This is a genomic window from Streptomyces sp. NPDC058864 (genome assembly GCF_042742985.1).
Lineage (GTDB): Bacteria > Actinomycetota > Actinomycetes > Streptomycetales > Streptomycetaceae > Actinacidiphila.
Map to the genome: position 1 here is coordinate 46,135 of NZ_JBHYMQ010000021.1, position 55,493 is coordinate 101,627.

Annotated in this window: 51 protein-coding genes and 2 tRNA genes; 23 read left to right on the forward strand and 30 right to left on the reverse strand. The window is 73.3% G+C overall.

Going from position 1 to position 55,493, the window contains the following annotated elements:
• Positions 1 to 148: 148 nt before the first annotated feature.
• From rsrA to ACFW3D_RS18450, 4 genes are all read right to left on the reverse strand, one after another.
• Complete coding sequence (gene rsrA / locus ACFW3D_RS18435) at positions 149 to 469, reverse strand: mycothiol system anti-sigma-R factor (protein WP_018561558.1); 321 nt, start codon at positions 467 to 469, stop codon at positions 149 to 151.
• Positions 466 to 1,125 (reverse strand): sigma-70 family RNA polymerase sigma factor, encoded by a 660-nt coding sequence (locus ACFW3D_RS18440; RefSeq protein WP_026251453.1) that lies wholly within the window; start codon positions 1,123 to 1,125, stop codon positions 466 to 468. Before ACFW3D_RS18440 ends, rsrA begins: the two co-directional genes overlap by 4 nt.
• Before the next feature lie 232 nt (positions 1,126 to 1,357).
• A complete protein-coding gene (locus ACFW3D_RS18445) occupies positions 1,358 to 1,999 on the reverse strand; it encodes an alpha/beta hydrolase family protein (protein ID WP_500505272.1) in 642 nt (213 codons plus the stop codon).
• Between the two features lie 37 nt (positions 2,000 to 2,036).
• The gene (locus ACFW3D_RS18450; RefSeq protein ID WP_500505207.1) at positions 2,037 to 2,852 is read right to left on the reverse strand and encodes an SOS response-associated peptidase; all 816 of its coding nucleotides are present in this window, start codon (positions 2,850 to 2,852) and stop codon (positions 2,037 to 2,039) included.
• Positions 2,853 to 2,906: 54 nt separating this feature from the next.
• Between ACFW3D_RS18450 and ACFW3D_RS18455 the strand changes: the two genes are divergently transcribed.
• The 4 genes from ACFW3D_RS18455 to ACFW3D_RS18470 all read left to right on the forward strand — a co-directional run bounded on the left by ACFW3D_RS18455 (position 2,907) and on the right by ACFW3D_RS18470 (position 6,429).
• Positions 2,907 to 3,602: a M50 family metallopeptidase gene (locus ACFW3D_RS18455; protein WP_500505208.1), complete on the forward strand. Its 696-nt coding sequence runs from the start codon at positions 2,907 to 2,909 to the stop codon at positions 3,600 to 3,602.
• A gap of 86 nt (positions 3,603 to 3,688) precedes the next feature.
• Positions 3,689 to 5,035, forward strand: a complete 1,347-nt coding sequence (aroA, locus tag ACFW3D_RS18460) for a 3-phosphoshikimate 1-carboxyvinyltransferase (protein WP_500505209.1) — start codon at positions 3,689 to 3,691, stop codon at positions 5,033 to 5,035.
• Positions 5,036 to 5,038: 3 nt separating this feature from the next.
• Positions 5,039 to 6,040: a ribosome small subunit-dependent GTPase A gene (gene rsgA, locus ACFW3D_RS18465; protein WP_500505210.1), complete on the forward strand. Its 1,002-nt coding sequence runs from the start codon at positions 5,039 to 5,041 to the stop codon at positions 6,038 to 6,040.
• Positions 6,041 to 6,105: 65 nt separating this feature from the next.
• On the forward strand, positions 6,106 to 6,429 hold the full coding sequence (locus tag ACFW3D_RS18470) for a DMT family transporter (RefSeq protein WP_361798116.1): 324 nt from the start codon (positions 6,106 to 6,108) through the stop codon (positions 6,427 to 6,429).
• 47 nt (positions 6,430 to 6,476) lie between these two features.
• Here the strand turns inward: ACFW3D_RS18470 and ACFW3D_RS18475 are convergent, their stop codons facing one another.
• The gene (locus tag ACFW3D_RS18475; protein WP_500505211.1) at positions 6,477 to 7,103 is read right to left on the reverse strand and encodes a TetR/AcrR family transcriptional regulator; all 627 of its coding nucleotides are present in this window, start codon (positions 7,101 to 7,103) and stop codon (positions 6,477 to 6,479) included.
• Between the two features lie 171 nt (positions 7,104 to 7,274).
• Between ACFW3D_RS18475 and hisN the strand changes: the two genes are divergently transcribed.
• Both hisN and ACFW3D_RS18485 read left to right on the forward strand, forming a co-directional pair.
• The gene (gene hisN / locus ACFW3D_RS18480; RefSeq protein ID WP_500505212.1) at positions 7,275 to 8,072 is read left to right on the forward strand and encodes a histidinol-phosphatase; all 798 of its coding nucleotides are present in this window, start codon (positions 7,275 to 7,277) and stop codon (positions 8,070 to 8,072) included.
• A gap of 142 nt (positions 8,073 to 8,214) precedes the next feature.
• A complete protein-coding gene (locus tag ACFW3D_RS18485; RefSeq protein WP_089224055.1) occupies positions 8,215 to 8,607 on the forward strand; it encodes a CBS domain-containing protein in 393 nt (130 codons plus the stop codon).
• Between the two features lie 83 nt (positions 8,608 to 8,690).
• On the opposite strand, the gene ACFW3D_RS18490 is transcribed toward ACFW3D_RS18485, so the two are convergent.
• Entirely contained in the window at positions 8,691 to 10,151 is a 1,461-nt protein-coding gene (locus ACFW3D_RS18490) for a catalase (protein WP_500505213.1), read from the reverse strand.
• A 156-nt stretch (positions 10,152 to 10,307) separates the two neighbouring features.
• On the opposite strand from ACFW3D_RS18490, the gene ACFW3D_RS18495 reads away from it, so the two are divergent.
• Complete coding sequence (locus tag ACFW3D_RS18495) at positions 10,308 to 10,718, forward strand: Fur family transcriptional regulator (RefSeq protein ID WP_500505214.1); 411 nt, start codon at positions 10,308 to 10,310, stop codon at positions 10,716 to 10,718.
• Here the strand turns inward: ACFW3D_RS18495 and ACFW3D_RS18500 are convergent.
• The 5 genes from ACFW3D_RS18500 to ACFW3D_RS18520 all read right to left on the reverse strand — a co-directional run bounded on the left by ACFW3D_RS18500 (position 10,688) and on the right by ACFW3D_RS18520 (position 17,311).
• On the reverse strand, positions 10,688 to 11,947 hold the full coding sequence (locus tag ACFW3D_RS18500; RefSeq protein ID WP_500505215.1) for a HEAT repeat domain-containing protein: 1,260 nt from the start codon (positions 11,945 to 11,947) through the stop codon (positions 10,688 to 10,690). The genes ACFW3D_RS18495 and ACFW3D_RS18500 overlap by 31 nt on opposite strands.
• 206 nt (positions 11,948 to 12,153) lie before the next feature.
• Positions 12,154 to 12,227, reverse strand: a tRNA-Met gene (locus ACFW3D_RS18505).
• A 51-nt stretch (positions 12,228 to 12,278) separates the two neighbouring features.
• On the reverse strand, positions 12,279 to 14,141 hold the full coding sequence (locus ACFW3D_RS18510; RefSeq protein ID WP_500505216.1) for a tetratricopeptide repeat protein: 1,863 nt from the start codon (positions 14,139 to 14,141) through the stop codon (positions 12,279 to 12,281).
• A gap of 200 nt (positions 14,142 to 14,341) precedes the next feature.
• Positions 14,342 to 14,415 (reverse strand) — tRNA-Met (locus ACFW3D_RS18515).
• Between the two features lie 40 nt (positions 14,416 to 14,455).
• Positions 14,456 to 17,311, reverse strand: a complete 2,856-nt coding sequence (locus ACFW3D_RS18520) for a UPF0182 family membrane protein (RefSeq protein WP_500505273.1) — start codon at positions 17,309 to 17,311, stop codon at positions 14,456 to 14,458.
• A gap of 146 nt (positions 17,312 to 17,457) precedes the next feature.
• Here ACFW3D_RS18520 and ACFW3D_RS18525 point away from each other — a divergent pair, with 146 nt between their 5' ends.
• Positions 17,458 to 18,012 (forward strand): PPA1309 family protein, encoded by a 555-nt coding sequence (locus ACFW3D_RS18525; protein WP_500505217.1) that lies wholly within the window; start codon positions 17,458 to 17,460, stop codon positions 18,010 to 18,012.
• Positions 18,013 to 18,071: 59 nt separating this feature from the next.
• Here the strand turns inward: ACFW3D_RS18525 and ACFW3D_RS18530 are convergent, their stop codons facing one another.
• The 4 genes from ACFW3D_RS18530 to ACFW3D_RS18545 form a co-directional block, all read right to left on the reverse strand.
• Positions 18,072 to 19,139 carry a YlbL family protein gene (locus ACFW3D_RS18530; RefSeq protein ID WP_500505219.1) on the reverse strand — a complete coding sequence of 356 codons (1,068 nt, stop codon included), beginning with the start codon at positions 19,137 to 19,139 and terminating at the stop codon, positions 18,072 to 18,074.
• Between the two features lie 44 nt (positions 19,140 to 19,183).
• Complete coding sequence (locus ACFW3D_RS18535; RefSeq protein WP_179279782.1) at positions 19,184 to 19,351, reverse strand: hypothetical protein; 168 nt, start codon at positions 19,349 to 19,351, stop codon at positions 19,184 to 19,186.
• Positions 19,352 to 19,519: 168 nt separating this feature from the next.
• On the reverse strand, positions 19,520 to 19,978 hold the full coding sequence (locus tag ACFW3D_RS18540) for a molybdenum cofactor biosynthesis protein MoaE (protein WP_500505221.1): 459 nt from the start codon (positions 19,976 to 19,978) through the stop codon (positions 19,520 to 19,522).
• Positions 19,979 to 20,037: 59 nt separating this feature from the next.
• Positions 20,038 to 21,141 (reverse strand): SDR family oxidoreductase, encoded by a 1,104-nt coding sequence (locus ACFW3D_RS18545; RefSeq protein WP_500505223.1) that lies wholly within the window; start codon positions 21,139 to 21,141, stop codon positions 20,038 to 20,040.
• Positions 21,142 to 21,269: 128 nt separating this feature from the next.
• On the opposite strand from ACFW3D_RS18545, the gene ACFW3D_RS18550 reads away from it, so the two are divergent.
• Together ACFW3D_RS18550 and ACFW3D_RS18555 are read left to right on the forward strand one after the other, a co-directional pair.
• Positions 21,270 to 22,718, forward strand: a complete 1,449-nt coding sequence (locus ACFW3D_RS18550; RefSeq protein WP_500505224.1) for a zinc-dependent metalloprotease — start codon at positions 21,270 to 21,272, stop codon at positions 22,716 to 22,718.
• Positions 22,715 to 23,242, forward strand: coding sequence for an NUDIX hydrolase (locus ACFW3D_RS18555; RefSeq protein ID WP_500505226.1), 528 nt, complete (start codon positions 22,715 to 22,717; stop codon positions 23,240 to 23,242). Before ACFW3D_RS18550 ends, ACFW3D_RS18555 begins: the two co-directional genes overlap by 4 nt.
• Positions 23,243 to 23,275: 33 nt before the next feature.
• On the opposite strand, the gene ACFW3D_RS18560 is transcribed toward ACFW3D_RS18555, so the two are convergent.
• From ACFW3D_RS18560 to ACFW3D_RS18575, 4 genes are all read right to left on the reverse strand, one after another.
• Complete coding sequence (locus ACFW3D_RS18560; protein WP_500505227.1) at positions 23,276 to 24,037, reverse strand: AIM24 family protein; 762 nt, start codon at positions 24,035 to 24,037, stop codon at positions 23,276 to 23,278.
• 16 nt (positions 24,038 to 24,053) lie between these two features.
• A complete protein-coding gene (locus ACFW3D_RS18565; RefSeq protein WP_499606907.1) occupies positions 24,054 to 24,737 on the reverse strand; it encodes an AIM24 family protein in 684 nt (227 codons plus the stop codon).
• A gap of 13 nt (positions 24,738 to 24,750) precedes the next feature.
• Complete coding sequence (locus ACFW3D_RS18570; protein WP_500505229.1) at positions 24,751 to 26,418, reverse strand: TerD family protein; 1,668 nt, start codon at positions 26,416 to 26,418, stop codon at positions 24,751 to 24,753.
• A gap of 87 nt (positions 26,419 to 26,505) precedes the next feature.
• Positions 26,506 to 27,081, reverse strand: a complete 576-nt coding sequence (locus tag ACFW3D_RS18575; protein WP_500505230.1) for a M48 metallopeptidase family protein — start codon at positions 27,079 to 27,081, stop codon at positions 26,506 to 26,508.
• Positions 27,082 to 27,297: 216 nt separating this feature from the next.
• Between ACFW3D_RS18575 and ACFW3D_RS18580 the strand changes: the two genes are divergently transcribed.
• A complete protein-coding gene (locus ACFW3D_RS18580; protein WP_500505231.1) occupies positions 27,298 to 28,419 on the forward strand; it encodes a TOMM precursor leader peptide-binding protein in 1,122 nt (373 codons plus the stop codon).
• Between the two features lie 70 nt (positions 28,420 to 28,489).
• On the forward strand, positions 28,490 to 29,860 hold the full coding sequence (locus ACFW3D_RS18585) for an ABC1 kinase family protein (protein ID WP_500505232.1): 1,371 nt from the start codon (positions 28,490 to 28,492) through the stop codon (positions 29,858 to 29,860).
• 16 nt (positions 29,861 to 29,876) lie between these two features.
• On the opposite strand, the gene ACFW3D_RS18590 is transcribed toward ACFW3D_RS18585, so the two are convergent.
• The 5 genes from ACFW3D_RS18590 to ACFW3D_RS18610 form a co-directional block, all read right to left on the reverse strand.
• Complete coding sequence (locus ACFW3D_RS18590) at positions 29,877 to 30,077, reverse strand: hypothetical protein (protein ID WP_326572546.1); 201 nt, start codon at positions 30,075 to 30,077, stop codon at positions 29,877 to 29,879.
• 73 nt (positions 30,078 to 30,150) lie between these two features.
• Complete coding sequence (locus tag ACFW3D_RS18595; protein ID WP_500505233.1) at positions 30,151 to 30,462, reverse strand: putative WhiB-interacting protein; 312 nt, start codon at positions 30,460 to 30,462, stop codon at positions 30,151 to 30,153.
• Positions 30,459 to 30,860 (reverse strand): WhiB family transcriptional regulator, encoded by a 402-nt coding sequence (locus ACFW3D_RS18600; RefSeq protein ID WP_500505234.1) that lies wholly within the window; start codon positions 30,858 to 30,860, stop codon positions 30,459 to 30,461. The genes ACFW3D_RS18595 and ACFW3D_RS18600 overlap by 4 nt, the downstream gene beginning before the upstream one ends.
• Before the next feature lie 105 nt (positions 30,861 to 30,965).
• Positions 30,966 to 31,244 (reverse strand): hypothetical protein, encoded by a 279-nt coding sequence (locus ACFW3D_RS18605; RefSeq protein ID WP_500505274.1) that lies wholly within the window; start codon positions 31,242 to 31,244, stop codon positions 30,966 to 30,968.
• A gap of 164 nt (positions 31,245 to 31,408) precedes the next feature.
• A complete protein-coding gene (locus ACFW3D_RS18610; protein ID WP_500505235.1) occupies positions 31,409 to 33,631 on the reverse strand; it encodes an ATP-dependent DNA helicase UvrD2 in 2,223 nt (740 codons plus the stop codon).
• A gap of 154 nt (positions 33,632 to 33,785) precedes the next feature.
• On the opposite strand from ACFW3D_RS18610, the gene ACFW3D_RS18615 reads away from it, so the two are divergent.
• Positions 33,786 to 34,043, forward strand: a complete 258-nt coding sequence (locus ACFW3D_RS18615; RefSeq protein ID WP_500505236.1) for a mycoredoxin — start codon at positions 33,786 to 33,788, stop codon at positions 34,041 to 34,043.
• 62 nt (positions 34,044 to 34,105) lie between these two features.
• Here the strand turns inward: ACFW3D_RS18615 and nudC are convergent, their stop codons facing one another.
• Genes nudC through ACFW3D_RS18630 form a run of 3 tightly spaced genes read right to left on the reverse strand, consistent with a single transcriptional unit; the run spans position 34,106 to position 39,963 of the window.
• Positions 34,106 to 35,059, reverse strand: a complete 954-nt coding sequence (gene nudC / locus ACFW3D_RS18620; protein WP_500505237.1) for an NAD(+) diphosphatase — start codon at positions 35,057 to 35,059, stop codon at positions 34,106 to 34,108.
• Positions 35,060 to 35,102: 43 nt separating this feature from the next.
• Positions 35,103 to 36,491, reverse strand: coding sequence for a dipeptidase (locus tag ACFW3D_RS18625; protein ID WP_500505238.1), 1,389 nt, complete (start codon positions 36,489 to 36,491; stop codon positions 35,103 to 35,105).
• A 10-nt stretch (positions 36,492 to 36,501) separates the two neighbouring features.
• Positions 36,502 to 39,963, reverse strand: coding sequence for an ATP-dependent helicase (locus ACFW3D_RS18630; RefSeq protein WP_500505239.1), 3,462 nt, complete (start codon positions 39,961 to 39,963; stop codon positions 36,502 to 36,504).
• Between the two features lie 118 nt (positions 39,964 to 40,081).
• Between ACFW3D_RS18630 and ACFW3D_RS18635 the strand changes: the two genes are divergently transcribed.
• Both ACFW3D_RS18635 and ACFW3D_RS18640 read left to right on the forward strand, forming a co-directional pair.
• Positions 40,082 to 40,360 (forward strand): type II toxin-antitoxin system Phd/YefM family antitoxin, encoded by a 279-nt coding sequence (locus ACFW3D_RS18635; protein ID WP_500505240.1) that lies wholly within the window; start codon positions 40,082 to 40,084, stop codon positions 40,358 to 40,360.
• On the forward strand, positions 40,357 to 40,764 hold the full coding sequence (locus tag ACFW3D_RS18640; protein WP_500505241.1) for a type II toxin-antitoxin system VapC family toxin: 408 nt from the start codon (positions 40,357 to 40,359) through the stop codon (positions 40,762 to 40,764). Before ACFW3D_RS18635 ends, ACFW3D_RS18640 begins: the two co-directional genes overlap by 4 nt.
• Positions 40,765 to 40,774: 10 nt before the next feature.
• Here ACFW3D_RS18640 and ACFW3D_RS18645 read toward each other — a convergent pair whose 3' ends face one another.
• Both ACFW3D_RS18645 and ACFW3D_RS18650 read right to left on the reverse strand, forming a co-directional pair.
• Entirely contained in the window at positions 40,775 to 44,062 is a 3,288-nt protein-coding gene (locus tag ACFW3D_RS18645) for an ATP-dependent helicase (RefSeq protein ID WP_500505242.1), read from the reverse strand.
• A 234-nt stretch (positions 44,063 to 44,296) separates the two neighbouring features.
• A complete protein-coding gene (locus tag ACFW3D_RS18650) occupies positions 44,297 to 44,695 on the reverse strand; it encodes an MGMT family protein (RefSeq protein WP_500505243.1) in 399 nt (132 codons plus the stop codon).
• A gap of 380 nt (positions 44,696 to 45,075) precedes the next feature.
• Here ACFW3D_RS18650 and ACFW3D_RS18655 point away from each other — a divergent pair, with 380 nt between their 5' ends.
• Together ACFW3D_RS18655 and ACFW3D_RS18660 are read left to right on the forward strand one after the other, a co-directional pair.
• The gene (locus ACFW3D_RS18655) at positions 45,076 to 47,937 is read left to right on the forward strand and encodes a lysylphosphatidylglycerol synthase transmembrane domain-containing protein (protein ID WP_500505275.1); all 2,862 of its coding nucleotides are present in this window, start codon (positions 45,076 to 45,078) and stop codon (positions 47,935 to 47,937) included.
• Between the two features lie 52 nt (positions 47,938 to 47,989).
• Positions 47,990 to 48,655, forward strand: coding sequence for an NIPSNAP family protein (locus tag ACFW3D_RS18660; protein WP_500505244.1), 666 nt, complete (start codon positions 47,990 to 47,992; stop codon positions 48,653 to 48,655).
• On the opposite strand, the gene ACFW3D_RS18665 is transcribed toward ACFW3D_RS18660, so the two are convergent.
• Positions 48,628 to 49,680, reverse strand: a complete 1,053-nt coding sequence (locus ACFW3D_RS18665) for an ATP-dependent DNA ligase (protein WP_500505245.1) — start codon at positions 49,678 to 49,680, stop codon at positions 48,628 to 48,630. The genes ACFW3D_RS18660 and ACFW3D_RS18665 overlap by 28 nt on opposite strands.
• Positions 49,681 to 49,757: 77 nt before the next feature.
• Here ACFW3D_RS18665 and ligD point away from each other — a divergent pair, with 77 nt between their 5' ends.
• The 6 genes from ligD (at position 49,758) to ACFW3D_RS18695 (ending at position 55,445) form a co-directional block, all read left to right on the forward strand.
• On the forward strand, positions 49,758 to 50,789 hold the full coding sequence (ligD, locus tag ACFW3D_RS18670) for a non-homologous end-joining DNA ligase (protein ID WP_500505246.1): 1,032 nt from the start codon (positions 49,758 to 49,760) through the stop codon (positions 50,787 to 50,789).
• 53 nt (positions 50,790 to 50,842) lie between these two features.
• Positions 50,843 to 51,934, forward strand: coding sequence for an Rv3169 family protein (locus ACFW3D_RS18675; protein WP_500505247.1), 1,092 nt, complete (start codon positions 50,843 to 50,845; stop codon positions 51,932 to 51,934).
• Entirely contained in the window at positions 51,931 to 52,998 is a 1,068-nt protein-coding gene (locus tag ACFW3D_RS18680) for a phosphotransferase family protein (protein ID WP_500505248.1), read from the forward strand. Before ACFW3D_RS18675 ends, ACFW3D_RS18680 begins: the two co-directional genes overlap by 4 nt.
• Before the next feature lie 279 nt (positions 52,999 to 53,277).
• On the forward strand, positions 53,278 to 54,147 hold the full coding sequence (locus ACFW3D_RS18685) for a glycerophosphodiester phosphodiesterase (protein WP_500505249.1): 870 nt from the start codon (positions 53,278 to 53,280) through the stop codon (positions 54,145 to 54,147).
• Positions 54,148 to 54,258: 111 nt separating this feature from the next.
• Complete coding sequence (locus ACFW3D_RS18690; RefSeq protein ID WP_500505250.1) at positions 54,259 to 54,591, forward strand: acyltransferase family protein; 333 nt, start codon at positions 54,259 to 54,261, stop codon at positions 54,589 to 54,591.
• Positions 54,588 to 55,445: an acyltransferase family protein gene (locus ACFW3D_RS18695; RefSeq protein ID WP_500505251.1), complete on the forward strand. Its 858-nt coding sequence runs from the start codon at positions 54,588 to 54,590 to the stop codon at positions 55,443 to 55,445. Before ACFW3D_RS18690 ends, ACFW3D_RS18695 begins: the two co-directional genes overlap by 4 nt.
• The last annotated feature ends 48 nt before the right edge of the window (positions 55,446 to 55,493 follow it).

Here is a 55,493-nt window from a genome sequence, read left to right on the forward strand (position 1 = left end):
TGTCCCCCCGACCCCCCCCGGGGTCCACCCGCCCCCCCCGCTCCCCCCCCCCCCCCCCGCGGCTCGGGGCGGGCCCGCCGCCCGGGGGGCGCGCGGCCGCGATTCCCGCCTTCGGGTGATCCCGGGTGACCTGGCGGTACGGTGCGCGTCAGACGGTCGGCGAACCGGTCGGCGCGCTGCCGCCGTCCGCCGGCTCCGGCACCGGCGCCACCTCGCCCGCACGGATCAGCTCGATCCGCGTGAGCACCTTGGAACGCAGGTCCGTCGGTACGTCGTCGTGCCCGCAGCAGCGCTTGACCAGCTTCTTGACGGCCTGCTCGAGACCGTACTTCTCCAAGCAGGGGTGGCACTCGTCGAAGTGCTGCTTGAACTTGGCGCAGGCGTCGTCGGACATCTCGTTGTCCAGGTACTCGTAAAGGTGTTCGAGTACCTCGGAACAATCCGTCTCATGCGGGTTGCCGCAGCTCATGTGCCCGAGCCCTTCTCGTCTCCCGCGCCCGCCGGGACGAGCCCGCGCTCCCGCGCGTAGTCCTCCAGCAGCGAGCGCAGCTGCCGCCGCCCCCGGTGCAGACGGGACATCACCGTACCGATGGGGGTTCCCATGATGTCGGCGATCTCCTTGTAGGCAAAGCCCTCGACGTCCGCAAGATAGACCGCGATCCGGAATTCCTCCGGGATCGCCTGCAGCGCCTGCTTCACGTCCGAGTCGGGAAGGTGGTCCAGGGCCTGGGACTCCGCGGAGCGCAGACCCGTGGACATGTGCGACTCGGCGCGGGCCAGCTGCCAGTCCTCGATCTCCTCCGTGCCGCTGCGCTGGGGCTCGCGCTGCTTCTTGCGGTAGGAGTTGATGAAGCTGTTGGTGAGGATGCGGTACAGCCACGCCTTCAGGTTGGTGCCCTCACGGAACTGGTGGAACGACGCGTACGCCTTCGCGTACGTCTCCTGCACCAGGTCCTCGGCATCGGCCGGGTTGCGGGTCATGCGCAGCGCCGCCGAGTACATCTGGTCCAGGTACTCCAGGGCGTCCCGCTCGAAGCGCGCGCTGCGCTCGACGTCGGACTCCGGAGTCACCTGCACCTCAGGCACCTCGGACGGGCTGTCGTCGTTGCCGCTGACCGGACCCACCTCCTCCACGACGGTCACGGGGCCGTAAGCGGACCCCACGCCATCGGAGGATATCCCGGGCGGGATCGGCGCGCTGTTCCTGTTCGCCCCGCCCGTCGACGGCCACTCCGGCCACGACAGGTACGGCGCCTCGGCACGCGCGCGGCACTCGGCTCTGACCATCCGGCTGCCTTCCTCACTGTGCGTACGTTCTTTCGTGCGGACGCTACGCACAACACGGGCCACGCACCCCTCATTCCCGAAGCGGGGGCAGTTCCTCCAGCCAGCTCAGCACCGCGTCGGTGATGACGCTCAGTGCTGCCTCCTGGGTGAGGTCCGCGGACTTCGGCACCGCGAACCCGTGGTCGCCGAACGGCACCCCGACCGGTTCGTACCCCTCGGGGAACTCCTCGGGCCGGCCGAAGGGGTCGCGCCCACCCTGCACGACCAGCAGGTGCACGCCCTTGAGCGCCGCCGCGAGGAGCTCGTCCTTGCGCGACTTCTCCGGCTTGCCCGGCGGGTGCAGCGGGAAGGAGAGCGCCAGCACCGCGACCGCGCCCAGTTCCGCCGCCGTACGGCAGGCCACCCGGGCCCCCGCGCTGCGGCCGCCGGCGACCACCGGCAGACCCGGCCGCGCCAGCGCCGGCCACAGCGCCGTCCACGCGGCGTCCAGGGTCTTCGGCGCGGGCGCCAGCTTCCTGCCGGCCACCCGCCAGGGCTGCTCCACCAGCGCGACCGTCCAGCCGCGCGCCGGCAGCGTCGCGGCCAGGGCCTGCAGGTCGCGTGCCTCGACACCGCCTCCCGCGCCGTGGCCCAGCGCCACGACGGCCCGGGGACGGCGGGCCCGGTGCCAGGTGACGCGGGCGTCGCCGACGGGCGTCGGCACGGTCTCCATGATCTCGCTCACAGCGCCAGTCTGGCACCGCGGGCGGTCAGAACAGCGTCGCCTCCTCGGGCGCCTCGATCGGCTCGACCAGCTCCGGCCCGTTGTTGCGGACGTTGCTCACCTCGGTGCGCACCGGGTGGGCGCGCAGCAGGCCCGGCCGCGGCGGCACGAGCAGGTGGCGCAGGTCCTCGACGTCGGTGCGCGCGGGGTCGAGCCAGTCGTCCCAGTGGTCGGGGGTGATCCACAGCGGCATGCGCGGGTGGATCCCGGCCAGGGAGCGCGGGCCGCCGGGGCGCTCGTCGGCGTCGGCGAAGGGCTCGGTCTCGGCCTCCGTCGTGATGACGGTGCAGGTGACCCACCAGGCGCGCGGGTGCTCGTCGGGCAGGGTGCGGTCGCGCCAGAACTCGTACAGCCCTGCCATCGCGAAGACCGAGCCGTCGACGGGGGTGACGAAGTACGGCTGCTTGCGGGGCCGCTTCTTCTTCCCCTGCTCCTCCAGCTGCCGCTCGTCCTTGCCGGTGACCCACTCGAAGTAGCCGTCGGCGGGCAGCAGGCAGCGGCGCGAGGCGAAGGGGCGGCGGTAGGACGCCTTCTCGTGGACGGTCTCGGCCCGCGCGGTGATCATCTTGACGCCGACGTCGGGGGTCTTGGCCCAGCTCGGCACCAGCCCCCAGCGCAGCGCGCGCAACTGGCGCACGACCTCGCCCGTCTCCTTGTCCGGCCGTTCCAGCACCGCGTAGGTGCCGTCGGTGGGCGCGACGTTCCAATTGGGGTCCAGCGCCTCGACGGGATCCCATTTCTGCACGTCGAACAGCCCGACCAGTTCCTCGGGCCGCCGGCTCGCTGCATATCGACCGCACATGAGTGTCAGATTGCCACGGCGCGGACACAGCCGGGCGTCGTATGGTGCGGAACCGTGCAGCTCATCGATTCCCTCCTCGGCACCCAGCCCGCACCGCCCTCCTGGCTGGTGGGCCTCACCGCGGCCGTCGCCCTGGCCGCGGTGCTGCCGCACGCCCTGTGGCGGGTGTCCCGCAACGCGATCACGATCGCCCACGAAGGCGGCCACGGCCTGGTCGCCCTGCTGTCGGGACGCCGGCTGCAGGGCATCCGGCTGCACTCGGACACCTCGGGGCTGACCGTCTCCCGCGGCAAGCCGTACGGACTCGGCATGATCCTCACCGCGGCGGCCGGTTACACCGCGCCGTCCCTGCTGGGCCTGGGCGGGTCCCTGCTGCTCGCGGCGGGGCACATCACGGCACTGCTGTGGGGGGCGACGGCCCTGCTGCTGGTGATGCTGGTGATGATCAGGAACGCGTACGGGGTACTGACGGTGTTCCTGACCGGCGGCCTCTTCCTGCTGGTGTCCTGGCTGACCGAGCCCGCCGTGCAGGCCGCGTTCGCCTACCTCGTGGTGTGGTTCCTGCTGTTCGGGGGCGTGCGTCCGGTGCTGGAACTCCAGCGCAAGCGGCGCGGCGGCGAGGCCCCGGGCTCGGACGCGGACCAGCTGGCCCGGCTGACGCACACCCCGGCGCCACTGTGGATGCTGTTGTTCTACGCGGTGGCCCTGCTGTCGCTGTTCGGTGGCGGCCGCTGGCTGGCGGGTCTGTAGCCCTTGCGAGCGGGTAACTGTTTCCTTCAGGTTTCGTCCGCTTTGTGAGCGATTCGCCTTCTGCTTGAGCCACTACGCTTGGGGCCATGACCGGTAACCCCGCGCACACCGCCCTGTGGCCAGCGCCGCTCGCGTCCGCCCCCGTCCACGCGACGGTCACCGTGCCCGGATCCAAGTCGGTCACCAACCGCGCCCTGGTGCTCGCGGCGCTCGCCTCCGAGCCGGGCTGGTTGCGCCGCCCGCTGCGCAGCCGCGACACCGTGCTGATGGCCGACGCGCTGCGCACCATGGGCGTCCAGATCGACGAGGTGGTCAACCCCTACGGCGGCGAGGCGTGGCGGGTCATCCCGGCCGGGCTGCACGGGCCGGCCTCGGTCGACGTCGGCAACGCCGGCACGGTGATGCGGTTCCTGCCGCCGGTCGCCGCGCTCGCCGACGGCCCGGTGCACTTCGACGGCGACCCGCGCAGCCACGAACGCCCGCTGAACGGCGTCATCGACGCGCTGCGCTCGCTGGGCGCCCGCATCGACGACGAGGGCCGCGGCGCGCTGCCGCTGACCGTGCACGGCGGCGGGGCGCTGGACGGCGGCCCGGTGTCGGTCGACGCGTCCTCGTCCTCGCAGTTCGTCAGCGCCCTGCTGCTGTCCGGCCCCCGCTTCAACCAGGGCGTCGAGGTACGGCACACCGGTCCGACGCTGCCGTCGCTGCCGCACATCAAGATGACGGTGGAGATGCTGCGGCGCGCCGGCGCCAAGGTGGACACCCCGGAGAACGGCGGCGAGCCGAACGTGTGGCGGGTCGACGCGGGCGCGCTGCTCGGCGTCGACCTCACCGTCGAGCCGGACCTCTCCAACGCCCAGCCCTTCCTCGCCGCCGCGCTGGTCACCGGCGGCCGTGTGGTCATCCCCGACTGGCCGCACCGCACCACCCAGCCCGGTGACGCACTGCGCGAGCTGTTCACCCGGATGGGCGGTTCGTGCGAGCTGACGGACGCGGGCCTGGTCCTCACCGGCTCCGGCCGGATCCACGGCATCGACGCCGACCTGTCGGAGGTCGGCGAGCTCACCCCCGGCATCGCGGCGGTCGCGGCGCTCGCCGACTCCGAGTCGGTGCTGCGCGGCGTGGGCCACCTGCGGCTGCACGAGACCGACCGGCTGGCCGCGCTGAGCAAGGAGATCAACGAACTCGGCGGCGACGTCACCGAGACCGCGGACGGACTGCGCATCCGGCCGCGGCCGCTGCGCGGCGGCGTCTTCCACACGTACGACGACCACCGGCTGGCCACCGCGGGCGCCGTCCTGGGCCTGGCCGTCGACGGCGTCCGGGTCGAGAACGTGGCGACCACCGGCAAGACCCTCCCCGACTTCCCCGAGATGTGGACGGCCATGCTGGGCACGGCACCGGCGGCCCCCGCGTCCCCGGTGCGGGCCTGAACCATGCGGCGCTACGGCAAGCACACCGACGAGGACGACGTCCGGGTCCGCCCGAACCGCAAGGGGAACCGTCCCCGCACCAGCATCCGGCCCAAGCACGAGGACGCGGAGGAGGGCTTCGTCCTCACCGTCGACCGGGGCCGCGTCACCTGCCTCGTCGAGGACCGCACGGTCACCGCGATGAAGGCCCGCGAGCTGGGCCGCAAGGGCATCGTGGTCGGCGACCGGGTGGGCATCGTCGGCGACCTGTCCGGGGAGAGGGACACCCTGGCGCGCATCGTCCGCGTCGAGGAGCGCAGCTCCGTGCTGCGCCGCACCGCGGACGACACCGACCCGTACGAGCGGGTGGTCGTCGCCAACGCGGACCGGCTCGCCATCGTGACCGCCCTCGCCGACCCCGAGCCGCGGCCCCGGCTCATCGACCGCTGCCTGGTGGCCGCCTACGACGCCGGGCTCGAACCGCTGCTGGTGCTCACCAAGTCCGACCTCGCGCCCGCCGGGCCGCTGCTGGAGACCTACGCGCCCCTGGGCGTCCCCTATGTGGTGACCAGCCACGAGAACTTCGACGCCGCGGCGACCGAGGCCGTGCGCGAGCACCTCAAGGGCCGCGTCACCGCCTTCGTCGGGCACAGCGGCGTCGGGAAGACCACCCTGGTCAACGCCCTGGTGGAGCGTCAGCGCGCGACCGGCCACGTCAACGCGGTCACCGGGCGCGGCCGGCACACCACGACCTCCGCTCTGGCGCTGCCGCTGCAGGCCGAGGAAGGGTGGGTCATCGACACCCCCGGCGTCCGTTCCTTCGGTCTGGCCCACATCGACCCCTCCCGGGTCATCCACGCCTTCCCCGACCTGGAGCCGGGCACCGCGGACTGCCCGCGCGCCTGCAGCCACGACGAACCCGACTGCGCGCTGGACGCCTGGGTCGCGGACGGGCACGCCGAACCCGCCCGGTTGTTCTCGCTGCGGCGGCTGCTCGCGACGCGTGAGCGCAAGGAAGGGGACTGAGGCGCCATTTCCGGGCATGCTGTGTGATGATCGCTCATCGACACACGGAAACGGGAGGGCGTTCGATGGCCTGGCTCCTCGTGGTGGTCGCTGGACTCCTCGAAACCGGCTTCGCGGTCTGCCTCAAGCTCTCCCACGGGTTCACCCGCCTGTGGCCGACCATCGCGTTCTGCGCCTTCGCGCTGGGCAGCTTCGGCCTGCTCACGCTCGCCCTGAAGAAACTGGACGTCGGGGCCGCCTACGCGGTGTGGACGGGCATCGGGGCGTCCGGGACGGCGATCTACGGCATGGCCTTCCTCGGTGACGTCGTCTCGACCCTGAAGCTGATCTCCATCAGCCTGGTCGTCCTGGGCGTCATCGGGCTCCAACTCTCCGGCTCCACCCACTGATCCGGCGCCCTCGCCGGTCCGCGCCGGACCGGACCGGTCCGCGCTCGTCACCAGCCGCGCTGGAGCAGTCCCCGGACCAGCCGGGCGACCCGCCGGCACGCCTCCTCGTCGGAAGCCGCGGGCGCGAGGACGTAGGAGACGGTGACCCGCACCGCGGTCCCGCAGGCCCAGTCGGCCTCGGCCTGGTCGAGCTTGGGGAACCGCCGCCCCAGTACGGTCACGGCGCGCATCCGGAAGGCGTCGAGGACCTCGGCCGGGGCGAGAGGGGTGTCGTCCTTGCGCAGCCGCCGGCCCGGGAGCCGCGGCAGCGGCACCGGCACGACGGCTGCCGCCGGGACCCGGTCCCCGCGGCAGCCGGTGAGCACCGCGCGCACCAGCGGGCTGCGACGGGCGCTGTGCAGGGTCCAGGCGGTCGCCGCGGCGAAGCAGTCGCCGGCGTCGGCGCCCTGCCGCCCGGCGGCCTCCAGGGCGCGCTCCGCGCCCGTCAGGAACGCCTCGGCCTCCCGCCGCGCCAGAGCGCGTGCGAGCCCCTCCTTGGTGCCGAACTCGTTGTAGAGGGTCTGCCGCGACACCCCGGCGGTGGCCGCGACGTCCACCATCCTGACCGTCGCCCACGACCGCTGCACAAGGGCGGACAGCGCCGCGTCCAGGAGTGATTCACGCGCTGTCGGCACGTTCGCCTCCAAGCGGTCTCAAGCGGTCTCAAGCGGTTTCGAGTGGTCTCGACCGGCACCGAGCGGCCTCAGGGAGCTGTGCGCCCAGAATTGACGCGGCGTCGGTCCGTGTCAACCCTCCCCGCGTACCCTGCGTGACCTCGACCTGTCACGATCGCTACTGTTCGCTCCATGCCGGACTTCAACGACGATCTGCGCCTCGCGCACATCCTTGCCGACGCCGCCGACGCCGCCACCATGGAGCGCTTCAAGTCCCTGGACCTCAAGGTCGAGACCAAGCCCGACATGACGCCGGTCAGCGAGGCGGACAAGCGCGCCGAGGAACTGATCCGCGGTCAGCTCGGCCGGGCCAGGCCGCGCGACGCGGTGCTCGGCGAGGAGTACGGCACGGAGGGCAGCGGACCGCGGCGCTGGATCGTCGACCCGATCGACGGCACCAAGAACTACGTCCGCGGGGTGCCCGTGTGGGCCACCCTGATCGCGCTCATGGTGCGCGGGGAACGGGGCGACGAGGGCGTGGTCGGCCTGGTGTCCGCGCCCGCCCTGGGCCGCCGCTGGTGGGCGGTGAAGGGCGGCGGGGCGTACACCGGGCGCAGCCTGGCCTCCGCCACGCGGCTGCGGGTGTCTCAGGTCGCCCGGTTGCAGGACGCCTCCTTCGCGTACTCCTCGCTGAGCGGCTGGGAGGAGCAGGGCCGCCTGGACGGCTTCCTCGACCTGAGCCGGTCCTGCTGGCGGACGCGTGCCTACGGTGACTTCTGGCCGTACATGATGGTCGCGGAGGGCGCGGTGGACATCTGCGCCGAGCCCGAGCTGAGCCTGTGGGACATGGCGGCGAACGAGGTGATCGTGCGCGAGGCCGGCGGTCGCTTCACGAGCCTGGACGGGACCCCGGGGCCGTACGGCGGGAACGCGGCGGCCTCCAACGGGCTGCTGCACGAGGAGATGCTCGCCTTCCTGAACCGCCCGTGATCCTCCGCCCCCTCGCACCACCGATCACCCTCCGCACGCCCCTTGCTGCGGACCGCGGCGCATGTGAACATGAGAATGCGTGAGCTTGTGCATTTGTGAAACTGTTCTCAAGACGGCCACGACGCAGCCCGAGGGGTATCCCATGCTCGTACGCGACGCCATGAGCACGGTCGTTCTCACGGTCGGTCCCGCCCACACCCTCCGCCAGGCCGCCCGGCTGATGTCCGCCCGACGGGTGGGTGCCGCGGTGGTACTCGATCCCGACACCTGCGGTCTCGGCATCCTGACCGAGCGCGACATCCTCAACGCCATCGGTGCGGGGCTCGACCCCGACCACGAACTCGCCGCCGCCCACACCACCACCGACGTGGTCTTCGCCGCGCCCCGGTGGACCCTCGAGGAGGCTGCCGCCGCGATGGTGCGCGGTGGCTTCCGGCACCTGGTGGTGCTGGACGACCGCAACCCGGTCGGCATGGTCTCCGTACGCGACATCGTGCGCTGCTGGCAGCCCGCGCACGCGGCCCTGACAGGCTGACGGCCGGGCCGGAACGTGGATCGGAGGGGGCCGGGTGCCTGGACGCACCCGGCCCCCTCCGGGCCTTTCGGGACGGACTCCGGTCAGCCGCGCAGGGCCTTGACGGCGGCCTCCAGCCGCTTGCCGAAGTCCTCGTCGGCGCGGCGGAAGTTGCCGATCGCGCGCTCGGCGATGTCCTCGCGCGACACCTTGGCGATGAAGCCGGAGAGGTTGGCGACCAGGCGCTCCTTCTCCTCCTCCGACATCAGCCGGTAGAGGTCGCCCGCCTGCACGAAGTCGTCGTCCTCGGCGTGCGAGGGCGCCTCGTGGTTGCCGGTGTACCCGGTGACCGCGGTGGCCGACCACAGCGGACGGCCGGTCTGCGCCGGGCCGCCGAAGCTGTTCGGCTCGTAGTTCCTTGCCCCGCCGTGGCGACCGTCGTAGAGCGCGCCGTCACGGCCGTGGGTGCGCGCCTCCGTCGCGTGCGGACGGTTCACCGGCAGGTGGTCGGCGTTGATGCCGACGCGGTAGCGGTGGGCGTCGCCGTAGGCGAAGAGCCGGCCCTGCAGCATCTTGTCCGGGGACGGGCCGATGCCGGGCACGAAGTGGGCCGGGGAGAAGATCGACTGCTCGACCTCCGCGAAGATGTTCTGCGGGTTGCGGTTGAGCTCCAGCCTGCCGATCTCGATCGGCGGGTAGTCCTCGTGCGGCCACACCTTGGTGAGGTCGAACGGGTTGAAGCGGTAGGCCGACGCCTCGGCGGCGGGCATGATCTGCACCTGCACGGTCCAGCTGGGGAACTCGCCGCGCTCGATGGCCTCGCGCAGGTCGCGCTGGTGCGAGTCGGGGTCCGTACCGGCGATCCGGCCGGCCTCGTCCGCGGTGAGGTTCCGGATGCCCTGGTCGGTCTTGAAGTGGTACTTGACCCAGAAGACCTCGCCCGCCCCGTTGTTCCACTGGTAGGTGTGCGAGCCGTAGCCGTTCATGTGGCGGTAGCTCGCGGGGATGCCGCGGTCGCCGAACAGCCAGGTCACCTGATGCGTCGACTCCGGGGACAGGCCCCAGAAGTCCCAGACGTTGTCCGCCTCCTGGGAGCCGGTGTACGGGTCGCGCTTCTGGGTGTGGATGAAGTCGGGGAACTTGATCGCGTCCTTGATGAAGAACACGGGGGTGTTGTTGCCGACGAGGTCGTAGTTGCCCTCCTCGGTGTAGAACTTCAGCGCGAAGCCCCGGGGGTCGCGCACCGCGTCGGGCGCGCCGAGGTTGCCTGCCACGGTGGAGAACCGCAGGAAGGTCTCCGTCTGCTTGCCCACCTCGGAGAGGAACGCCGCCCGCGTGTACTTCGTCACGTCCGCGGTCACGGTGAAGGTGCCGTACGCGCCGGCGCCGCGGGCGTGCACCACGCGCTCCGGGATGCGCTCGCGGTTGAAGTGCGCGAGCTTCTCCAGCAACTGCTGGTCCTGGACCAGGACCGGCCCCCCGAGGCCCGCGGTCTCGCTGTTCTGGTTGTCCGCGACCGGGGCGCCCGCCTCCGTGGTCAGCGGGCCGGTCTCCTGATCCGTCACGTGCCTCTCCCTGGGTTGGTGCTGTGCCGTGGCCTTCTCCGGATGCGATCCTACGATAGACAGAGTCCAAGTCAAGAAGAGGGCCAAACTCGTACTCGGTCGGAACACGGACTGTCACTGTTAAGCTGTTCGCATCCCACTGATAGGTGAAATGGAATGAGTGACCTGCTGGAACGACTGCGCGGCCGCGGATGGCGCATGACCGCGCAGCGGCGCGTCGTGGCCGAGGTCCTGGACGGCGACCACGTCCACCTGACCGCCGACGAGGTGCACGCCCGGGCGGCGGCCCGGCTGCCGGAGATCTCCCGCGCGACCGTCTACAACACCCTGGGCGAACTGGTGTCGCTCGGCGAGGTCATAGAGGTCGCCACCGACGGCCGTGCCAAGCGCTACGACCCCAACGCCCACCGTCCGCACCAGCACCTGGTCTGCTCCAGCTGCGGCACCATCCGGGACGTCCACCCGCACGGCAACCCGCTGGCGGACCTGCCGGACGCGGAACGCTTCGGCTTCAGGGTCTCGGAGGTGGAGGTCACCTACCGGGGCCTGTGCCCCGCCTGCTCCTGACGCTGCGCCGCCCGCCGCACGCGTTCCGCGGCCTTCCGCACCCCCGGCTCCGGCCGGGTGCGGCCCACCCACACCGTCTCCAGCGGCACCTGGTCGGCCACCTTGGAGAGCGCCTCGAAGGCCTCCCTGGCCACCCCGGGGTCCGGGTCCACGGCCAGCGGCGCCAACTGCCGCAGCAGCCCCTCCCGCGGGACGAGCCGCCCCGCCGCGCGCACCGCGGCCCGGCGCACCACCGGCGGCCACGGGGCACGCGCCTCACGCGCCAGCCGTAGCAGCAGCGGCGCGTCCGAGGCGTCGCCGCACTCCCCCAGCCCCGTCACCAGCCCGGCAACCAGCCGCGGCGGGCTCTGCGGGCCGCAGCGCAGCAACTGCCTGCGGTACGCCAGCGCCGGGGGCTCGCCCCTGCTGTAGAGCCGCCAGCGGGCCTGGGCGCGGACGATCCGCGCCGGATCTGCCAGCGGAGCGGTCAGCCGGGCCGCCGGCACGTCGTCCGGCAGCGCCGCGACCGCCAGCTCCCGCACCGCCGCGGAGCGGGCCCACAGCAGCCGCCCCGCCTGGTCCGGGTCCATCTGCAGCAGCCGCTCGGCGCACAGCCGACGGCACACCTGATCCGGGTCGCGCAGCGCCGTGCGCACCAGGTCCCCGCGTACGAACTCGCCGAGTTCCAGGGCCAGCTCGACCCCGAACCGCCGCGTCAGCGGGTCCGCGTCGGCCGCCAGCGCACGCACCGCGCGCCGGGCCTCGGGGGCCGCCAGCACCCCGCGGTACGCCTCGGGGGTGTACGTCGCCCGGCTCCGTCCGCGCAGCCTCAGCAGCAGCCGTACGGCCGCGGCGGCCTCGTCGGGAGCGGTACGGCGCAGCAGCGCCGCCAGGGCACGGTCGCGGACCTCGTCCACCCAGTCCGCCGTCCGCAGCGCGAGGGCCGACGCCACCAGTGGCCCGCCGTGCACCGCCAGCTCCTCCACGGCCGCCTGCCGGATCCGGCCGTCCCGGTCCATAGCCGCCAGCAGCAGCCGCAGCGGCTCGCCGTCGCCCGGCGTGAGGGGCGCGCCCTGCTGCACCCGGGCGGCCCGGTCCAGCAGCAGCCACAGCCGGGGCGGCGCCGCGGCCAGCGCCTTCAGCGCCGCCGCGCGGTCATAGGCGGCGTCCTCGTCCCCGCCGGCCGCCCGCAGCTCCCGGAGCAGCCCCTCCGCGTCCGCGGCCGCGCACAGGCGACCCCACCGCGTCACATCCCTGAGTTCCGTCGGCCGCCGCTTACGCCGCCTGCGCAGCAACCCCGCCTCCTCGCGCCGCCTGAGGGCCTGTCCTCAGGATCGCGCGCCCGGGGCGGCCGGCCCAGGACCGTCCGCACCCTTTTGCCCGAACCATGCCTGGGCTGTACCGAACGCATACGAGAAGGGCCCGGAAGCCTTGGCTTCCGGGCCCTTCCCTTCAGTAGCGGGGACAGGATTTGAACCTGCGACCTCTGGGTTATGAGCCCAGCGAGCTACCGAGCTGCTCCACCCCGCGTCGTTGTGTCCTTAGGTTAACCCACCGGTCCTGAGCAGCGCAAATCGCTTCTCATGCGGAGAGCTCGTGCTCCAGGGCATCGGTCAGCCGGGCCGCCCGCTCGGCCACCTCGGCGGGCCCGCACTCCACGGCGCGAGCGCACCACGCCTGGGCGTCAGCGAGCTGTCCGTGCCGCGCGGCCAGCAGGGCCAGCCGCAGCGCGGCGCGCCCGTGCCCCGCGTCGGCGGCACGGGTCCACCACAGGGCCGCCTCCGGCTCCGCGCCCTCGCGGGCGAGGAGCAGCCCGAGGTTGAACGCCCCGTTGCGGCTGCCGCCCTCGGCGGCCTCCCGGTACCAGTGGGCGGCGTCCACGACGTCCCCGCGCTTGGCGGCGCACATGCCGAGCCGCACCTGGGCACGGCGGTGCCCCTGGCCGGCGGCGCGGGCGTACCACTCCTCGGCCTCGGCGGCGGCCTCCTGCGTCTCCTGGGCGTCCAGCAGCGCGCCGAGCCGGAAGGCGCCTTCCGGGCTGCCACTGCCCGCGGCGCAGCGCAGGTGGCGCTCGGCGCCGTGCGCGTCGCCCTCCTTCTGCAGGGCGATGGCCACCTGGAGCGCGGCCTCGCCGTGGCCGCTGGCCGCGGCGCGCTCGTACCAGCGCCGGGCGGTGACCTCGTCGCCCCGCCCGGCGAACAGGATGCCGAGGTTGAAGGCGGCGTCCACGCTGCCCGCCTCCGCGGCCTTGGAGAACCACGGCTCGGCGCCCGCGGCGTCGCCGCGCTGCAGCAGCAGCACGGCGAGCGCGTTGGCGGCCTCGCGGTGGCCGGTGTAGGCGGCCTTGCGGTACCACTGCTCGGCCTGGGCCGTGCGGCCCTGGCCGGCGCAGAGCAGACCGAGGTTGAAGGCACCGTTGACGTCCCCCGCCTCCAGGGCGGCCCGGTACCAGCGCTCTGCGGTCTGGGTCTCGCCCTCCTGGGCGTGCAGCGCGCCCAGGGCGTTGGCCGCGTTGCCGTCGCCGGCGTTGGCGGCGCGCCGCCACCAGGTGGCGGCGCCGTCGACGTCACCGGCGTCGCGCAGCAGGAAGCCGAGTGCGCAGGCGGCGCGCGGCTCCCCGTCGCGGGCGGCGGTCAGGTACCACCGCTTGGCCTCCTCGAACTCGCCGCGCTCCTCCAGGAGCGTGCCGAGGCGCAGGGCGGCCCTGCGGTGCCGGCGGGCGGCGGCCTGCCGGTACCACTGCTCGGCCTCGCGCTCCTCGCCGCGCTCGGCGCAGATGCCGGCGAGCCGGTAGGCGGCCTCGCGGTGGCCGTGCTCGGCGGCGGCGTGGAACCAGCGCTCGGCGCCGACGTCGCGCCGGTGGTCCAGGAGGTCGGCCAGTGCGTACGCGCCCAGGGTGTGCCCGGACTCGGCGGCCTGGCGCAGCCAGTACTCGGCGCCGGGCTCGTCGCCGCGCTCGCGGAAGTGCCGGCCGAGCGCGTGCGCGGCCGCGGCGGAACCGGCGACGGCGGCGATCCGCCACCAGGCGGCGGCCTCGTCGGCGTAGCCGCGCTGGTGCAGCAGCAGGCCCAGGTTGTTGGCGGCGGGGCGGTCCCCTCCGGCGGCGGCGCCGCGCAGATGGGGCTCGGCGCCCTCGAGGTCGCCGCGGCGCAGCAGCATGGTGCCCAGCACGCTCATGGCCGCAATGTCGCCGTGCTCGGCGGCCCGCCGGTGCCGCGCCTCGAGTTCGGCCTCCTCGCGGGCCTCCAGGGTCTCCTCGTCCGGCAGTTCGGACTCGATGAGGCGCTCCTCGTCGAGTCCGCCCACCCGCGGACCGGGCAGCAGGTCGGCGACGGCCGGCACGAGCGAGGACCCGGCCGCGGGCACGGTCGTCCGCCCCGCGGACCCGGTATCCCGGATCTGACGAGCGTTCAGCAGCCTTGCACCATCCCCCATGAGGTCCATCGTCGCATCACCCGTACCCGCAGTACACCTGGTATGCGGCAAACCTGCAGGGCTCAGCCGGTCCCAGTTGGTCACTTCCTAGGTCACTACAGCGTTTTGTCGACTTCCCGACATGATGCCGTCCGAAACCTCAGCGGCGCGAGTTCCCCCCTACAAGTGAAAGGGCCCGGAGTCTATTGACTCCGGGCCCTCTCCAACAGTAGCGGGGACAGGATTTGAACCTGCGACCTCTGGGTTATGAGCCCAGCGAGCTACCGAGCTGCTCCACCCCGCGTCGGTGCACCAACCGTACCACGACGCGGGGTGGGCCCCTCTCAGCCCTTCTTCTCCGCCTCCTGGGCCCGCCTCAGGGCGTCGGCGAGGTCCTTCTGGGCCTGGCCGTAGGCGCCCCAGTCGCCCTCCTTGAGCGCCTTCTGGCCCGCGTCGTACGCCTGCTGGGCGTCCTCCAGGGCCTGGGCGACCGTCGGGTTGCCCGCGGCCGGCGGCTCGGTGCCCCCGCCGCCGCCCGTCTCCGGCGGCGTCACGGGGGTCCCGCCGTCCGAGCCGAAGACGGCGTCGAGCGCCTGCCCGAGCGTGTCCTCGAACTCGGTCTGGCCGCCGTAGCTCACCAGCACCTTCTTCAGCAGCGGGTAGTTGGTGCCCGCGCCGCGGACGTAGACCGGCTCCACGTACAGCAGCCCGCCGTCGAGGGGCACGGTCAGCAGGTTGCCGTACTCGACCTCCGAGTCACCGCCCTTGAGCAGCCTGATCTTCTCCGCCACGTCGGGGTCGGAGTTGAACTGGCTCTGCACCTGCTGCGGTCCGGACACCGTGGTGTTCGACGGCAGCTTCAGCACTCTGATCGCGCCGTACTCGGAACTCTTGGCGTCCGCGTCGACCGCCATGAAGGCGCTGAGGTTCTCGCGCTTGTTCGGCGTGAACGTCGTGGTGAGCGAGAACGCCTGGTCGTTCTGGCCGGGCATCTTCAGGCTCAGGTAGTACGGCGGCACCGACTTCCCGGTCCTGGCGGCCGGGTCGTTGGGCACCTGCCACACTTCACTGCCGCTGTAGAAGGTCGACGCCTTGGTGACGTGGTAGCGCGTCAGCAGCTCGCGCTGCACCTTGAACAGGTCCTGCGGGTAGCGCAGATGCGCCATCAGCGCGTCGTCGATCGCCGCCTTGGGCTTGACCGTGTCCGGGAAGGCCTTCATCCAGGTCTTCAGCACCGGGTCCTCGGTGTCCCACTGGTAGAGCGTGACCTTGCCGCTGTACGCGTCGACGGTCGCCTTCACCGAGTTGCGGATGTAGTTGACCTGGTTCTGCTGCGCCAGCACGGCGCGCTGCCCGTCGGTCAGCGAGTCCGCCGTGGTGTCGCCGAGGGTGGTGCGCGAGGAGTACGGGTAGCCGTTGCTCGTCGTGTAGGCGTCGACGATCCACACGATCCGGCCGTTCACGACCGCCGGGTAGGAGTCGCCGTCGATCGTCAGCCAGGGCGCGACGGCCTCGACCCGCTCCTTGGGCATGCGGTTGTACAGGATCTGCGAGTCGTCGCCGACGGCGCCGGAGTAGAAGATCTGCGGCTCGCCGAAGGCCACCGCGTAGGCGAGCCGGGTCACCGGGTTCTTCAGGCCGACACCGCTCTTGGCGGTGTACGTGTACGGCTTCTCACCGTTGTCGTCGGTGTAGTCGATCTCCGGCGTGGACTTGTCGCCGACGATCGACCACTGCTTGGTCTGCTCGCCGTAGTAGATCCGCTGCTGGTACGTCCCGAGGTCGCCCTTGGTCGGCAGGTTGTACTCGGTGAAGTCCGGCTCGCCGCTGGCCGTCGTGGTGGTGCCCTTGGCCGCCACCATGCCGTAGCCGTGCGTGTACTTGAAGTGGTCGTTGATCCAGCTGTGCTGCGGAATGCCCTCGAGGTTCAGCTCCCGCAGGCCCACCACGGTGTCCTGCTCCTTGCCGTCGATCGTGTACCGGTCGACGTCGAGCGTGGACGGGAAGGCGTAGTAGCCGCGGACCTTCTGCAGCTGCTGGTAGGTCGGCGAGACCACGTTCGGGTCCAGCAGACGGATGGAGGCCGCCGTGTCGGCGTCGCCGCGCAGCTGCTCCTTGCCGTCGCTGCTCGTGCCCGAGTAGTCCGTCACATCGGCGTGGTCGATGCCGTACGCCTCACGTGTGGCGTCGATGTTCTTCTGGATGTACGGCTGCTCCTTGGCGGCCTCGTTCGGCTGCACCTGGAACTTCTGCACGATCGCCGGGTAGAGGCCGCCGATCAGGATCGCCGACAGCACCATCAGGCCGAAGCCGATCAGCGGCAGCGACCAGGTGCGCCGCCACAGGGTGGCGAAGAACAGCAGCGCGCAGATGATGGCGATGGCGAACAGGATCGTCTTGGCCGGCAGGTAGGCGTTGGCGTCCACGTAGCGCAGACCCGTCCAGTCGCCCGACCTGAGGTTGCCGGACTTCACCGCCAGCGAGTAGCGGTCCAGCCAGTACGCGACCGCCTTCAGGGTGACGAACAGGCCCAGCAGCACCGACAGGTGCCCGGTCGCCGCCGCCGTGGCCCGGCCGCCCGGGGAGGTGATCCGCAGCCCCCCGTACAGGTAGTGCACCAGCGCCGCCGCCAGCAGCGACAGCACGACGGCCGCGAAGCCGAAGCTCAGCAGGAAGCGGTACCAGGGCAGGTCGAAGGCGTAGAAGGAGATGTCGACGTGGAACTGCGGGTCCTTCGTGCCGAACGACGTGGAGTTCGTCCACAGCAGCCATGTGCGCCACTGGCTGGAGGCGGACGCGCCCGCGATCAGCCCCACGAGCGCGCAGACGGTGAGCAGCACCCACTTCTTGTAGGGGGCGATGCCCATCCGGTAGCGGTCGAGGCTCTGCTGCTCCATCGACATCGCGCTCAGCGGCGGCCGGAGCCGGTGCGCGAGGTACACGTTGACGCCGACGGCCGCGGCCATCAGCAGGCCGAAGACGAAGAACAGGCCGACCTTGGTCCACAACGTGGTGGTGAAGACCGAGGAATAGTGGACGGAGCGGTACCAGAGCCAGTCGGTCCAGAAACCCGAGAACATGACGAAGGCCATGGCCAGCACGGCCAGTGCGCCCAAGGTCATGAGCAGTGTCCGGGCTCGCCGCGACGGGCGGCCCACTCTGATCCGTGGCCCGTGCGGACCCCCGCCACGGTCCGGCATCTGGAATACCAAGGTGCGCACCTCGAAGTGTCGGTCTCCGTCGGACGCCGTCCCGGCGCCCACTGATGCAACTTACTCAGCGTTTACTCAGTTCCCCAAGGCTCCCGATTGGGGATGCGGGTCACAGAACAGGCAGGATATTGAGCATGTCCAACATCACGTCCGAGGGTGCGCCGCTCGCCGCGAACCCGCTCACCCGTGCCGTCCTGGAGATCGACGACTACGCGTCCGGCCTGGGCTGGGACCAGCCCGCCCGGCTCTTCGCCCTGGTCGACACCGCCGCGCTGCGCGCCCAGGAGCCGAAGCTGGCCGAGGAACTCGGCCTCGGCGGCGAGACGGCCGCCGGGCTGACCCCGATCGAACAGGACGAGCTCCCGCCGGGTGCCGCGCTGGACGAGTTCCTCGCCACCATCGCCTGGCCCGGAGTCGTCAGCGGCTGCGCGCTCACCGTGGAGCGGCTGATGCTGCCGCCGTCCGCGGAGGAGTCCATCCCGGAAGGGCTGGACGACGCCGCGCTGGCCCGGTGGGTCGCCGGGCACCCCGACCGCCAGGAGGTCCGCATGACGGTGGGCGTCCTGCGGGACGGCTCCCGTGAGTCCGCGGTGCGGCTGCGCGAGAAGGACTCCCCCACCGAGGTGCTCACCGGCTCCGCGCTGGTGCCGGGGCTGGCCGAGGCCCTGGCCGCGACCTTCGAGGACTGACGCGCCGACGGCCCCGGGGAGCGCCCCGGGGCCGTCGGACCGTACGGACGCCTCCGGGCTCAGCCCGTCGTGCAGGAGGGGAGGGCCGACGTCCTGCCCTCGCGGATGTCCTTGAGCGCGTCCATGGCGTCGTCGATGGTCTTCACCTTCACCAGGGTGAGGCCGCTCGGGGTGTCGGCCGCCGCCTCGGCGCAGTTGTCCGAGGGGGTGAGGAAGTACTCGGCGCCCTTCTGCCGCGCGCCGATGGTCTTCATGTCTATTCCGCCGATGGGGCCGACCTTGCCCTCGTCGTCGATCGTCCCGGTGCCCGCGACGAACTTGCCGCCGGTGAGGTCCTGCGGGGTGAGCTTGTCGACGATGCCCAGCGCGAACATCAGGCCGGCGCTCGGGCCGCCGACGTCCGCCAGCTTGATGTCGATCTTGAACGGGAAGGTGTGCTCGACCCCGGCCTGGATGCCCACGACCGCCCGGGCCTCGCCGTCGTCGTCCGACTTGGCCGTGGTGATGGTCACGTCCCGGGTGGCGTCGCCCTTAGCGCCCTTGGGCACGACCGTGAAGACCACCTTCTGCCCCGGCTGGTGCTTGGTGACCAGCTCCGCGACGTCACCCGCCGCCTTGACCTGCCGCCCGTCCACGGCCTTGACCACGTCGCCGGCGTGCAGTTCGCCCTCGGCAGGGGCGCCCTTGACCACGGCGGCGACGATCACCCGGGAGCCGACGGGTATGCCGAGCTCCTCCAGGGCCGCGACCTTCGCGCTGTCCTGGGACTGCGTGAACTCCTCGGCGTTCTCCTGGTCGGCCTGCTCGGCCGTCTGCCCCTTGGGGTAGAGGGTGTCGTGCTCGACGACCTTCTGGTCGTGCGCCAGCCAGCCGACGACCGCCTCGAACAGGTTCATCGAGTAGTCCGCGCTCGTCACCCGCACCGTGGTCATGTTGAGGTGACCGCTGGTCGGGTACGTCTTGTGCCCCGAGATCTGCAGCACCGGATCCCCGCCGTGCGACCCGAGCGTGTTCACCGTGGGCCCCGGCGACATCTCCGCGTACGGGACGGGCCACAGCAGCGCGACGCACAGCAGCGCTACCAGGGTCAGGGTCGAGGCGAGCAGCGTCGCGGTGCGGCGTGGCATGGAACGACAGTACGGTACGGGACCGGCAGCCGCCCCGTGGGGCCTCAGGCCGGTCCGCCCGATCCGGTGCGCTGCATCGCCTCGCGGAAGCGCTCGTAGTCGGCGAGCGAGGCGCCGTCCCCGGTGGAGCGCGTACGCGCCGCCCAGCTTCCCCAGACGGCCGCGGCGATCGCGGCGACCAGCGGGATGAGCAACCATGCGAGCGCTGCCACTTCGGCCTCCTGGACGCGCATGCCGATCAAGAACTATGAGCAGACTAATCTTCTGCTGCTACAACGTTCAGAGCGGGTCGCAGGTTACGCAACCGCAGGTGGGCCACCCAGTGGGCGGGCCCCCGGGCCGCCGGGGGGAAAGACCGGTGCGGACCCCGTGCGCGGCGGTCAGTGGGCGCAGGCGCCGACCCACTCCTCGGTCCCGTCGGCGAAGGCCTGGTGCTTCCAGATCGGCACCTCGCGCTTGAGGTCGTCGATCAGCCGCCGGCAGGCGGCGAAGGCCTCGGCCCGGTGCGGGCAGGACACGGCGACGACGACCGCGAGGTCGCCGACCCGCAGATCGCCCACGCGGTGGACGGCGGCCAGTGCCTTGACCGGGAAGTCCGCGGCGACCTTCTCCGCGACCCGGCGCAGTTCCGTCTCCGCGCTCGGGTGCGCCGAGTAGCCGAGCCCGGTCACCACCGCGTCCGAGGGCCCGTCGTGATCACGGACCGCGCCGACGAACAGCGCGGTGCCCCCGGCCGAGTCGTGCCCCACCGCCCGGAAGACCTCGTCCACGGACAGCTCGGTGTCCCGGACCGCGATGAGCCGGAGGGGTTCGTCGTGCGTCTGTGCCATGCGGCTCATGCTGCCCCATCGCCCGCCATGCGGAAACCCCCTTCCGGAGCGAGTTCGCGCGACGACGCTCAGACACCGCGGCGTCTGCGCGCCCTCCGCACCATCGCCGCAGTGCCCACCAGGGCGACCGTCGCGCCCGCCGCGCCGAGCGTGGCCGCGTCCTTGCGCCCCAGGCGCCGCCCGACGACGGAGTTGCGGCCGGAGACCTCCTCCAGCAGGACGGCCAGCACCTCCTCGTTGGTCCACTTCGGCCGCCAGCCCGACTCGTGCAGCCGGCTGCCGCTGACCACCCACGGGTGCATCGTGTAGGCGAGGTCGCCCGCCGGGGAGGGGGTGAGCCCCAGCCGGTGCAGCCGGGAGGCCGCGCCGAGCGCCACCGCGGGCGGCAGCTCCATGCGGCGGATGCCCGAGAGCTCCTCGACCTCCTCCTGCTCCAGCCAGCCGTCGCAGCCCACGGCCATCTCGCCGTCGACCCTCTCCAGCGCCGCGTGCTCCAGCGCCGTCACCAGGTCCTCCACGTGGCAGAACTGCCAGCAGGGGCGGCTGCCGCCCACCACCAGCAGACGCGGCGACTCGAAGTAGCGGGTGAGCGCGGTGTCGGTGCCGCCGACCAGCACGGCCGGGCGCAGCACCGTCACGTTGAGGCCGGGGTGGGCGCGCGGCGCGCGCTTGCCGAGCCGCTCGATCTCGAGCAGGTCGCCCACGAAGGACGCCTCCGCGGTCGCGCGCAGGGGCGCGTCCTCGGCGAGCGGGATGTCGTTGTCCGCGTGGGCGCCGTAGACCATGGCCGAGGTGCACAGCACCACGCGACGCACGCCCGCGGCGGCCGCCGCGGTGAGCACCGTCTGCGTGCCGCGCACGTTGAAGGCGCTGCGCGCCTTGGGGTCGGACTCCAGGTCCAGGTCGAGCGCGAGGTGGACGACGACGTCCACGCCGCGCAGCCGCTCGGCGATCGCCGGATCCCGTACGTCGAGCACCGCCCACTGGGCGCCGGGGACGTCGCCGCGGCGCTCGTCGATCGCCACGACCTTCTTGACCTGGTCGGATTCGGCCAGCCGCAGGGCCAGCTGCAGGCCGACACCGGAGGCGGCGCCGGTGACGGCGACCACAGGTCCGGCGGGGGCCCTGCCGCCGCTCCGCTCTGGGCGAACGGTCGGTTCTGGGGAACTCACCAGGTGTCTCCCACGGTTGTCTCTGGTACCGGGTGCGCGGTCCGCAACCGCGGTCCGTACGCAGCCATCCTGCCTGACGGGTGTCTAGGCTGGAGGTACAGCCCACAACACACAGAGCCGAGGAAACCGTGAGCGACATCCCATTCGGATTCGGAGTCCCTCCCGAGGAGCCCGAGGAAGGGGACGACGGCAAGAAGCCGGGCGGCTCCGGCGACAGCTCCCGGGGACCGGCCGGTCCCTTCGGTTTCGGCGGCCAGAATCCCTTCGGCGGCGGCCCGGGCGGGGACAACCCGTTCGCCGCGATGTTCGGTTCGCTGAACCCCGGCGACCTGGGCGCGGCCTTCCAGCAGCTGGGGCAGATGCTCTCGTACGAGGGCGGCCCGGTGAACTGGGACATGGCCAAGGACATCGCGCGGCAGACGGTGGCCCAGGGCACCCCGGAGGGCTCGAAGGACGTCAGCGTGGGGACCGCGGACCGGGCGAAGGTCCAGGAGGCGCTGCGGCTGGCCGACCTGTGGCTCGACGGGGTGACGTCGATGCCCTCCGGCGCCGGCTCGGCCGTGGCGTGGAGCCGCGCCGAATGGGTCGAGGCGACCCTTCCGGTGTGGAAGGAACTGGTCGACCCGGTCGCCGAGCGCGTCGGCACGGCGATGGGCGACGTGCTGCCCGAGGAGATGCAGGCCATGGCCGGCCCGCTGCTGGGCATGATGCGCTCCATGGGCGGCGCCATGTTCGGCACCCAGATCGGGCAGGCGCTGGGCACGCTCGCCGGTGAGGTCGTGGGCTCGACCGACATCGGCCTGCCGCTCGGCCCGGCCGGCAAGGCGGCGCTGCTCCCCGCCAACGTGGAGACCTTCGGCCGGGGCCTGAGCGTTCCGCAGGACGAGGTCCGGCTCTACCTGGCGCTGCGCGAGGCGGCGCACCAGCGGCTGTTCGCCCACGTGCCGTGGCTGCGGGCACACCTGTTCGGCGCCGTCGAGGGGTACGCCCGCGGTATCAAGGTGGACACCTCGAAGCTGGAGGACGCGGTCGGCCAGCTCGACCCGTCGAACCCGGAGGCGCTGCAGGACGCCCTGCAGCAGGGCATGTTCCAGCCCGAGGACACCCCGGCGCAGAAGGCGGCGCTGGCCCGTCTGGAGACGGCCCTCGCCCTCGTCGAGGGCTGGGTGGACGCGGTCGTGCACGCGGCCGCCGCCCCGCACCTGCCGTCGGCCGGGGCGCTGCGCGAGACGCTGCGCCGCCGCCGGGCGACCGGCGGCCCCGCGGAGCAGACCTTCGCCACGCTGATCGGCCTGGAGCTGCGGCCCCGCCGGCTGCGGGACGCCTCCCGCCTGTGGGCGTCGCTCACCGACGCGCGCGGCGTCGACGGGCGCGACGGGCTGTGGGCCCACCCCGACATGCTGCCCACCGCCGGGGACCTGGACGACCCCGACGGCTTCGTGCACCGCGAGCAGCTGGACTTCTCCGAGCTCGAGAAGATGCTCGGCGAGGCCGGGGCCGGTGCGGGCCACGGGGACGACAAGAGCGACGGCGAGCACGACGGCACCGACGAGGGCAAGGACGACGACGCGAAGTGAGCCTGCACGACGACGCCGTGCGCGTCCTGAAGGACTGGTCCGCGCCCGACACGGGCCAGGAGCGGCTCCGGGAGACCTACCTGGCCCACCTGGAGGCGCACCCGGACGGCGTGTGGAAGGCCTGCGCCGAGGGGCACATCACGGGCAGCGCCCTGGTGGTGGACCCGGAGCGCGGGCGGGTGCTGCTGACCCTGCACAAGAAGCTCGGGATGTGGCTGCAGATGGGCGGTCACTGCGAGCCGGAGGACACCTCGCTGGCCGCGGCCGCGCTGCGCGAGGGCGTGGAGGAGTCGGGCATCCGCGGGCTCACCCTGCTGCGTCCCGGGCCGGTCAACCTCGACCGGCACCTGACGCCGTGCGCCTGGCACCTGGACGTGCAGTACGCGGCCGTGGCCCCGCCCGGCGCGGTGGAGCAGATCAGCGAGGAGTCGCTGGACCTCAAGTGGTTTTCCTACGACGAGGTCGCCGACGTCGCGGACGGTTCCGTCCGGACGCTGCTGGCCCGCACCCGCGCGCTGCTCTGAGGCGGCGCGCGGGGCGGGACCCGCGGTGGGCACTCACCGGTTGCTGAAGATGTTGCCCTGGTTCATGCCGTGCGCGCCCTGCTGGCCGAATCCGTACTGCGCGGCGACGCCCCCGCCGAGCTGGGCGTTCTGCGGCGGCATCAGCTCGCTGGGCTGCACCAGGACGTAGCCCTGGCCGAGGAAGTTGAGCTCCCAGCCCTCGCCGGTGTTGCCGCGCCGCCGCCAGACGCCCGAGGAACTGGTCTGCGCCTGCATCTGCACCCGCAGCGAGGACGACCAGGCGACGACCGCGTCGGAGTCGGCGGAGACGTACTTGTCCGGCGTGACCGGCATGAGCAGCGGCTTGCCCGAGGTCATCAGCGCGACCTTGCCGTGCCCGGAGATGTTGAGGTTGTAGGCGCCGCTGCCGGAGACGCCGAACTGGCTGTCGACGGAGATGACCTCCCAGTGCAGCCCGGAGTCGAGCGCCAGCACATAGGCGCCGTCCACCGTCAGGCCCTCCTGGTCCACGTCGACGACGTGGATGTGCTGGGCGAGGTTGGCCAGGAAGACCGTGCCCTGCCCGGAGCAGCGCATCAGGTCCAGGCCCTCACCGGTACGGTGGCGGGCGGAGCGCTGGGCGTGGCTCTGGTACTCGCCGTCGAACTCGATCAGGCCCTGGTACGCGACCATGGCGCCCTTGCGGGCCAGGCAGTCGGTGCGGTCGTCGAGTTTGACCCGCAGCAGGTACGGGTTCTGGAGTGCGTACTGGTCCTCGGTCTGGACCTCGGTGTAGCCGAAAAGCGGGCTCTGCATGATGTCTCGCTCCCCCTCAGCCCCGGACTCGGAGGCGGTCGGTGCTGTCCTCACTGGGCTGAACGACGACGAAGCCCTGACCGGAGAAGCCGATCTGGAAGGCCTCGCCGCTGCCGCGCCCGATGAGGGCGGACGCCTTGAAGCTGCGCTTCGCCTTCGTCTTCAGCCCGCTCGACCAGGCCACCAGCGCGTCCGGGTCGACGTAGGTCTCGTCCTCGCCGCGGCCGCAGTCGACCACGACCGGGGTGCCGCGCGAGGTGACGGCCACCCAGCCGGTCCCCGAGATCCCGACGTTGAACAGACCCTGGCCGGCGAACTTGGCCAGGCCCTTCACCCGCTCCACGCCCCACTGGAGGTGGGCGTCGAAGGCGAGCAGATTGCTGCCGTTGACCGACAGCGCCTCGTTGTTGAGGTAGACGCAGACGACGTCGGCACCGTAGTCCGCGAGGTACAGCAGTCCGTCCCCCGAGCACTTCATGATCGGTGCGCCCTCGCCGGTGAGCCACTGCGAGGCCATCTGGCGGACGGCGGGCGGGTTGGGCTCGTACTGGACGAAGCCCTCGTAGGCGACCATCGAACCGGTGCGCGCGTACAGGTCCTGGCCGCTCTGCATGGCCACCTTCAGCATGCTGCTGCCGTGGTTCTCCATGCGGGCGGTGACCGGTGCCGGGGCGTACCCGGAGATCAGTGACTGGTCCATGACGGGCTCCCCCTCAGACCTCGTACGGCTGGACGATGATGAAGTTGCCCGGAGCGCCCCGGAACTGCAGGTTCACGGTCTCCCCGCTGTGTCCCGGATAGGCGTTCCTGCGCAGCCGCACCTGGCTGGAGAGCACCACCTGCGAGGCCGCCGACCAGGCGACGATCGCGTTGCTGTCGGCGTAGGTCGTCGGGGTGACCGGCAGCACCACCGGGGTGCCGTGGGTCTTGACCACCACCGTGCCCGTGCCCTGGAACTGCATGGTGAACAGGGCACCACCGGGGATGCCGTGGCCCTCGATACGGCGGACCTCGTGCTGCAGCGACTCGTCGAAGGCGAGCACGTTCTCGGCGGAGACGCAGATGGCGTCGCCCTGGAGCTCGATGGGGTGCAGGTACGACGCGTCCTCGGCGAAGAAGACCTGGCCGCGGCCGGTGCAGCGCATCAGCTGCATTTCCTGACCGGTCATGTTGCCGACGATGCGGCCGGTGAACCCGGCTCCCTTGTAGCCGAATTCGACCTTGCCCTGGTACAGCACCATGCTGCCCTGACGGGCGAGCACGGGCTGACCGCCGGCCTGGGCGAGGTCGGCGCGCATCAGCTTCGGGTTCTGCTGGGTCCAGCGCTGGCCGGTGGGCAGCTCGCGGTACTTCTGCATGGCGGCCGCCAGGCCGGCGCCCGGGGTCTGCGGAACCTGGCCGGCGTGCGGGGCCTGCGGCGGCTGGCCGAAGGCGGGCTGGCCGGGCATGCCCTGACCGGGCATCGGCGGACCGGGGACGGGCTGGCCGTACGGCGCCTGGCCCGGCGCGGGCTGGCCGTACGGGGGCTGACCGAAGGGCGGCTGACCCGGCATCTGGCCGGGGACCTGGCCCGGGGGCGCCTGCGGCGGCGGAACCTGGCCGAACGGCGGCTGGCCGGGGGGCGCCTGCGGCGGGGCCTGGGGCGGCGGCGTGGTCATCGGCGCCACCATGGTGGGGGCCGCGTGCACGGGCGCCGGGGCCGGTGCCGGAGCGGGCGGAGCGCCGAAGGCGGGTGCGGGCTGCGGCGGGGCGGGCGGCGCGGAGGCCGCCGGAGGCGCGAAGCCGGGCGCGGGGCCCGCCGGGGGCGCGAAGCCCGGTGCCGCGGCGGGCTGCTGGGGCGCGGCCTGCTGCTCCTCGGCGACCTCGCCGCCGAAGTTCTTCAGCAGGGCGTCCAGCCCGCCGTCGAAGCCCTGGCCGACGGCGGCGAAGCGCCAGACGTCCTTGAGGTAGAAGTCGGCGAGCATGACCGCCCGCTCGGTGCTGAACTCGGCACCCGTGAAGGCGTAGCGGGCGACCTCCTCGCCCCCGGCGACGATCCTGACGTAGCCCGGACCGATCTGCGACATCTGCCCGGCGCCGTCGATCGTCGCGGTGAAGCTCAGCTTCTGGATCTGCGCGGGGATCCGGTCCAGCGTCACCCGGAAGGACTCGGTGTCCCCTGCCTGCGCCCCCAGCTGCTGGATCGCCTCCTCGGGCGACTTGGGCTGGTTGTAGAAGATGAAGTAGCGGTCGTCGGAGAGCTGTTCCCCGGCGTCGAGCCCGAAGCAGCTGATGTCGAAGCCGAGACCGGGCCCGCTGATCTGCACGCCGATGTACAGATCCGTCCCTGCGGTCAGGTCACTGATCTTGGCCTTGTGGCCGCGCTGGAATTCCCTGGCCATCGCTAAGGACCGTCCCCCCATCCGTACGTACGTACTTGTTGCGTTGCGCCAGGCTAACCGCTGGCCGTGACAGGGGCTATTCCCCCGTTATTCCTCGCGTGCCGTGGGCGGGTGCGGCAACCGGGCCGCGGCGACGACGCCCTCCAGGTACCCGCGCGCGCGTTCGGTGCGCGGGTAGGACTCCAGCAGCTTCCAGAAGTCCGGCCCGTGGCCGGGCACCAGGAGGTGGGCGAGTTCGTGGAGGAGGACGTAGTCGACGACGTACTCGGGCATGCCCTGGAGCCGGTGGGACAGGCGGATGCTGCCCTCGGCCGGTGTGCACGAGCCCCAGCGGGAGTTCTGGTTGGTGACCCAGCGCACGGTCCGCGGTATCGCACGGCCGCCGAGGTACTGCTCGGACAGCTGAGCGGCGCGGGCGGCCAGCTCGTCGTCGCCGAGCCGGCGGCGGCTCTCCTGGGCGGCGAGCTTGTCGAGCATGACCGTCACCCAGCGCTTCTCCTCGGCGGCGGACATCCGGGCGGGGATGAGGACCACGGTGACGTCGCCCTCACGGTACGCCGAGACCGTCCGGCGTCGGCGGGCGCTTCGGCGTACTTCGACCGCGCTGGTCCGGAGGGCGCGCGGGGGCTGGCCGGAAAGGCTCTGGGCGGGGTCGGCGGACACGCCCCGACGTTACCCGCACCTGGTCCGGGAAGTCCCGCCCCCGGTCGCGCCCGGTGGAAAAGGAAGGCGGGAAGATGCCGAGTGCCGGTCATATCGAATGATCATTTGCTGCACCTGTGGATAACTTTCACGGTCGATCCGCGGATTACGGGCATGCTGGTCCGGTACGGAATCGGAACGGTCTCTCGATCGGGAACTCTGCCCACGGGGGTGGCGATGCGTCCCATGCTCAAGCCGGCGATGCGCCGCAGTTGGCGCAGCCGCGAAAGCCTGCAATTCGGCGTCGACCCGGCGCACGCGGTGGTCCTGGACCCGGTGGACGGCGCGGCCGCCGCCTTCCTCGACCTGCTCGACGGCACGCGCGGGCTCGGTCCGCTCGCCCGCGAGGCCGAGTCGCTGGGGCTGCGGCCCCCGCAGGCCCGGCGGCTGCTCGGGCTGCTGGCCGAGGGCGGTGTGCTCGACGACGCGACGGCGCACGCCGAGCTCTCCGAGACGATACGGCACCACTCTGCCGCGCTGGACCGGCTCCGCCCCGACCTCGCGGCCCTGTCGGTGGTGCACGCCGACCCCGGCGGTGCGGCGGACCGGATGGGCCGGCGGCGGGCCGCCCGCGTACGGGTGGCCGGGGCGGGCCGGGTCGGCGCGACGGTCGCGGCGGTCCTGTCCGCGGCGGGGGTCGGCCGGGTCGACGTGCGAGACAGCGGCCGGGTCGAGCCCTGGGACACCGCACCGGGCGGCATCCCGGCCGAGCACATCGGTGAGCGCCGGGACGCGGCGGCACGTGGTCTGGTGCGCAGGGCGGCGCCCGATCCGCGGGCGGCGGCGGTGGGCCGCCGCGGGCCGTCCGCGGCGCCGGAGCCCGGACTGTCGCTGGTGGTGGTCGCGCCGCGCGACGGCCTGGCCGCCTACGCCCCCGACGCGCAGGAGGCCGAGCCGCTGATGGCCGCCGGGATCCCCCATCTCTACGCGGGGGTGCTGGAAGGCCGGGGGGTGGTGGGCCCGCTGGTGATGCCGGGGAGCACGGGGTGCGCGGGATGCCTGGGGCTGCGGATGGCGGACGCCGACGCCGCCTGGCCGAGGGTGCTGGCGCAGCTGCGGTCCGGCCGGGGCGGGGTCCCCGCCTGCGACGTCGCGCTGGCCACCATGGTCGCCGGGCTCGCCGCGGCGCACGCCCTGGCCTTCGTCGACGGCGGGCGGCCGCCGAGCTGCGGCGGACGTGTCGAGATGGGCCTCGCCCGGCTGACGACGGAGGTACGGCCGGTGCCGGGCGACCGCAGGTGCGGGTGCGGTGCGGACACCGCGGGTGCCGGGGTGACCAACGACGCCGGAGGTTTGTGACACCGCCGGTGCCATGGTCCGGGAGGGGCGGGGGACAATGACGACGTGACCGATCGGAAAGAGGGGGCGCATGTCTGATCTTCCGCGCAAAGCGGTGACCCGTACCGCCAAGTTGGCGGCGCTCCCACTGGGATTCGCCGGGCGGGCGACGCTGGGGCTGGGCAAGCGGCTCGGCGGGCGCCCCGCGGAAGAGGTCGCCACCGAGCTGCAGGAGCGGACGGCCGAACAGCTCTTCAAGGTCCTCGGCGAGCTGAAGGGTGGTGCCATGAAGTTCGGGCAGGCCCTGTCGGTCTTCGAGGCGGCCCTGCCGGAGGAGGTCGCGGGCCCCTACCGGGCCGCCCTCACCAAGCTGCAGGACGCGGCACCGCCGATGCCCGCCCGCACCGTGCACGCCGTACTGGCCGAGCGCCTCGGCGAGGACTGGCGCGAGTACTTCACCGAGTTCGAGGACCAGCCGGCGGCAGCCGCCTCGATCGGGCAGGTGCACCGGGCCGTGTGGCACGACGGCCGCAAGGTCGCGGTGAAGGTCCAGTACCCCGGCGCGGGGGACGCCTTGCTGTCCGACCTCAACCAACTCGGCCGGGTGGCACGGCTGTTCGGGCCGCTCATCCCGGGCATGGACATCAAGCCGCTGATCTCCGAGCTGCGCGACCGGGTCTCGGAGGAGCTGGACTACGAGCTGGAGGCCCAGGCCCAGCACGCCCACGCGGTCGAGTTCGCCGACGACCCGGACGTGGTGGTGCCGGACGTGGTGCACCGCACGGACCAGGTGCTGGTCACGGAGTGGATGGACGGGGTGCCGCTGGCGGAGGTGATCTCGGGGGGCACGGCGGAGATGCGCGACCGCGCGGGTCAGCTGCTGGCGCACTTCCTCTTCGCCGGCCCGGCCCGCACCGGTCTGCTGCACGCCGATCCGCACCCGGGGAACTTCCGGCTGCTGGTCGACGACGGCCCGGCGCAGGGCTGGCGGCTGGGCGTGCTGGACTTCGGCACGGTGGACCGTCTCCCGGAGGGCCTGCCGCTGCCGATAGGGACGGCGCTGCGCCTGGCACTGGCCGACGACGCGGATTCGGTGCACTCGATGCTCAGTCAGGAGGGCTTCGTCAAGCCGACGATCGCACTCGACCCCGACGCCGTGCTGGACTACCTGCGGCCGATCATCGAACCGGCGGCGGTGGACGAGTTCACCTTCGCGCGCGGCTGGATGCGCGCGCAGGCGGCGCGGATCGCCGACCCGCGCTCACCGGCGCACCAGCTGGGCAAGCAGCTCAACCTGCCGCCCTCGTACCTGCTCATCCACCGGGTGACGCTCAGCACCATCGGGGTGCTGTGCCAGCTGGCGGCCACGGTCAGGCTGCGGGACGAGCTGCTCGAGTGGCTGCCCGGCTTCTCCGGGGAGGACCTTGCCCCGCTGCCCGAGACCGAGGACGCCTCGGCCTAGGGCGGCCGGGCCGGCCCTACCACCAGGAGGAGTCCAGCCGGCCCTCGATGCTGCGGATGTTGGTGCGGGCGCAGTCGTCGCAGAAGTACACGCGGCTGCCGTTCTCGACGGAGCAGGTCCAGGTGAGGGGGAGTCCCTCGGCGACGGCCCCGCACCGGGCGCATGTCGTCGTCGTGGGAGCAGTCCCGACCCGTTCGAATTGAGTCTTCTGGTCCACTTCGTGACGATATCGCGGGGCCGGTCGTTTTCGACCGGCCCCGCGGTTGTGTGTCGTTGCCGATGTGTGAGCGCTACTGCATCACGGCCATCGCCAGCGCCCGGCGGGCGCGGAGCGAGGCGCGCTCGGCGCGGCGCTGCAGGCGGCGGGCGTTGAGCACGCGGAGGGCCATCCGTTCGTGCTCGGCCTCGTAGAGGCGCTCTTGCATATGGGCACGGGCCAGGGCTTCTGGCATGAGTTGCATTTCGAGGTTCCTGTTCTGACGCTCAGCGGGAGCGTCGGAGGGCGGGGCGGGGCGTTCGGTGGCGGACGGGCTCATCGGGGCCTGCTTCTTGGGGTCGTGCGTGAGGGGACGGTCGATCGTTCCGACGGCTGGGCGCTTCATGCCACAACCGCGTTCTTGCGCGGACGGCCACGGGGCCGCTTGCGCGGCACCACGACGCCCTGGACGAAGAGCTCGCCACCCCAGACACCCCAGGGCTCACGGCGGTCCTTCGCACCGGCGAGGCAGGCCTCGCGGACGGGGCAGGTCTGGCACAGCGACTTGGCGTACTCGACGTCGGCCGGGGACTCGGCGAAGAAGACCTCCGGGTCGAAGGTCCGGCACGGGACGGGGACGCCGAGGCGGTCGATCTCGTCGTCGAGCTCGGTGAGGGGCAGCAAGGGGACCTCCGGGTCAGGGTCAGGCGGAGCGGCGCGGAGCGCCTCGTCACCGGCGCGGTGGTGGGTGACGGGCGGGCGTACGGGGGCGGGTACGGACGGTGCGTGCGGGCTGAGATGCACGATCGCTTCGTTCCTCATCTGTTTGTCGGGGGGTGGGGAAAACAGAAGGGCCGCGGATCCCGGTCTGGGATTCCGCGGCCCTGAAGGCGCCGACCTGATCGTCGATCAGGCTGGATCACTCCAGGGTTCGAGCCCGCGGAAGGCCCACTTCGGGTGCTGCTGCTTCTGGATTCCGGCACCATTGGTCGCCGCAAAGGCATAGGCCTGAGCCTCAGCCATCACTGCCACCGCCGGCGCCTGCGTCGGTCGCTCGCCGCCGCGCTCCCGGATGGAGAGAACGGTGGTGGGCAGACCGCCGGACAGGCGGCTGGACAGACCGGTGCCAAGGAGCGAGGCATCGAGGGAGCAGGCGGCGGCGACCGGACGATCGGTCATTTTCGTCATGTAGCTGGTCACTGGACTCGCCTCCTCTCGGCGTCTCGTCGGGCTGGTCTGACAGGTGGTGCTGGGTCAGTACATCACGGATTCCACCGCTCCGGGAAGGTCCTTCACAGAGCCGCGTCGTTCGCGCTCACGCAGGCTATGGGGATTTCCTCGGGGCGCGCAAACTATTTTCCGGGCTCTTCTTCAGCAGCTTCCCCAACGGCTTCGTCACCGGCCTCGCCACCGGGCTCGCGCCCCGTGCACAGGGCGAGCACGTCGGCGCCGAACTTGTCCAGTTTGCGGGCCCCGACCCCGGAGATGACGGACAATTCACCCTCGCTGGTGGGCCGCACCTCGGCGATCGCCAGCAGCGTCTTGTCGGTGAAGACGCAGTAGGCCGGCTGGCCCAGTGCCTTCGCCTGCTCCACCCGCCACTCGCGCAGCCGCTCGTACAGCGCCTCGTCCATGTCGGAGGGGCAGTCCTCACAGCGCATCAGCTTGATCTCGCCCGCGTCGGACAGGGTGCGGCCGCACACCCGGCACTGCACCGGCCCGCGCCGCTTCCTGCCGCCCGAGCCGCGCTCCACGCCGCCCGTGGCGGCCGAACGGCCGCCCGTCCTGCCCCGGGCCGCCGAACCCGGCCGCAGCCCGTCCAGGAAGCGCGAGGGCCGCCTGCCGCCGCGGCCGCCCGGGGAGCGGGACAGCGCCCACGACAGGGCGAGGTGGAACCGGGCGCGGGTGACGCCGACGTAGAGCAGCCGGCGCTCCTCCTCGACCTGCTCGTCGGTCTTGGCGTAGGTGATCGGCATCGTGCCCTCGGTCAGGCCGACCAGGAACACCGCGTCCCACTCCAGGCCCTTGGCGGCGTGCAGCGAGGCCAGGGTGACGCCCTCGACGGTCGGGGCGTGCTGGGCGCCGGCGCGCTCGTCGAGCTCGGCGACGAAGTCCGCGAGCGTGGCCTCCGGACGGGCCCGGGAGAAGTCCTCGGCCAGCCGCACCAGGGCGGCCAGCGACTCCCAGCGGTCGCGGACCGCGCCCGATCCGGCCGGGGGCTCGGTGGACCAGCCGCGGGTGCTGAGCACCGCCCGCACGTGGGCGGGCAGGTCCGCGTCGTCCAGTCCCGGGTCGGAGCCGCCGCCCGCCCGCGCGGCACCGCGCAGCAGCATCCCGGCCTCGCGGACCTCGGGACGCTCGAAGAAGCGCTCGGCGCCGCGCAGCTGGTACGGGACGCCGGCGTCGGCGAGCGCCTGCTCGTAGACCTCGGACTGGGCGTTCACCCGGTACAGCACGGCGATCTCGCTGGGCCGCACGCCGTCGTCGATCAGCTCGCGGATCCGCCGGGCGGTGCCCTCGGCCTCGGCGGGCTCGTCCGCGTACTCGGTGTAGACCGGTTCGGGGCCGGCCTCGCGCTGCGAGACCAGCTCCAGGCGGTGCTGGGCGGCCTGGCCCCTGGCCTGGGACAGCAGCCCGTTGGCCAGGTGCACCACCTGGGGGGTGGAGCGGTAGTCGCGGACCAGCTTCACCACCGTGGCCTGCGGGTGCCGGCTGCGGAACCCGAGCAGGAACTCCGGGGTGGCGCCGGTGAAGGAGTAGATGGTCTGCGAGGCGTCACCGACGACGCAGACGCTGTCCCGGCCGCCGAGCCACAGGTCCAGCAGACGCTGCTGCAGCGGGCTGACGTCCTGGTACTCGTCGACGACGAAGTGCTGGTACTGGGAGCGGACGGCGTCGGCGACGTCCGGCCGGTCCTCCAGGACGCCGACGGTGAGCAGCAGCACGTCCTCGAAGTCGATGACCCCTCGGTCGCGCTTGAGCTGCTCGTACGTCGTGTAGACCCGGGCGATCTCGGCGGGGTCGCGCGGCACGTCCCGCGCGGCCTTGGCGGCGGCCGCCGGATAGTCCTCGGGAGCGGTCTGGGTGACCTTGGCCCACTCGACCTCGGCCGTGACGTCGCGCAGCTCGTTGCGGTCCAGCCGGATGCGGGAGCGGGCCCCGGCCTCCGCGACGAGCTGGATCTTGCGCTCGAGCAGCCGCGGCATCTCGCCGCCGACGGCCCGCGGCCAGAAGTACTGGAGCTGGCGCAGCGCAGCGGAGTGGAAGGTGCGCGCCTGCACACCGCCCGCGCCGAGCTGCCGCAGCCGCCCGCGCATCTCCCCGGCCGCACGGGCGGTGAAGGTGACCGCGAGCACACTGGCCGGCTGCAGTATCCCGGCCCGCACCCCGTACGCGATCCGGTGGGTGATCGCGCGCGTCTTGCCCGTGCCGGCTCCCGCCAGCACGCACACCGGGCCGTGCAGGGCGGTGGCGACCGCGCGCTGCTCGGGGTCGAGCCCGGCGAGCACGGCGTCCGCCGAGTCCGGGACGGCGGGGAAGTCCGGGAAGAGCGGGGTGTGGGTTGGTGCAGTCACCCCGCCATGCTGCCAGGTCCCGGGAGAAGGCCGGGAAAGTTATCCACAGCTGAGGTGAGATGGTCGTACCGCGAACGATTGCAAGGAATGCCGCGGCGAGGGGTTAGCGTTCTCGGGATCGACGTCATCCCCAGCCTTGAAGGAGCGAACACCGATGTCCGGCACTGTGACGATGTACAGCACCACGTGGTGCGGATACTGCCGCCGCCTGAAGGGTCAGCTGGACCGTGAGGGCATCGCCTACACGGAGGTCAACATCGAGCACGACCCGGACTCGGCGAAGTTCGTCGAGAGCGTCAACGGCGGCAACCAGCTCGTCCCGACGCTCCTGGTGTCCCCCAAGAGCGGCGCCGAGGCCGTCGCGCTGAGCAACCCCAGCCTGGCCCAGGTCAAGCAGGCCCTCGCGGGCTGAGGACGATCCGGCCCGGCCGCGCTGCAGGCACGGCCGGGCCGGACGGGCGCCGTCGCCCGTCCTCAGCGGCGGGTCGGCAGCGGCATCCCGTACCAACGCTCGATCAGCCGCGCCGCGATGGAGATCCCGTACGGCGGCAGCACCTCGCCGGTCTCCATCGCCTTGCGGTACTCCTCGCGGGAGAACCAGCGCGCCTCGTGCAGTTCCTCGCCGTCCACGGTGATCTCCGCGGACGTGGCGCGCGCCATGAAGCCCAGCATCAGGCTGGAGGGGAACGGCCAGGGCTGGCTCGAGACGTACGACACCTCGCCGACGGCGACCCCGGCCTCCTCGGCGACCTCGCGCACCACGGCCTGCTCGATGGACTCCCCCGGCTCGACGAAGCCCGCGAGCGTCGAGAAGCGCCCCTCCGGCCAGTGCGCCTGGCGGCCCAGCAGCGCCCGGTCCTCCTTGTCGGTCACCAGCATGATCACCGCGGGGTCGGTGCGCGGGTAGTGCTCCGCGCCGCAGGCCGGGCAGCGGCGGATGTGGCCCGCGGCCGCCACCACGGTGCGCTCGCCGCAGCGCGAGCAGAAGCGGTGCATGCGCTGCCAGTTCTCCAGCGCGACCGCGTGCACCATGAGCCCCGCGTCGCGGTCCGACAGCAGGGCGCCGACCTCCCGGAGCCCGGCCGGGCGGGCCGCCTCGTCCAGGCGTCCCGGCAGCGAGTCCTTCTGCAGCGCGAAGTAGCGCACCCCCTCCTCGTCGACGCCGAGGAAGTAGCGGTGCACCTCGCTCTCGGGCGCCTCGAAGCTCGGCATCATGACCAGCTCGGTGCGGCCGTCCGGGGTGTCCTCGACCAGGACCTGCCCCCCGGAGACCACGAACACCCTCGTCGTCGGGTGGCTCCAGGCGGCCGCCAGCCACGCCTCGTCGAGCCGGTGCTCGGAGGCGCGGTCCACGCCCGACGGGCGGGCGAGGGGCGGCGGGAAGGCGGTCGGGTCGAAGGTGGTGCCGGTTCCGGACGTATCGGACAAGATTGCTGTCAACTCCCCGTAGCTCGCGGATGGATGCGGATGCTCACAGAGTCCTGAACTCGCTCCAGAGGTACGCGGACGTCTCCGCGCCCTTGAGCAGAAGGTCGAGTTCCACCTTCTCGTTCACCGAGTGCCAACCGTCGGACGGCACGGAAATTCCCAGGAACAGGACGGGGACATCGAGCACGTCCTGCAGGTCGGCCGCCGGGCCCGAGCCCCCCTCGCGGGTGAACAGGACCTCCTTGCCGAAGGCCCGGCCCATCGCCCGGGTCACCGCGCGCAGCGCGGGGTGGTCCAGCGGGGTCAGGCAGGGGCGGGTGGCTCCCCAGAAGGTGATCTCGTGCCGGATGCCGGCCGGGACGCGGGCGGCGACCCAGTCGGTGACCAGCCGCTGCACCCGGTCGGTGTCCTGCCCGGCCACCAGCCGGAAGGACAGCTTCAGCTGTGCCGAGGACGGCACGATCGTCTTGCCGCCGGGGCCCTGGTAACCGCCGCCGATGCCGTTCACCTCGGCGGTCGGCCGGGCCCAGACCCGCTCCAGGGTGGAGTAGCCGGCCTCGCCGCTCGTCGCGTGCGACCTGGCGGTGCGCAGCCAGCGCTCCTCGTCGAAGGGCAGCCGCGCGAACAGCTCGCGCTCGTGGTCGGAGAGCTCGACGACGCCGTCGTAGAAGCCGGGGACCGCCACGCGGCCGTCCGCGTCGTGCAGCGCCGCGGCGAGCCGGGCCGCCTCGGTCGCCGGGTTGGGGACGGCGCCGCCGAAGGAACCGGAGTGGATGTCCTGGTCGGGGCCGTACAGATCGATCTGGCAGTCGGCCAGGCCGCGCATGCCGGTGCAGACGGTGGGGGTGTCCTCGTCCCACATGCCGGTGTCCGAGACGATCACGGTGTCGCAGGCCAGCCGCCCGGCGTGGGCGCGCACGAGGTCGGTGAAGTGCGGGGAGCCGGACTCCTCCTCGCCCTCGATCAGCAGCTTCAGGTTCACCGCGGGAGCGGTGCGGCCGGTGGCGGCCAGGTGGGCGCGGACGCCGAGTGTGTGGAAGAACACCTGCCCCTTGTCGTCGGCCGCGCCCCGTCCGTACATCCGGCCGGCGTGGATCCGCGGCTCGAAGGGGTCGCCGTCCCAGCCGTCCCCGAGGGCGGCGGGCTGCACGTCGTGGTGGCCGTAGACCAGCACCGTCGGCGCGTCCGCGGTGTCGGAGGGCCACTCGGCGAAGACCGCGGGGGCACCCGGGGTCTCCCACACCTCGGCCACCGGGAAGCCGGTCTCCTTCAGCTTCGCCGCCAGCCACTCCGCGCTGCGCCGTACGTCGGCGGCACGCTCCGGATCGGCCGAGACCGAGGGGATGCGCAGCCACTCGGCGAGGTCGCCGAGGAAGGCCTCGCGATGGGCTTCGACGTACGTGCGGACGACGCTGTCCGGGGTGGTGCTCATGGCATTGAGCCTATCGGGCGACGCCGGAACCCCCGGCGTCGGCACCGGGCGCGGCCCCCGGCCCGGGGTCCGGCTCGCCCAGCAGAAGGCGTTCCAGCGCGGCACGGCCGGGCAGCGGCCCCGGCCGGCTCAGCTCCCCGGTTCGGACGTGCAGAAAAGCAGCCCTGACCTGTGACAACGGCACTCCGCGCTGCTCGGCCCAGGCGAGCCGGTAGACGGCGAGCTGCAGCGGGTCGGCGGTGCCGGACCGCCCGGTCTTCCAGTCGACGATCTCGTAGCCGTCACCCTCCCGGTACACCGCGTCGATCCGGCCGCGGATCACCCTTCCGGCGAGGCCGATCTGGAACGGCGCCTCGACGCGGTAGGGGGTGCGCTCGGCGTACGGGGTCCGCAGGAAGGCCTCCTTGAGCGCGGCGAGGTCGCGTTCGTCGGCGATCTCGTCGTCTCCCTCGATGCCGGGCAGCTCCTCCGGGGTGATCAGCGGCAGCTCCTCGAAGCGGGACTCCACCCAGGCGTGGAAGCGGGTGCCGCGCCGGGCCGCGGGCTGCGGCGGGCGGGGCATCGGGCGGGCCAGCTCGCGGGCGAAGCCGTCGGGGTCGGCGGCCAGCCGCAGCAGCGCGGAGGCGCTGAGCGTGGTGGGCAGCGGGACGTCGCGGACGGCCGCGCGGGAGCGGAGCAGCTCCTCCGTGAGGGCGTCGAGGTCCCGGTCCCAGGACGCGACGGCGCGGGCCTCCTCGGGGAGCAGCGGCCCGTCCGCGCCCCGGTACCCGGGCGCGGACGGGCCGGGCTGCCCGGGGATGACGGGCCGGTCCGCGGGCCCGTCCTCGCCGTAGGGACCTTCGTACGGCTCGCCGTACCCGCCGTGGGCGTCGTCCCCGTAGGCGTCCTCGTACGGGTCGCCGTACGCGCCGTCGTCGTATTCGTCGTACGGCGGCGGCTCCTCCTCGTCCTCGGGGGGCGGCGGCCAGTCGGGGTCGGCCGGGCCGGCCGCCGGGGGCGCGACCGGGGCGAGCAGATGGGCCAGCACGTTGCGCGCCGCCTCGCGGCGGCGGGCCAGGGCGGCCTCGTCCAGGGGCAGCGGCCACGGCGTCTCGCCCGTACGGGTGAGGGCCGGGTTGCCGGCGTCGGGCGCGGGCTCCTCGGCCCAGTGCTCGACCTCGCCGTGACCGGCCTCGCAGTGCGCGCGCAGGGCCTCCAGGAAGGCGGACGGGCCGAAGGGCCGCTTCTGGCTGGGCCCCCACCAGTGGCCGGAGCCGAGCAGCAGGGAGCGCGGCCGGGTGAAGGTGACGTAGCCGAGCCGGAGCTCCTCGACCCGGTTGTGCTCGGCCATGGCCGCCTTGAAGGCGGCCAGGCCCGCCCGGGACCACTCCTCCACGTCGGGGAGGGTGGCGGTGTCACCGCGCAGCGCGTGCGGCAGCACCTTGGCGTTGAAGTGCCACAGCTCGCGGCCCCGCTCGCTCGGGAACCCCTTGCGGACCAGCCCGGGGACGGCGACGACGTCCCACTCCAGGCCCTTGGACTTGTGCGCCGTGAGCACCTTCACCGTGTTCTCGCCGCCGGGCAGCGAGCTGTCCAGGCCCTTCTCGTACTGCGCCGCGGTGCGCAGGAAGCCGAGGAAGGCCAGCAGCGTGGCCTCGCCGTCCAGGGAGGCGAAGCCGGCCGCGATGTCCAGGAAGGCGTGCAGGGTCTCCCGGCGGCGGGCGGCCAGCGCGTGCGGGGACGCGGAGAGCTCGACCTCCAGACCGGTGACGGCGAGCACCCGGTGCAGGACGTCCATCAGCGGGTCGGCGAGGGAGCGGCGCAGCTCGCGTATCTCGGTGGCCAGGCGCGCGAAGCGCACCCGCGCCTCGGCCGAGAACGGCAGGCGGTCCGCGGGCTCGCCGTCGACGAAGGTCTCCAGGGCGTCGGCGAGCGAGATCACCTCGGCCGGGTCGACGCCCGCCACCGCCGCGGCCAGCCGGTCCGCGGTGTCGCCGCGGCCCGGCACCAGCAACCGCGCCCGCCGTCCGAGCAGCGCCAGGTCGCGCGGCCCGATCCGCCAGCGCGGCCCGGTGAGCAGCCGGACGAGGGCGGCGTTGGCCGTCGGGTCCTGCAGCACGTCGCAGACGGCGACGAGGTCGGCGACCTCGGGCAGGTGCAGCAGCCCGGACAGGCCGACCACCTCGACCGGCACGTCGCGGGCCACCAGCGCCGCGTGGATGTCGGCGAAGTGCCCGGCGGCCCGGCAGAGCACGGCGATCTCGCCGGGCGCGGTGCCCGTGCGGACCAGGTGCGCGATGGAGTCGGCGATCCAGGCGATCTCCTCCTCCTGGGTGGGCAGCAGCGCGCAGCGCACGACGCCGTCCCGTTCGGCGCCGGGCGCGGGCCGCAGGGCCTCGACGCCCTCGTGGCGCTCGCGCAGCTCGGCGGCGAGGTCGTTGGCGAGGTCGAGCAGCCGGCCGCCGCTGCGCCGGTTCTCCGACAGGGACTGGCGCCGGGCGGGCGTCCCGTCGGCGTGCGCGAAGTGCAGCGGGAAGTCGTCGAGGTTGGCCACCGAGGCGCCGCGCCAGCCGTAGATGGCCTGGCAGGGGTCTCCCACCGCGGTCACCGGATGGCCCGTGCCGTCGCCGAACAGGGCGGAGAGCAGCAGGCCCTGGGCGACGGAGGTGTCCTGGTACTCGTCGAGCAGCACCACGGCGTACTGCTCGCGCAGGATGCGGCCGACCTCGGGGCGGGTACGGGCCAGGGTCGCCGACAGGGCGATCTGGTCGCCGAAGTCGAGCAGGTCGCGCTGCTTCTTCTCGGCGCGGTACGCGGCGGCGAGCCCGGTCAGGTCGATGCGGGCGCGCGCGGTGTCGGGGAGCCTGCGCAGGTCCGCGTTGGTGAGCCGGACGCCGTCGAGGGCGGAGAGCCACTCCCGGTCGTGGGCGAGCAGCCGCTCGGGCGGCACCAGGTGCTCCGCCAGCTCGCCCTCCAGCGCCAGCAGATCGCTGACCAGGGTCGGGATGCCCTTGGTGAGCGCCGGGAAGGGACCGGGCGCGGCCCGCAGGACGCGTGCCGCCAGCTGGTAGCGCGTCGCGTCGGCGAGCAGCCGTGCGGTCGGCTCCAGCCCGATGCGCAGCCCGTGCTCCTTCAGCAGCTGTCCGGCGAAGGCGTGGTACGTGGAGATCTGCGGCTCGCCCGGCGCGTGGTCGGGGTCCGCCGGATCCGGGTCGGTGACCCCGGCCCGGACCAGCGCCTTGCGCACGCGCTCCGAGAGCTCCCCGGCGGCCTTGTTGGTGAACGTCAGGCCCAGCACCTGCTCGGGCGCGACCTGCCCGGTGCCGACCAGCCACACCACGCGGGCCGCCATGACCGTCGTCTTCCCCGACCCGGCGCCGGCCACGATCACCTGCGGGGCGAGCGGCGCCGTGATGCACGCCAGCTGCTCCGGGGTGAACGGGATGCCCAGCAGCTCCTTGAGCTGCTCGGGACCGGTGATGAGGGCGGACACGAAGGGGAGGTTATCGGGCACCACCGACACCGGGCGCCCCCGCCCGGTCCGCCTGCTGTCACCCGTACGGGCGCATTCCGCCCTACCGATGTAGAACATCGCGTTCTACGTTGAAAGCATGGAGCGCATCCCGGTACGCGAGCTGAACCAGAACACCAGTGCCGTGCTCGCGCGCGTCCAGCAGGGCGAAACCCTGGAGGTGACCGTGAGCGGAACCCCGGTTGCCCGTCTCGTGCCCGTCTCGGGCAGTCAGTCCGTACTGGACCGGATGGTCGCCGAGGGACGCGCCACCCCGCCCGCGTCCTCAGGGCCGGTCCCGGTACCGCCCGTGCTCGGCGACCCGGAGGTCGACACGGCGGCCGCACTCGCCGCCATGCGCGAGGAGGAGCGCTGGTGATCTACCTGGACTCGGCGGCGATCGTGAAGATGGTCCGCCGGGAGCAGGGCACACGGGAGCTGATCGCCTGGCTGAACGACCGCCCTGACGAGCCTCTGGTGTCGTCGTCGCTCGTCGAGGTGGAGGTGCCACGTGCCCTGCGCCGATCGGCCCCGCAGGCACTCGCCGGCGTCCCCGGTGTGATCACCCGGCTCTACCGGTTCGAGATCGACGCGACCGTCCGCGCCACGGCCTCCGCGTACGGCGATCCGCTGCTCCGCTCACCCGACTCGATCCACCTGGCGACGGCGCAGCTCCTGGCCGGCCAGGCGGGCGCGGATCCGCTCGTGTTCGTCACGTACGACCGGCGCCTGCTGAAGGCCGCACAGGACCTCGGGCTGCGTGCCGAGGCTCCGGGCGGCTGAGAGGCCCGCCTCACTCCACCACGTGCCGTCCCTCCGGGCGGGCGCTGCAGGAGGCGCGGAAGGCGCAGTTCTCGCAGTGCTGGCCGGCTGAGGGGGTGAAGCGCTCGTCGAGTACGCGGGCGGCCGCGTCGGCGAGCAGCGAGTCGGCCCAGTCGCCGCTCAGCGCCTCCTGGTGCTGGACGGTGGGCTGGGTGTCGCCGCCGTCTCGGCGGGCGGCGCCGATGCGCAGCTGGACGAGCTCGGCACCGCCGGGGGCGGGCCGGGTGCCGTGGAAGAGCTCGTCGACGGCGCCCTCCCGGACGGCCAGCTGGTAGACGGCGAGCTGCGGGTGGCCCTCGACCTCGGCGGCGGTGGGCTTGGCCTTGCCGGTCTTGAAGTCGACGACGTAGGCGTTGCCGTCCTCGTCGGTCTCGACGCGGTCCATGCTGCCGCGGATGCGGACGGCCACGTCCCCGGTCTCCAGGGTGACGTCGAAGCCGTGCTCGGAGGCGACGGCCTGGCGGCCGCGCTCCATGACGTGCCAGCGCAGGAAGCGCTCCAGGGCGGCGCGGGCGTTCTCCTTCTCCTGCTGGGACTTCCAGGGCGCGTCGAAGGCCAGCGCGTTCCACACCGAGTCCAGCCGCTCCATGAGCACGTCCAGGTCGGCCGGGGTACTGCCGGAGGCGACCTCGTCGGCGAGGACGTGCAGGACGTTGCCGAAGCCCTGGGCCGCCGTGGAGGGCGGCTCGGCCTTCACCTCGCGGCCGAGGAACCACTGCAGGGCGCAGGTGTTGGCCAGCTGGTCCAGCGCGCTGCCGGAGAGGGTGACCGGCTGGTCGCGGTCGCGCAGCGGTACCTCGGAACGGGTCTGCTCGTACAGGCCCCACCAGCGTTCCGGATGGGCGGCGGGCACCAGCGGCTGGCCCGCGTCCTCCAGGCCCGCCAGCCGCGCCAGGCGGCGGGCGGCGGCCTCGCGCAGGGCCGGGGAGGCCGCCGGGTCGACGGTCGTGGCGCGCAGTTCGGCGACGAGGGCCGCGACGGACAGCGGGCGGCGCGCCCGGTGGGTGACGTCGGCGGGCTCCACGCCGAGTTCGGTGAGGAAGCGGGAGGGCTGGTCGCCGTCGTCGGCGGCGGCCTTCACGGCGGTCACGACGAGCCGCTCGCGGGCCCGGGTGGCCGCGACGTAGAACAGCCGGCGCTCCTCGGCGAGCAGCGCGCCCGGGGTGAGCGGCTCCGCGAGGCCGTCACGTCCGATGCGGTCGGCCTCCAGCAGCGAGCCGCGGCGCCGCAGGTCGGGCCAGAGCCCCTCCTGGACGCCGGCGACGACCACGAGCCCCCACTCGAGGCCCTTGGAGCGGTGCGCGGTCATCAGCCGTACGGCGTCGGGGCGGACGGCGCGGCGGGTCAGCACGTCGGCGGCGATGTCCTGGGCGGACAGCTCCTCCAGGAAGTTCAGCGCGCCGCGGCCGCCGGTGCGCTCCTCGGCCCGGGCGGCGGTGTCGAAGAGCACGCACACCGCGTCCAGGTCCCGGTCGGCGTTGCGTCCGGCCGCGCCGCCGCGTACCGCGGCCCGCTCCAGCCGCCCCGGCCAGGGGGTGCCGTCCCACAGCTCCCACAGCGCCTCCTCGGCGGTGCCGCCGCCGGCCAGCAGCTCGCGTCCCTTGCGCAGCAGCCCGCCGAGCCGCTGGGCGCCGCGCGCGTACGAGGGATCGTGCGCCACCAGGCGCTCGGGCTCCGCCAGCGCCTCGGCGATCAGCTCGTCCGACGGCCGCGGTACGGCCGTCCCGGCGGCCCGCTCCTCCTCGCGCAGGGCGCGGCCCAGGCGGCGCAGGTCGGCGGTGTCCATGCCCCCGAGCGGGGAGCCGAGCAGGGTGAGGGCGTCCTCGACGCGCAGGCCCGGCTCCGGGGCATCGGGCAGGGCGGCGTGGGCGCAGACCCGCAGGGCGAGCAGGAGCGGGGCGACGGCGGGCTCGTCGCGCAGCGGGAGGTCGTCGCCGTCGATGTCGACGGGCACCCCGGCGGAGGTCAGGGCCCGCCGCAGCACGGGCAGCGAGCGGGAGCCGGCGCGGACCAGGACGGCCATGTCGGACCAGGGGACGCCGTCCTCCAGGTGGGCGCGGCGCAGGACGTCGGCGATGCCGTCGAGTTCGGCGCCGGGCGTGGGGTAGGTCCGGACGGCGACCGAGCCCCCGTCGCGGACCGGCGTGAGCTCGCGGTGGGCGCGGACGGCGGCGGCCGGGAGCCGGGTCAGCGGCATCCGCCGGGCGAGCAGCCGGGTCGCGGCCAGCAGGCCGGCGCCGGAGCGGCGGGACGTGGTGAGGACGCGGACGCCGGCGGGGCGGCCGTCGGCGTGCCGGAAGGCCTCGGGGAACCCGAGGATGCCGTTCACGTCGGCGCCGCGGAAGGCGTAGATGGACTGGTCGGGGTCGCCGAAGGCCACCAGGTGGCGGCCGCCGCCGGCGAGCGCCTGGAGCAGCCGCACCTGCGCCGGGTCGGTGTCCTGGTACTCGTCGACGTAGACGGCCTCGTAGGCCCCGGCGAGGTGGCGGGCCGCCTCGGGGCGTCCGGCCAGCAGCACCGCGCGGTGCACCAGTTCGGCGTAGTCGATGACGCCCTGGAGGTCGAGGACGTCCAGGTACTCGGCGAGGAAACCGGCCGCCGCCGACCAGTCGGGGCGGCCGGTGCGCCCGGCGAAGACGGCCAGGGCGCGCGGGCCGAGGCCCAGCTCTCGGGTGCGGGCGAGCACGGCCCGCACCTCGTCGGCGAAGCCGCGGGTCGTCAGCGCCGCGCGCAGCTCGTCCGGCCAGCGCACCCGGGTCCGCCCCCGCCGTTCCAGTTCGGCCTCGCCCGCCAGGAGCTCGCGCACCGCCAGGTCCTGCTCGGGGCCGGACAGCAGCCGCAGCGGGTCGGCGAACAGCTCGGGGTCCTGGTGGGCGCGGATCAGGGCGTAGCAGAAGGAGTGGAAGGTGGTGGCCTGCGGCGCGGCCGCGCCGCCCATCCGGGTGGCCATGCGGTCCCGCAGTTCCCCCGCGGCCTTGCGGCTGAAGGTGAGGACGAGGATCCGTTCCGGGTCGGTGCCGCGCCGCACGCGCTCGGCGACGGCCTCGACCAGGGTGGTGGTCTTCCCGGTCCCCGGTCCGGCGAGGACGAGGAGCGGACCGCCGGAGTGCTCAACCACCGCGCGCTGTGCGGCGTCCAGTTCAGGGGGCGTCACCGGTTCCGGAGCGGTCCGTAGCAGCCGGTAGCCGCCGGAAGGCCCGACCGTCCCCCCGGATCGCCGCGCGGCGGCGTCCGTCTGGCGTGTGGAGGAGGAGGTCACGTGGTTCGCCGGTTCCGTGTGCGTGCGGGTGCGTGTGCGGCGGCCTGTGCCGCCGGTGGCCGGGGGAGGCCGGGTGCCGACGGTACGCCACCGGTCACCGGGGCCGCCGCGCGTCCCGTGCTTCCCGTACGGATGCGGGAGCGGGCGGGCGCGGGGCGCCGTACTCCGTCCGGACGGCCGATGGCATCAACCGGTCCCGGATGGCGGAAGCTGGATGGTGTGAGCGTCCGGTCGTCAGTCGTCCCCGCCGGGGGCGGGCACGGGGTCCGTGCCGTCCCAGCGGGCCTCGCGCATGTCCAGACGGGGTATGTGGCCCTTCGCCGCCCGCGGGGCCGGGCGCAGCGGGGTGCCCTCCGCGCGGTAGTGCTCCAGGGCGCGCAGCTCGTGGCCCGGCAGCAGCCCGCCGTCCGCGCGCACCACGCGCCACCACGGCACGGCCCCGCCGTACAGCGCCATGACGTGGCCCACCTGCCGGGGGCCGCCCTCCCCCAGCCACTCGGCGACGTCGCCGTACGTCATGACCCGTCCGGGCGGGATTCGCTCGGCGACGTCCAGCACGCGCTCCGCGTACGCGGGCAGCTCCGGGACGCCGTCCGGAACGTCGTCCGGGTCGTGCGCGGTGTCCTTGCTCATCCGTCACATGGTGCCCCACGGCACCGACAGTCGCGGGCGGCGGGAGCGCGCGCGGGGGCGCCCGGTACGGCGAATTGCCCCCTCCTGCGCCCATGCGCGGGCCGCTCGTGCCACCATCATCCGGGCGGTGACTGGTGATACGAGATCAAAAAGAGACAGCCGGAGAGCACGACGTGAGCGGGAACGGAGCCGCTCGCGCGGTCCCCGCTGCCTCCGAGGGCCCCGGGGACGGCGTCCCGGCCGGAGGTTCGTCCCCCGTGCCGCAGGCCCCGCGGGCGCCCGGTGACGCGGACGAGGCGGCCCGCGTCCCACCGTCCACGAGTGCCGCGGCGGCCCCCGGCGACGACGCCGTGACCGCGGCGGACGAAGGGCCCGCCGGTGTGACGCCGGCCACGGCCCCGCCCGCGCGGGCCGCCGCGCCCTCCGGGCCGGACGACGGTCCGCAAGCCCCCGGGGCGACCGGCGCGGACCGCTCCGACCGGGACGGCGCGCCCGCTCCGGCGGAGGAACCGGCCCCGTCCGCACCGCGGTCGGCCGATGCCACCGCGGAACCTGGCACCACAGCGGGGCCCGGCGCGCCGGAAGAGGACGCCGGGGACGAGGCCGGCGCGGCGAAGCCGCCCCACGGTGGGCACGACGCGGACGAGGGCGCGCGGGCCGACGGCACCTCCCCGCACACCGACCCGGTGGCGCGGGACGAACCGCTGCTGCCCGCGCGGGTGCACCGGCCCGTCGACCTCATGCGCCTCCTCTTCGGGCTGCTCGGCATCGCGATCGTGCTGATGATCGCGGGCTTCGCGCACGCGACGACCTCCGGGGTGGAGCAGGACATCGCCGAGGGCGCGACGCACGCCCCCGAGCCGCTGATCACGATCGCCGGCCTGCTGGCGACCGTGGCGGTGCTGATCGTGCCCGTGGCGTTCGCCGTGGAGCGGCTGATCAAGCGGGACGGGCTGCGCATCGCGGACGGTGTGCTGGCCGCGGTCCTCGCGCACGGGGTGTCGCTCGCGACCGACCTGTGGGTGTCGGACGCGGCGCCGGTGGCGATCCGGGACGCGCTGACCCGCGACGCGCCCGGCGGCGGGATCACCGACCCCGTCCACGGCTACCTGGCCCCGGTGATCGCCTACATGACGGCGGTCGGCATGGCCCGCCGCCCGCGCTGGCGGGTGGCGCTGTGGTTCGTGCTGGTCGTGGACTCCTTCGCGGTGCTGGTGGGCGGCTACACCACACCGTTCTCGATCATCGTGACCGTGCTCATCGGCTGGACGGTGGCCTACGGCACGCTCTACGGGGTCGGCTCCCCGAACGTCCGCCCGACCGGCCAGAACCTGCTGGCGGGCCTGCGCCGGGTGGGCTTCGCCCCGCTGACGGCGGTCCGCGCGGAGGACGAGTTCCCCGACGGGCCCGACTCCGACCGGGGCCGCCGCTACCTGGTCACCCTGGAGGACGGCCCGCTGCTGGACGTGACGGTGGTGGACCGCGAACAGCAGGCGCACGGCTTCTTCTACCGCATGTGGCGCCGGCTCCAGCTGCGCGGGATCACCCAGCGGCGGAGCCTGCAGTCGCTGCGCCAGGCGCTGGAGCAGGAGGCGCTGCTGGCCTACGCGGCCATCGCCGCCGGCGCCCACGCCCCGCGGCTGATCGCCACCTCCGAGCTGGGCCCGGACGCCGTGATGCTGGTCTACGAGCACATGGGCGGGCGCTCGCTGGACGCGCTGCCGGACGAGGAGATCACCGACGAGGTGCTGCACGGCGCCTGGGAGCAGGTGCGGGCGCTGCAGTCACGGCGGATCGCGCACCGCAGGCTGGTCGGCGAGGCCCTGAAGATGGATCGTTCCGGCAAGGTCTTCCTCACCGACCTGCGCGGCGGGGAGATCGCCGCCGGCGACATCGTGCTGCGCATGGACGTGGCGCAGCTGCTCACCACCCTGGCGCTGCGCGTCGGCCCGGAGCGGTCGGTGGCCTCGGCCGTCGCCGTGCTGGGCCCGGACGCCGTCGCCGACTCCCTGCCGCTGCTGCAGCCGATCGCGCTGAGCCGCACCACCCGGGCCACGCTGAAACAGCTCGCCAGGGAGCGGGCGCAGCGCGAACGCGAGGCGGTGCTGGCCGCGTCCCGGGCCCGGCGGGCGGACGGGGAGGCCGGTGAGACCGGCACCAAGGACGCGGGCAAGGAGACCAAGGCGGAGCGGCGGGCCGAGAAGAAGGCGATCGAGGACGCGCTGGAGGGAGTCCGCGAGGAGGACCTGCTCACCCGGATCCGTCACCAGGTGCTGCTCATCCGCCCGCAGGCCCCGGTGGAGCCGGTACGGCTGGAACGGGTGCGGCCGCGCACGCTGATCAGCATCATCGCGGGCGCCTTCGCCGCGTACTTCCTGCTCTCCCAGATCAGCAGCATCGACCCGGCGACGCTGCTCGGCGAGGCGAACTGGATCTGGGTCATCGTGGCCGTGCTGGCCTCCGCGCTCAGCTACGTCGCGGCGGCGATGGCGCTGTCCGGCTTCGTGCCGGAGAAGCTGTCCTTCCTCCGCACCACGCTGGCGCAGATCGCCGGCTCCTTCGTGAAGCTGGTGGCCCCCGCCGCCATCGGCGGTGTGGCGCTCAACACGCGCTACCTGCAGAAGTCGGGCGTGCGCCCGGGCCTCGCGGTGGCGAGCGTGGGGGCCTCGCAGCTGGTCGGCCTCGGCTCGCACATCAGCCTGCTGCTGGTGTTCGGCTACATCACCGGCACCGAGAAGACGCCCTCGCTGTCGCCGTCCCGGACGGTGATGGCGGGGCTGCTGACGGCCGGCGTGCTCTTCCTGGTCGTCACCGCCGTCCCGCCGCTGCGGCGCTTCGTCTCCAGCCGGGTGCGGGCGCTGTTCGCCGGAGTGGTGCCGCGCATGCTGGACGTGCTGCAGCAGCCGATGAAGCTCACCACGGGCATCGGCGGCACGCTGCTGCTGACCCTCGCCTTCGTGCTGTGCCTGGACGCCAGCATCCGCACCTTCCACGGCGAGGTGAACTTCGCGGCGATCGCGGTGGTCTTCCTCGCGGGCAACGCCCTGGGCTCCGCGGCCCCGACGCCGGGCGGCCTGGGCGCGGTCGAGGGCGCGCTGATCGCCGGTCTGACCACCATCGGCCACCTGGACTCGGCGACGGCCACCTCCTCGGTGCTGCTGTTCCGGGTGCTGACCTTCTGGCTGCCGGTGCTGCCCGGCTGGCTGGCGTTCACCCAGCTCACCAGGCGCCAGGCACTCTGACGCGGGCCCACTGACAGGAGATGTCAGTGGGCCGCCCGTACGGTCCCCGGTCATGGACACCACGCACATCGTCGAGCTGCGGCAGTACACGCTGCGTCCCGGCTCCCGGGACACCCTGGCCGGGCTGTTCGAGCGCGAGTTCGTCACCGGCCAGGAGGCCGCCGGGATCCGGGTCGGCGGGCGTTTCGCCGACCTGGACGACCCGGACCGCTTCGTGTGGATGCGCGGCTTCCCCGGCATGCCCGCGCGGCTCCGCTCGCTGCACGCCTTCTACGGGGGCCCGGTGTGGCGGGCGCACCGGGACGCCGCCAACGCCACCATGACCGACTCGGACGACGTCCTGCTGCTGCGCGGCCCCGGCTACCGCGTACCTCCGGGGGCGGGGCAGGTCGTCGTGACCATCTGTCATCCCGCCGAGCCGGAGGTCTTCGCCGAGGCCCTCGCGGGGCCCGGCGGGCTGCCGCCGGACGCCGCGGCACACCGCAGCGAGCACACGGTGAACGACTTCCCGGCGCTGCCGGTCCGCACCGGCGAGGACGTCGTCCTGTGGTTCACCGCCTTCCCCGACGCCGGGGCGCGGCCCGGGCGACCCGCTCTGCCCGCCGCGGTGGCACGGCTGCCGCTGCTGCGGCCCCCGCAACGGCTGCGGCTGGCACCGCTGGGCGTACCGGGACCCGGGCGCCCGGGGGCTCAGCGCAGGATGTCGCCGAGGTCGTAGCCGACGGGTTCCTCCAACTGCGCGTAGCTGCACCCGGCGGGGTCGCGGTCGGGGCGCCAGCGGCGGAACTGGGCGGTGTGCCGGAAGCGGTCGCCTTGCATGTGGTCGTACGCGACCTCCAGGACGCGCTCGGGCCGCAGGGGGATCCAGGACAGGTTCTTGCCCGCGCTCCAGCGGCTCTGGGCCCCGGGCATGCGGCCGCCGGGCTCTGCCTCCGCCCAGTCGGCCCAGGGGTGGCCCTCGGCGGACTCCATGCGCAGCGGCTCCAGTTCGGCGACGAGTTCCTCGCGGCGGCGCATGGGGAAGGAGGCGCAGACGCCGACGTGCTGGAGGCGGCCGGCGGCGTCGTGCAGGCCGAGCAGGAGGGAGCCGACGACGGGACCGGACTTGTGCCAGCGGAAGCCGGCGAGCACGCAGTCGGCGGTGCGCTCGTGCTTCACCTTGACCATGACGCGTTCGTCGGGGCGGTAGCCGACGTCGGTGGGCTTGGCGACGACGCCGTCCAGTCCCGCGCCCTCGTACTGCTCGAACCACCGCCGCGCCAGCTCGATGTCGGTGGTGGCGGGGGCGACGTGGACCGGCGCCCGTGCCCGGCCGAGCGCGTCGACGAGGGCCTGGCGGCGCCAGGTCTGCGGATCCGCCATCAAGGAGCGGTCGCCGAGCGCCAGCAGGTCGAAGGCGACGAGGGAGGCGGGGGTGCGTTCGGCGAGCTGCCGCACCCGGGAGTCGGCGGGGTGGATGCGCTCCAGCAGCGCGTCGAAGTCCAGCCGGCCCTCGCGGGCGATGACGATCTCCCCGTCGACGACGGTGCGCGGCGGCAGTTCGGCGCGGACCGCCTCGACGACCTCCGGGAAGTAGCGGGTCAGGGACTTGCCCGTGCGGCTGCCGATCTCCACCTCGGCGCCGTCCCGGAAGACGATGGCGCGGAACCCGTCCCACTTGCCCTCGTACAGCATGCCGGGCGGGATCGCGGCGGCGGACTTGGCGAGCATCGGCTTCACGGGCGGCATCACCGGGAGGTCCATGCCGCGATTCTCCGCCCGACGGGCGCGGCCCGCCCGTCGGGCCTACCGTGTCGTGGGACGGGAGAGGCGGTGACGGCATGGCGGAGGCGGTCGAGCTGACCGTCGGCGAGCGGACGGTCCGGATCTCGAACCCGGGGAAGGTGTACTTCCCGGAACCGGGTTTCACCAAGCTGGACGTGGTCCGCTATTACCTCGCGGTCGGCGACGGCGTCCTGCGGGCGCTGCGCGACCGGCCGACGACGATGGAGCGCTACCCGGACGGGGTCGGGGGCGAGTCGTTCTTCCAGAAGCGCGCCCCGAAGAACACCCCGGACTGGATCCCCACCGGCCGCATCCGCTTCCCCTCCGGGCGCCACGCCGACGAGATCTGCCCGACCGAGGCCGCGGCGGTCGTCTGGGGCGCCAACCTCGGCTGCCTGACCTTCCACCCCTGGCCGGTCCGGCGCGGCGACCTCGACCACCCGGACGAACTGCGCATCGACCTCGACCCGCAGCCGGGCACCGACTTCTCCGACGCGGTGCGCGTCGCCGGCGAACTGCGCGGGCTGCTGGAGGAACTGGGCCTGCGCGGCTGGCCCAAGACCTCCGGCGGGCGGGGCCTGCACGTCTTCGTCCCCATCGAGCCCGAGTGGACGTTCACGGGGGTGCGGCGGGCCGCCATCGCCATCGCCCGCGAGATGGAGCGGCGGATGCCGGACCAGGTCACCAGCGCGTGGTGGAAGGAGGAGCGCGGCGAGAAGATCTTCGTCGACTACAACCAGACCGCGCGCGACCGCACCATCGCCTCCGCGTATTCCGTACGGCCCAGGGCGCACGCCCCGGTCTCGGCGCCGCTGCGCTGGGAGGAGGTGCCGCAGGTGCACCCGCGGGACTTCGACCTGGTCACGATGCCCGTGCGGTACGCCGAGCTGGGCGACGTGCACGCGGGCATGGAGGAGCACGCCCACCGGCTGGACGCCGTCCTGGAACTGGCAGAACGCGACGAACACGACCGCGGGCTGGGCGACATGCCGTACCCGCCGGACCACCCCAAGATGCCCGGGGAGCCGTTGCGGGTGCAGCCGAGCAGGGCCCGGCGCAAACCGGACGGCGCGACCGGCGGGAACTGACGGCGCGGCACGACCTCTTCCCACCGCGACCGCGCTGACGCATCATCAGGCGCATGCCCGCGCCTCGACCCGTGCCCCTGGACGAGTACCCGGTCCATCAGATCGCCCGTTCCATGCGCCATGTCGCGACCGGTGACCGCAACGCCTACGACCGTTCGATCTTCCACTTCTTCGACCACGAGGGCCGCGCCCTGCTCGTCACGGGCCTCGGCGTCTACCCCAACCTCGGCGTCACCGACGCCTACGCGACCCTGACCCGCGGCACCGGCATGCTCGCGGTGCGCGCCTCCGACGCGCTCGGCGAGGACCGGATGCGGCAGCAGGTCGGGCCGCTGCGCGTCGACGTCCTGGAACCGCTCCGCAGGCTCCGGCTGACCTGCGACGACGCATTCCTCTCGTACGACCTGGAATGGGAGGCCGCGTTCCCGGCCGTCGAGGAGCCGCACCACGCCCAGTACCGGGGCGGCCGGCTCTTCCTGGAGGCCAGCCGCTTCGTCCAGGCCGGCACCTGCCACGGTGTGGTCCGCACCGGCGACGGCGAGGAGATCCGCGTGGAGCGCGGCGGCTGGACGGCCACGCGGGACCGCAGCTGGGGCGTGCGCCCGGTGCCCGGCGAGGCCCCGGGGCGGGCCGAGGAGGAAAGCCGCCCGAGCGGTTTCCACTGGCTGTGGATACCGATCCGGTTCGACGACCGCTTCGTCATGGTGATCGCCCAGGAGGACGCCGACGGCTACCGCTCCCTGGACGAGGCCCTGCAGATCACCGAGCACGGACCGGACCGGCAACTGGGCCGCGCCCGGGTCGACATCACCTACCGGGAGGGCACCCGGGTGCCCGTCTCGGCCGTCGTGCACCTCGACGGCGGGAAGATCGAGGCCGAGGTGATGGTCTCCAGCCCGCTCGCCGTCGGGGCGGGATACCCGCCCGCCCGCGACTGGCAGCACGGCGAGTGGAAGGGCCGCGGCTGGCTCGACCACCGTGCCTATGACCTGACGGATCCGGCGGTCACGGCGCCCGCCGTGTACGGAGTCACCGACCACGCCGCGCGTTTCGCCTGGGACGGCCGGGTCGGCTACGGCATCTTTGAGCACGGCAGCTTCGGCCGCCACACCCCCAGCGGCTTCACCGGTCAGGAGGCCATGTGACAACGGTGCGCACCACCACCCGCGACCCCCAGCTGCTGCGCAGCCGCCTCGACGAGTGGCTGGCCGCGAAGCATCCCGGCGCCCACAGCCGCGGCGTGCACCTCCCCGCCGCGAACGGCCTGTCCAGCGAGACCGTCCTGTTCGACCTGGCCGTCCCGCACCCGGCGGGCACCGCGCGCCAGCGCATCCGCCCCTGCGTGCTGCGGCTGGCCGGCGACCCCGACGCGTACGCCGTCTTCCCGACGTACGACATGGCCGCGCAGTACCGCGTCATCCGGACGGTCGCCGCCCGCACCCGAGTCCCCGTGCCCGAACTGCTGTGGCTGGAGCCCGACCCGGGGCCGCTCGGCGCGCCGTTCTTCGTCATGGAGCGCGTCCCCGGGCGCGTCCCGCCGGACGTCATGCCCTACACCTACGGCGGCAACTGGCTCTTCGACGCCTCCGAGGAGGACCGGGTGCGGCTGGAGCGCTCGACGGTGCGGGTCCTCGCGGAACTCCACACCGTACCCGGCGAGGGGACGCTGCGGGCCCACGTCGACGCCCAACGCGCCTACTACGAATGGGTCGTCGGCGGGCAGAACCGTTCCCCCCTCATCGAGCGGGCCTTCGCCTGGCTGGAGAAGCACTGGCCCGCCGACCCCGGCCCGTCCGTGCTCAGCTGGGGCGACGCCCGGATCGGCAACATCGTCTACGACGCGGACTTCACCCCGGTCGCCGTCCTCGACTGGGAGATGGCCTCCTCCGGACCCCGCGAACTCGACCTGGCGTGGCTGGTGTACCTGCACCGCTTCTTCCAGGACCTCACCGTCACCGCCGGCTTCCCCGGCATGCCGGACTTCCTCGACCGCGACCGCATCGCCGCGACCTACGCGGAACTCACCGGGCACACCCCGCGCGACCTGGACTTCCACCTTCTGTACGCGGCGCTGCGGCACGCGGTCGTGATGCTGCGGATCGGCCACCGCCAGGTCCACTTCGGGGAGCGCGAGATGCCGGCCGACTCCGACGCGCTGATCCTGCACCGGAACACGCTGGAGGCGATGGTGGAGGGCCGCCACCGCTGACCCCCACGACCACCGGCCCGGTGCCTCACGTTCCGTGACCACGGAGCCGTCCGGAGCGCCCGCAGCGGCGTCCCGGGCGGCCCCGGCCCCGTGGGCCGTCGCAGCGCCGCCCGGCCGTGCGAGCGCTCCCCACGACCTGCGGCCCGGCGCCATCCGTGCCACCCTGACGGAGGAACGGGATGATGTTATTCACCCGTTTGTCATGTCGTGCACCGCCGTGTCCTGGCGCGGGCTGCGACCCTCGGTCGGGAGGGGACCGCGCCGTCGTGAGGAGTACGCATGCACCAAGGCCTCGCCCGTACCGCCACGGCCGCCGTCCTCCTGGGAGCCTCCGCGTTCGTCACCATGCCGGCCCACGCCGCGCCCGCGGACCCCTCCTCCCCGACGGTCTTCGCCCACCGGGGCGCCTCCACCGAGGCCCCCGAGAACACCCTGGCGGCCGTGCGCCGGGCCCACGAGCAGCACATCAAGTGGATCGAGAACGACGTCCAGCGCACCAAGGACGGGGCCCTGGTCGTGATCCACGACGCGACGCTGAACCGCACCACCGACGTCGAGCAGGTCTTCCCGGACCGCTCCCCCTGGCGGGTCGCCGACTTCACCCTCGCCGAGATCCGCCGGCTCGACGCCGGCAGCTGGTTCGCCCCCCGGTTCCGCGGCGAGCGCGTCCCCACCCTCCAGGAGTACCTGGAGCTCCTCGACCGCGACCAGCAGGGCCTGCTGCTGGAGCTCAAGCAGCCCGAGCTCTACCCCGGCATCGAGAAGCAGACCGTGGACGCCCTGGAGAAGGCCGGCTGGCTCGACCAGGCCCACCTCTCCGGCCGCCTGGTCGTCCAGAGCTTCAGCGCCGACGCCCTGCGCCGCACCCACGAACTGCGCCCGGCCGTCGTGACCGGGTTCCTGGGCAGCCCGCCGGTCTCCCGCCTGAAGGAGTACGCGGCCTTCGCCGACCAGATCAATCCGGACGAGAAGGACGTCACCTACGCCTACGTGCAGGCCGTCCACAGCGTCAACGGCCCCGACGGCAAGCCGATGCGCGTGAACGCGTGGACGGTGGACGACCTCACCACCGCCGTCCGCATGGCGGCCCTCGGCGCCGACGGCATCATCACCAACCGACCGGACGTCATCCGCAACGGCGTGCAGTGACCCGGCCGGGGACGTGCGGGGCCCGCTGAACCACCCGGCCCGGAGCGACGTATCAGTCACCGTGGGTGGCACAGGGTCGCCGACGCCGGAGGAAAGGGCCCGACGATCCCCGTGGATGCGAGCCGTCCCGTCCCCAACGCCCTCGAAACTCACCTCCGGCCGGAGGTGCCGGGCCTGGAAGGGCTGCGCGGCCTGGCCGCACTGTATGTACTGCTGTTCCACTGCTGGCTCTACACGTTCCCGGGGTACCCCGAGAGCTCGGCCCCCTGGTGGCTGGACGGGCTCATGTTCGGCCGCCTCGCCGTCGTCTTCTTCCTGGTGCTGTCCGGGTTCTCGCTCGCCATCTCCCCGGCGCGCGACGGCTGGCGGCTGGGCGGCGTCGCCCGTTTCCTGCGCCGCAGGGCCTGGCGCATCCTTCCCCGTACTGGGCGGCGCTCGCGATGAGCCTGGTCATCGCCTGGTTCGTGGTGCCGGCCTCGCACTTCGGGCCGCCCACCGGCGCGACGGTCCTGGTGTACGGCCTCGTCACCCAGGACGTCTTCACCGCACCGACGCCGAACGGCACGTTCTGGTCGATCGGCGTGGAGGCGGAGCTCTACCTCCTCTTCCCGCTCCTGCTGCTCGTCCGGCGCCGGCTGGGCGCCGTCGTGCTGGTCGCGGGCGTGACGCTGCCGGTCATCGCCCGCGGTCTGACGGCGCCGGGCGCGACCCCGGTGGAGGGGAACAACTGGCTCACCCCGCATCTCGCCCCGGTGTGCGTGGCCGGCCTGGTGGGCGCGGCCATCGTCGTCGCCCCGGCCCGGGTCCGGCGCCTGCCGTGGCACTGGTTCGCCGTAGCGGCCGCGGCGCCGGTGGTGGCGCTCGCCGCCGCCAGGGGCGCGGTCTGGACGGTGGACCACTACTTCTGGGTGGACCTCGCCGTCGCGCCCGCCATGACGATGCTGATCGCCGCGGTCGCCACGGGGCGACCGGCCGTCCTGCTGCGGCTGCTGACCGCACGTCCCGTCCGCGGCCTCGGCGAGGTCTCGTACAGCCTCTACCTGATCCACCTGCCCCTGGTCCTGACCGTCATCCGGCGCATCGCCCCGCGGTTCGTCTCCCCCGGACTGCCCACGTTCTGGTTCACGCTCGTCGTGGCGCTGCCCGCCTCGCTACTGGCGGCGTGGCTGTTCGCCCGGGTCTTCGAGCTGCCCTTCAAGCGGTACCGCTCCTGGAAGTCCCTGCCGGTGCCGGGCCGTTCGCGCGCCGCGGGTCCGGGGCCGCGCGGTCCGGCCGAGGCCACGCCGGCGGGTCCGTGACGTCCGGCCCGGGAGACGGCGAAGGCCCACGGCGACCGGACCGGCCGG

What these genes read in the sequence shown, in the direction of transcription:
- rsrA (WP_018561558.1), bottom strand. Translation starts at nt 469, where the DNA reads ATGAGCTGCGGCAACCCGCATGAGACGGATTGTTCCGAGGTACTCGAA.
- ACFW3D_RS18445 (WP_500505272.1), bottom strand. Translation starts at nt 1,999, where the DNA reads ATGGAGACCGTGCCGACGCCCGTCGGCGACGCCCGCGTCACCTGGCAC.
- ACFW3D_RS18450 (WP_500505207.1), bottom strand. Translation starts at nt 2,852, where the DNA reads ATGTGCGGTCGATATGCAGCGAGCCGGCGGCCCGAGGAACTGGTCGGG.
- aroA (WP_500505209.1), top strand. Translation starts at nt 3,689, where the DNA reads ATGACCGGTAACCCCGCGCACACCGCCCTGTGGCCAGCGCCGCTCGCG.
- rsgA (WP_500505210.1), top strand. Translation starts at nt 5,039, where the DNA reads ATGCGGCGCTACGGCAAGCACACCGACGAGGACGACGTCCGGGTCCGC.
- ACFW3D_RS18470 (WP_361798116.1), top strand. Translation starts at nt 6,106, where the DNA reads ATGGCCTGGCTCCTCGTGGTGGTCGCTGGACTCCTCGAAACCGGCTTC.
- hisN (WP_500505212.1), top strand. Translation starts at nt 7,275, where the DNA reads ATGCCGGACTTCAACGACGATCTGCGCCTCGCGCACATCCTTGCCGAC.
- ACFW3D_RS18485 (WP_089224055.1), top strand. Translation starts at nt 8,215, where the DNA reads ATGCTCGTACGCGACGCCATGAGCACGGTCGTTCTCACGGTCGGTCCC.
- ACFW3D_RS18495 (WP_500505214.1), top strand. Translation starts at nt 10,308, where the DNA reads ATGAGTGACCTGCTGGAACGACTGCGCGGCCGCGGATGGCGCATGACC.
- ACFW3D_RS18510 (WP_500505216.1), bottom strand. Translation starts at nt 14,141, where the DNA reads ATGGACCTCATGGGGGATGGTGCAAGGCTGCTGAACGCTCGTCAGATC.
- ACFW3D_RS18520 (WP_500505273.1), bottom strand. Translation starts at nt 17,311, where the DNA reads ATGCCGGACCGTGGCGGGGGTCCGCACGGGCCACGGATCAGAGTGGGC.
- ACFW3D_RS18525 (WP_500505217.1), top strand. Translation starts at nt 17,458, where the DNA reads ATGTCCAACATCACGTCCGAGGGTGCGCCGCTCGCCGCGAACCCGCTC.
- ACFW3D_RS18530 (WP_500505219.1), bottom strand. Translation starts at nt 19,139, where the DNA reads ATGCCACGCCGCACCGCGACGCTGCTCGCCTCGACCCTGACCCTGGTA.
- ACFW3D_RS18540 (WP_500505221.1), bottom strand. Translation starts at nt 19,978, where the DNA reads ATGAGCCGCATGGCACAGACGCACGACGAACCCCTCCGGCTCATCGCG.
- ACFW3D_RS18560 (WP_500505227.1), bottom strand. Translation starts at nt 24,037, where the DNA reads ATGCAGAGCCCGCTTTTCGGCTACACCGAGGTCCAGACCGAGGACCAG.
- ACFW3D_RS18565 (WP_499606907.1), bottom strand. Translation starts at nt 24,737, where the DNA reads ATGGACCAGTCACTGATCTCCGGGTACGCCCCGGCACCGGTCACCGCC.
- ACFW3D_RS18570 (WP_500505229.1), bottom strand. Translation starts at nt 26,418, where the DNA reads ATGGCCAGGGAATTCCAGCGCGGCCACAAGGCCAAGATCAGTGACCTG.
- ACFW3D_RS18580 (WP_500505231.1), top strand. Translation starts at nt 27,298, where the DNA reads ATGCGTCCCATGCTCAAGCCGGCGATGCGCCGCAGTTGGCGCAGCCGC.
- ACFW3D_RS18585 (WP_500505232.1), top strand. Translation starts at nt 28,490, where the DNA reads ATGTCTGATCTTCCGCGCAAAGCGGTGACCCGTACCGCCAAGTTGGCG.
- ACFW3D_RS18595 (WP_500505233.1), bottom strand. Translation starts at nt 30,462, where the DNA reads ATGAAGCGCCCAGCCGTCGGAACGATCGACCGTCCCCTCACGCACGAC.
- ACFW3D_RS18605 (WP_500505274.1), bottom strand. Translation starts at nt 31,244, where the DNA reads ATGACGAAAATGACCGATCGTCCGGTCGCCGCCGCCTGCTCCCTCGAT.
- ACFW3D_RS18615 (WP_500505236.1), top strand. Translation starts at nt 33,786, where the DNA reads ATGTCCGGCACTGTGACGATGTACAGCACCACGTGGTGCGGATACTGC.
- ACFW3D_RS18625 (WP_500505238.1), bottom strand. Translation starts at nt 36,491, where the DNA reads ATGAGCACCACCCCGGACAGCGTCGTCCGCACGTACGTCGAAGCCCAT.
- ACFW3D_RS18635 (WP_500505240.1), top strand. Translation starts at nt 40,082, where the DNA reads ATGGAGCGCATCCCGGTACGCGAGCTGAACCAGAACACCAGTGCCGTG.
- ACFW3D_RS18650 (WP_500505243.1), bottom strand. Translation starts at nt 44,695, where the DNA reads ATGAGCAAGGACACCGCGCACGACCCGGACGACGTTCCGGACGGCGTC.
- ACFW3D_RS18660 (WP_500505244.1), top strand. Translation starts at nt 47,990, where the DNA reads ATGGACACCACGCACATCGTCGAGCTGCGGCAGTACACGCTGCGTCCC.
- ACFW3D_RS18665 (WP_500505245.1), bottom strand. Translation starts at nt 49,680, where the DNA reads ATGGACCTCCCGGTGATGCCGCCCGTGAAGCCGATGCTCGCCAAGTCC.
- ligD (WP_500505246.1), top strand. Translation starts at nt 49,758, where the DNA reads ATGGCGGAGGCGGTCGAGCTGACCGTCGGCGAGCGGACGGTCCGGATC.
- ACFW3D_RS18675 (WP_500505247.1), top strand. Translation starts at nt 50,843, where the DNA reads ATGCCCGCGCCTCGACCCGTGCCCCTGGACGAGTACCCGGTCCATCAG.
- ACFW3D_RS18685 (WP_500505249.1), top strand. Translation starts at nt 53,278, where the DNA reads ATGCACCAAGGCCTCGCCCGTACCGCCACGGCCGCCGTCCTCCTGGGA.
- ACFW3D_RS18695 (WP_500505251.1), top strand. Translation starts at nt 54,588, where the DNA reads ATGAGCCTGGTCATCGCCTGGTTCGTGGTGCCGGCCTCGCACTTCGGG.